At 66.9% G+C, this 55763-nt stretch carries 55 protein-coding genes, 2 tRNA genes and 1 pseudogene (1 of these 58 running past the window's edge); 29 read left to right on the top strand and 29 right to left on the bottom strand.

Annotated features, from left to right (window positions below):
• The 5 genes in view from CDO46_RS24090 to purB are tightly spaced (at most 55 nt apart) and all read left to right on the top strand, a layout consistent with a single transcriptional unit that may run on beyond the window.
• On the top strand, window positions 1–242 hold the final stretch of the coding sequence (locus tag CDO46_RS24090; RefSeq protein WP_279815099.1) for a cysteine dioxygenase. Its footprint begins 274 nt before the window's first position; the window shows 242 of its 516 coding nt (coding positions 275–516); its start codon lies beyond the left edge, outside the window; its stop codon occupies window positions 240–242.
• On the top strand, window positions 235–975 hold the full coding sequence (locus tag CDO46_RS24085) for an enoyl-CoA hydratase/isomerase family protein (RefSeq protein WP_087841106.1): 741 nt from the start codon (window positions 235–237) through the stop codon (window positions 973–975). Before CDO46_RS24090 ends, CDO46_RS24085 begins: the two co-directional genes overlap by 8 nt.
• 49 nt (window positions 976–1024) lie before the next feature.
• The gene (locus tag CDO46_RS24080) at window positions 1025–1996 is read left to right on the top strand and encodes a tripartite tricarboxylate transporter substrate binding protein (protein ID WP_087841105.1); all 972 of its coding nucleotides are present in this window, start codon (window positions 1025–1027) and stop codon (window positions 1994–1996) included.
• 32 nt (window positions 1997–2028) lie between these two features.
• Window positions 2029–2373 (top strand): carboxymuconolactone decarboxylase family protein, encoded by a 345-nt coding sequence (locus CDO46_RS24075; RefSeq protein WP_087841104.1) that lies wholly within the window; start codon window positions 2029–2031, stop codon window positions 2371–2373.
• A gap of 55 nt (window positions 2374–2428) precedes the next feature.
• On the top strand, window positions 2429–3787 hold the full coding sequence (purB, locus tag CDO46_RS24070; RefSeq protein ID WP_087841103.1) for an adenylosuccinate lyase: 1359 nt from the start codon (window positions 2429–2431) through the stop codon (window positions 3785–3787).
• Between the two features lie 146 nt (window positions 3788–3933).
• Here the strand turns inward: purB and lpdA are convergent, their stop codons facing one another.
• From lpdA to aceA, 4 genes are all read right to left on the bottom strand, one after another.
• Window positions 3934–5361, bottom strand: coding sequence for a dihydrolipoyl dehydrogenase (gene lpdA / locus CDO46_RS24065; RefSeq protein ID WP_087841102.1), 1428 nt, complete (start codon window positions 5359–5361; stop codon window positions 3934–3936).
• 136 nt (window positions 5362–5497) lie between these two features.
• Entirely contained in the window at window positions 5498–6730 is a 1233-nt protein-coding gene (odhB, locus tag CDO46_RS24060; protein WP_087841101.1) for a 2-oxoglutarate dehydrogenase complex dihydrolipoyllysine-residue succinyltransferase, read from the bottom strand.
• Between the two features lie 97 nt (window positions 6731–6827).
• Window positions 6828–9695, bottom strand: coding sequence for a 2-oxoglutarate dehydrogenase E1 component (locus CDO46_RS24055; protein WP_087841100.1), 2868 nt, complete (start codon window positions 9693–9695; stop codon window positions 6828–6830).
• A gap of 329 nt (window positions 9696–10024) precedes the next feature.
• Entirely contained in the window at window positions 10025–11344 is a 1320-nt protein-coding gene (gene aceA / locus CDO46_RS24050) for an isocitrate lyase (protein WP_087841099.1), read from the bottom strand.
• Between the two features lie 343 nt (window positions 11345–11687).
• Between aceA and CDO46_RS24045 the strand changes: the two genes are divergently transcribed.
• A complete protein-coding gene (locus CDO46_RS24045) occupies window positions 11688–12020 on the top strand; it encodes a helix-turn-helix transcriptional regulator (protein ID WP_087841098.1) in 333 nt (110 codons plus the stop codon).
• Window positions 12017–12553, top strand: coding sequence for a rhodanese-like domain-containing protein (locus tag CDO46_RS24040; protein WP_087841097.1), 537 nt, complete (start codon window positions 12017–12019; stop codon window positions 12551–12553). The genes CDO46_RS24045 and CDO46_RS24040 overlap by 4 nt, the downstream gene beginning before the upstream one ends.
• Window positions 12554–12685: 132 nt before the next feature.
• Here the strand turns inward: CDO46_RS24040 and gltA are convergent, their stop codons facing one another.
• From gltA to CDO46_RS24005, 7 genes are all read right to left on the bottom strand, one after another.
• Window positions 12686–13996, bottom strand: coding sequence for a citrate synthase (gene gltA / locus CDO46_RS24035; protein WP_087841096.1), 1311 nt, complete (start codon window positions 13994–13996; stop codon window positions 12686–12688).
• A 46-nt stretch (window positions 13997–14042) separates the two neighbouring features.
• A complete protein-coding gene (locus CDO46_RS24030; RefSeq protein WP_087841148.1) occupies window positions 14043–14303 on the bottom strand; it encodes a succinate dehydrogenase assembly factor 2 in 261 nt (86 codons plus the stop codon).
• A gap of 7 nt (window positions 14304–14310) precedes the next feature.
• A complete protein-coding gene (locus CDO46_RS24025) occupies window positions 14311–15027 on the bottom strand; it encodes a succinate dehydrogenase iron-sulfur subunit (RefSeq protein ID WP_087841095.1) in 717 nt (238 codons plus the stop codon).
• Between the two features lie 108 nt (window positions 15028–15135).
• Entirely contained in the window at window positions 15136–16914 is a 1779-nt protein-coding gene (sdhA, locus tag CDO46_RS24020) for a succinate dehydrogenase flavoprotein subunit (RefSeq protein ID WP_087841094.1), read from the bottom strand.
• A gap of 3 nt (window positions 16915–16917) precedes the next feature.
• A complete protein-coding gene (gene sdhD / locus CDO46_RS24015; protein WP_087841093.1) occupies window positions 16918–17301 on the bottom strand; it encodes a succinate dehydrogenase, hydrophobic membrane anchor protein in 384 nt (127 codons plus the stop codon).
• Window positions 17301–17714, bottom strand: a complete 414-nt coding sequence (sdhC, locus tag CDO46_RS24010) for a succinate dehydrogenase, cytochrome b556 subunit (protein ID WP_087841092.1) — start codon at window positions 17712–17714, stop codon at window positions 17301–17303. The genes sdhD and sdhC overlap by 1 nt, the downstream gene beginning before the upstream one ends.
• A 215-nt stretch (window positions 17715–17929) precedes the next feature.
• On the bottom strand, window positions 17930–18670 hold the full coding sequence (locus CDO46_RS24005; protein ID WP_207958678.1) for a GntR family transcriptional regulator: 741 nt from the start codon (window positions 18668–18670) through the stop codon (window positions 17930–17932).
• Between the two features lie 377 nt (window positions 18671–19047).
• Here CDO46_RS24005 and CDO46_RS24000 point away from each other — a divergent pair, with 377 nt between their 5' ends.
• Together CDO46_RS24000 and CDO46_RS23995 are read left to right on the top strand one after the other, a co-directional pair.
• Window positions 19048–20034 (top strand): malate dehydrogenase, encoded by a 987-nt coding sequence (locus CDO46_RS24000; RefSeq protein WP_087841090.1) that lies wholly within the window; start codon window positions 19048–19050, stop codon window positions 20032–20034.
• A gap of 469 nt (window positions 20035–20503) precedes the next feature.
• Window positions 20504–21499: a CoA ester lyase gene (locus CDO46_RS23995; protein WP_087841089.1), complete on the top strand. Its 996-nt coding sequence runs from the start codon at window positions 20504–20506 to the stop codon at window positions 21497–21499.
• 15 nt (window positions 21500–21514) lie between these two features.
• Here CDO46_RS23995 and CDO46_RS23990 read toward each other — a convergent pair whose 3' ends face one another.
• From CDO46_RS23990 to CDO46_RS23980, 3 genes are read right to left on the bottom strand one after another with little or no spacing between them, the layout of a single operon-like run.
• Entirely contained in the window at window positions 21515–22471 is a 957-nt protein-coding gene (locus CDO46_RS23990; protein ID WP_087841088.1) for an NAD(P)-dependent oxidoreductase, read from the bottom strand.
• A 4-nt stretch (window positions 22472–22475) separates the two neighbouring features.
• The gene (locus CDO46_RS23985) at window positions 22476–23435 is read right to left on the bottom strand and encodes a tripartite tricarboxylate transporter substrate binding protein (protein ID WP_087841087.1); all 960 of its coding nucleotides are present in this window, start codon (window positions 23433–23435) and stop codon (window positions 22476–22478) included.
• Window positions 23436–23473: 38 nt separating this feature from the next.
• Entirely contained in the window at window positions 23474–24634 is a 1161-nt protein-coding gene (locus CDO46_RS23980) for a mandelate racemase/muconate lactonizing enzyme family protein (protein ID WP_087841086.1), read from the bottom strand.
• A 117-nt stretch (window positions 24635–24751) separates the two neighbouring features.
• Here CDO46_RS23980 and CDO46_RS23975 point away from each other — a divergent pair, with 117 nt between their 5' ends.
• Window positions 24752–25657 (top strand): LysR family transcriptional regulator, encoded by a 906-nt coding sequence (locus CDO46_RS23975; protein ID WP_087841085.1) that lies wholly within the window; start codon window positions 24752–24754, stop codon window positions 25655–25657.
• A 12-nt stretch (window positions 25658–25669) separates the two neighbouring features.
• Here CDO46_RS23975 and CDO46_RS23970 read toward each other — a convergent pair whose 3' ends face one another.
• Complete coding sequence (locus CDO46_RS23970; protein WP_087841084.1) at window positions 25670–25873, bottom strand: hypothetical protein; 204 nt, start codon at window positions 25871–25873, stop codon at window positions 25670–25672.
• A gap of 153 nt (window positions 25874–26026) precedes the next feature.
• On the opposite strand from CDO46_RS23970, the gene CDO46_RS23965 reads away from it, so the two are divergent.
• Both CDO46_RS23965 and CDO46_RS23960 read left to right on the top strand, forming a co-directional pair.
• Complete coding sequence (locus CDO46_RS23965) at window positions 26027–26890, top strand: amidohydrolase family protein (RefSeq protein ID WP_087841083.1); 864 nt, start codon at window positions 26027–26029, stop codon at window positions 26888–26890.
• Window positions 26890–27354: a MarR family winged helix-turn-helix transcriptional regulator gene (locus tag CDO46_RS23960; protein WP_087841082.1), complete on the top strand. Its 465-nt coding sequence runs from the start codon at window positions 26890–26892 to the stop codon at window positions 27352–27354. Before CDO46_RS23965 ends, CDO46_RS23960 begins: the two co-directional genes overlap by 1 nt.
• Here the strand turns inward: CDO46_RS23960 and CDO46_RS23955 are convergent.
• The 11 genes from CDO46_RS23955 to uvrB all read right to left on the bottom strand — a co-directional run bounded on the left by CDO46_RS23955 (window position 27336) and on the right by uvrB (window position 37592).
• Window positions 27336–28889, bottom strand: a complete 1554-nt coding sequence (locus CDO46_RS23955; RefSeq protein WP_087841081.1) for a TonB-dependent siderophore receptor — start codon at window positions 28887–28889, stop codon at window positions 27336–27338. The genes CDO46_RS23960 and CDO46_RS23955 overlap by 19 nt on opposite strands.
• 71 nt (window positions 28890–28960) lie before the next feature.
• Window positions 28961–29152 carry a Fe-S cluster assembly protein IscX gene (iscX, locus tag CDO46_RS23950; RefSeq protein ID WP_087841080.1) on the bottom strand — a complete coding sequence of 64 codons (192 nt, stop codon included), beginning with the start codon at window positions 29150–29152 and terminating at the stop codon, window positions 28961–28963.
• 31 nt (window positions 29153–29183) lie between these two features.
• Entirely contained in the window at window positions 29184–29525 is a 342-nt protein-coding gene (fdx, locus tag CDO46_RS23945; RefSeq protein WP_087841079.1) for an ISC system 2Fe-2S type ferredoxin, read from the bottom strand.
• Between the two features lie 45 nt (window positions 29526–29570).
• Window positions 29571–31433, bottom strand: coding sequence for a Fe-S protein assembly chaperone HscA (gene hscA / locus CDO46_RS23940; RefSeq protein ID WP_087841078.1), 1863 nt, complete (start codon window positions 31431–31433; stop codon window positions 29571–29573).
• A gap of 15 nt (window positions 31434–31448) precedes the next feature.
• Window positions 31449–31982 (bottom strand): Fe-S protein assembly co-chaperone HscB, encoded by a 534-nt coding sequence (gene hscB / locus CDO46_RS23935; RefSeq protein WP_087841077.1) that lies wholly within the window; start codon window positions 31980–31982, stop codon window positions 31449–31451.
• Window positions 31982–32305: an iron-sulfur cluster assembly protein IscA gene (iscA, locus tag CDO46_RS23930; protein WP_087841076.1), complete on the bottom strand. Its 324-nt coding sequence runs from the start codon at window positions 32303–32305 to the stop codon at window positions 31982–31984. Before iscA ends, hscB begins: the two co-directional genes overlap by 1 nt.
• 9 nt (window positions 32306–32314) lie before the next feature.
• Entirely contained in the window at window positions 32315–32701 is a 387-nt protein-coding gene (gene iscU / locus CDO46_RS23925) for a Fe-S cluster assembly scaffold IscU (protein ID WP_087841075.1), read from the bottom strand.
• A 15-nt stretch (window positions 32702–32716) separates the two neighbouring features.
• Window positions 32717–33928: an IscS subfamily cysteine desulfurase gene (locus CDO46_RS23920; protein WP_087841074.1), complete on the bottom strand. Its 1212-nt coding sequence runs from the start codon at window positions 33926–33928 to the stop codon at window positions 32717–32719.
• A 32-nt stretch (window positions 33929–33960) separates the two neighbouring features.
• Window positions 33961–34464, bottom strand: coding sequence for an Rrf2 family transcriptional regulator (locus CDO46_RS23915; RefSeq protein WP_087841073.1), 504 nt, complete (start codon window positions 34462–34464; stop codon window positions 33961–33963).
• A 239-nt stretch (window positions 34465–34703) separates the two neighbouring features.
• Complete coding sequence (locus CDO46_RS23910) at window positions 34704–35195, bottom strand: low molecular weight protein-tyrosine-phosphatase (protein ID WP_087779776.1); 492 nt, start codon at window positions 35193–35195, stop codon at window positions 34704–34706.
• A 249-nt stretch (window positions 35196–35444) separates the two neighbouring features.
• The gene (uvrB, locus tag CDO46_RS23905) at window positions 35445–37592 is read right to left on the bottom strand and encodes an excinuclease ABC subunit UvrB (protein ID WP_087841072.1); all 2148 of its coding nucleotides are present in this window, start codon (window positions 37590–37592) and stop codon (window positions 35445–35447) included.
• 149 nt (window positions 37593–37741) lie between these two features.
• Here uvrB and CDO46_RS23900 point away from each other — a divergent pair, with 149 nt between their 5' ends.
• From CDO46_RS23900 to CDO46_RS23865, 8 genes are all read left to right on the top strand, one after another.
• Window positions 37742–38944 (top strand): amino acid aminotransferase, encoded by a 1203-nt coding sequence (locus tag CDO46_RS23900; RefSeq protein WP_087841071.1) that lies wholly within the window; start codon window positions 37742–37744, stop codon window positions 38942–38944.
• Window positions 38945–39140: 196 nt separating this feature from the next.
• Window positions 39141–39216: transfer RNA gene (locus CDO46_RS23895), tRNA-Asn, on the top strand.
• A 159-nt stretch (window positions 39217–39375) separates the two neighbouring features.
• A complete protein-coding gene (locus tag CDO46_RS23890) occupies window positions 39376–39660 on the top strand; it encodes a type II toxin-antitoxin system ParD family antitoxin (protein WP_087841070.1) in 285 nt (94 codons plus the stop codon).
• A complete protein-coding gene (locus tag CDO46_RS28845; RefSeq protein WP_087841069.1) occupies window positions 39639–39953 on the top strand; it encodes a type II toxin-antitoxin system RelE/ParE family toxin in 315 nt (104 codons plus the stop codon). The genes CDO46_RS23890 and CDO46_RS28845 overlap by 22 nt, the downstream gene beginning before the upstream one ends.
• Before the next feature lie 215 nt (window positions 39954–40168).
• Window positions 40169–41137 carry a tripartite tricarboxylate transporter substrate binding protein gene (locus CDO46_RS23880; RefSeq protein ID WP_087841068.1) on the top strand — a complete coding sequence of 323 codons (969 nt, stop codon included), beginning with the start codon at window positions 40169–40171 and terminating at the stop codon, window positions 41135–41137.
• Window positions 41138–41178: 41 nt separating this feature from the next.
• The gene (locus tag CDO46_RS23875; protein ID WP_087841067.1) at window positions 41179–41538 is read left to right on the top strand and encodes a DUF2946 domain-containing protein; all 360 of its coding nucleotides are present in this window, start codon (window positions 41179–41181) and stop codon (window positions 41536–41538) included.
• A 67-nt stretch (window positions 41539–41605) separates the two neighbouring features.
• Window positions 41606–42094 (top strand): copper chaperone PCu(A)C, encoded by a 489-nt coding sequence (locus CDO46_RS23870; protein ID WP_087841066.1) that lies wholly within the window; start codon window positions 41606–41608, stop codon window positions 42092–42094.
• Between the two features lie 137 nt (window positions 42095–42231).
• Complete coding sequence (locus CDO46_RS23865; protein WP_087841065.1) at window positions 42232–43050, top strand: alpha/beta hydrolase; 819 nt, start codon at window positions 42232–42234, stop codon at window positions 43048–43050.
• Between the two features lie 13 nt (window positions 43051–43063).
• On the opposite strand, the gene CDO46_RS23860 is transcribed toward CDO46_RS23865, so the two are convergent.
• A complete protein-coding gene (locus CDO46_RS23860; protein WP_087841064.1) occupies window positions 43064–43663 on the bottom strand; it encodes a YigZ family protein in 600 nt (199 codons plus the stop codon).
• A gap of 73 nt (window positions 43664–43736) precedes the next feature.
• On the opposite strand from CDO46_RS23860, the gene CDO46_RS23855 reads away from it, so the two are divergent.
• The 4 genes and pseudogenes from CDO46_RS23855 (at window position 43737) to rnhA (ending at window position 46167) form a co-directional block, all read left to right on the top strand.
• Window positions 43737–43812 (top strand) — tRNA-Asn (locus CDO46_RS23855).
• A 178-nt stretch (window positions 43813–43990) separates the two neighbouring features.
• On the top strand, window positions 43991–45298 hold the full coding sequence (locus CDO46_RS23850; protein WP_087841063.1) for an MATE family efflux transporter: 1308 nt from the start codon (window positions 43991–43993) through the stop codon (window positions 45296–45298).
• Between the two features lie 188 nt (window positions 45299–45486).
• Window positions 45487–45606, top strand: a pseudogene (locus CDO46_RS28735) (DUF5710 domain-containing protein); the annotation flags it as partial.
• 93 nt (window positions 45607–45699) lie between these two features.
• Window positions 45700–46167, top strand: coding sequence for a ribonuclease HI (rnhA, locus tag CDO46_RS23845; protein ID WP_243724617.1), 468 nt, complete (start codon window positions 45700–45702; stop codon window positions 46165–46167).
• Window positions 46168–46187: 20 nt separating this feature from the next.
• On the opposite strand, the gene CDO46_RS23840 is transcribed toward rnhA, so the two are convergent.
• Window positions 46188–47105, bottom strand: coding sequence for a LysR family transcriptional regulator (locus CDO46_RS23840; RefSeq protein ID WP_087841061.1), 918 nt, complete (start codon window positions 47103–47105; stop codon window positions 46188–46190).
• 121 nt (window positions 47106–47226) lie between these two features.
• Between CDO46_RS23840 and CDO46_RS23835 the strand changes: the two genes are divergently transcribed.
• Both CDO46_RS23835 and CDO46_RS23830 read left to right on the top strand, forming a co-directional pair.
• Window positions 47227–48201 (top strand): tripartite tricarboxylate transporter substrate binding protein, encoded by a 975-nt coding sequence (locus CDO46_RS23835; RefSeq protein ID WP_087841060.1) that lies wholly within the window; start codon window positions 47227–47229, stop codon window positions 48199–48201.
• A gap of 51 nt (window positions 48202–48252) precedes the next feature.
• A complete protein-coding gene (locus CDO46_RS23830) occupies window positions 48253–49440 on the top strand; it encodes a S9 family peptidase (protein ID WP_087841059.1) in 1188 nt (395 codons plus the stop codon).
• Here the strand turns inward: CDO46_RS23830 and CDO46_RS23825 are convergent.
• Window positions 49437–50741, bottom strand: coding sequence for a pyridoxal phosphate-dependent aminotransferase (locus CDO46_RS23825; protein WP_233146089.1), 1305 nt, complete (start codon window positions 50739–50741; stop codon window positions 49437–49439). The two genes, CDO46_RS23830 and CDO46_RS23825, sit on opposite strands and share 4 nt — an antisense overlap.
• 151 nt (window positions 50742–50892) lie before the next feature.
• Between CDO46_RS23825 and imuA the strand changes: the two genes are divergently transcribed.
• The 3 genes from imuA to CDO46_RS23810 all read left to right on the top strand — a co-directional run.
• On the top strand, window positions 50893–51639 hold the full coding sequence (imuA, locus tag CDO46_RS23820; protein WP_087841058.1) for a translesion DNA synthesis-associated protein ImuA: 747 nt from the start codon (window positions 50893–50895) through the stop codon (window positions 51637–51639).
• The gene (locus CDO46_RS23815; protein WP_087841057.1) at window positions 51569–53038 is read left to right on the top strand and encodes a DNA polymerase Y family protein; all 1470 of its coding nucleotides are present in this window, start codon (window positions 51569–51571) and stop codon (window positions 53036–53038) included. Before imuA ends, CDO46_RS23815 begins: the two co-directional genes overlap by 71 nt.
• Window positions 53031–55763: error-prone DNA polymerase (locus CDO46_RS23810; protein WP_369597226.1), on the top strand; the 2733-nt coding region annotated here is incomplete at its 3' end. The genes CDO46_RS23815 and CDO46_RS23810, both read left to right, overlap by 8 nt.

The raw sequence follows: 55763 nt of genomic DNA, 5'->3' as shown, positions 1-55763 counted from the left end.
CCTATGCCCGCGAAAACGGACGCCTGGTCCCCGCTGCCATCGAAGAGCGCATCGAGCCCGGGCAAACCACTTGCGTGTCCCCGTCCATCGGCGACATCCACCTCGTGCGCAATGCCTACGACGATCGGGTCTCGATCAGCATCCACGTCTACGGTACGGACATCGGCAAGCAGTCCCGCCATGTCTACGACGCCGAGACCGGCGCCGCCAAGTCCTTCGTCTCCGGATACGCCAATGCCTGAAGCCTTGCTCCAGATCGAGACCGATGCCGGCTCGGGCGTGCGCCGCCTCGTGCTCGACCGGCCGACCTGCGGCAACGCCCTGTCGGCCGCCCTCGTCGCCGCGCTGTCCGAGGCCGTAAACGCCTGCGTCCGGGACGATGTGCGCTGCCTCGTGATCGAGGGCGCGGGCCGTCACTTCTGCACCGGCGTGGACCTGTCGGCCCTGGACCGGGAAACCGACGACTCCCTGCTTGCACGTTTCATCCGCATCGAACTGCTGCTGCAGGCCGTGCACCGGGCTCCCTTCGAAACGGTCGCCGTCGCCCACGGCCGGGTCGCCGGCGCCGGTGCCGACCTCTTCGCCGCCTGCCGGCGCCGGCTCATACGCGACGACGCTTCGTTCGCCTTCCCGGGCGCCGCCGGCTTCGGCCTGGTGCTCGGCACGCGCCGCCTGGCTGCGCTGGTGGGCGGCGACACGGCCCAGGACTGGATACGCTCCGGTCGCTGGATCGACGCCGACGAGGCCTTGGCGGCCGGCCTTGCCCAGGCACGCATCGATGCGGCGCGGAACCTGGATGCGCCTGCCGCGCACGCCCCGGACGCCGGCACCCAGGCCCTGCTGGACCAGGCGATGCGGACGGCGCAGGCCGACGATCCCGACCTTGCGCTGCTGGCCCGCTCGGCCGCCCGGCCAGGGCTCAAGCAACGCATCCAGGAGTACGCCGCGCGCGTGCGCGCGGCCAGGCAGCAGTAATCCCTTCCACCACAAGCGCCCTCGCAGAGGCGCCCGACAGGAGACATCCATGCTTCATCGTCTTGCCGCAGGCGCGGCACTGGTATTGCTGAGCCCGTTGTCCCAGGCGGCTTCCGACACCGCGTCCTTCCCGACCCGCGCGGTCAAGATCGTGGTCGGCTATACGCCCGGCGGCGGCACCGACATGACGGCCCGCCTGCTCGCGCAGCAGCTCGGGGAAAAACTCGGTCAATCCGTGATCGTGGAGAACCGGCCCGGCGCGGGCCAGAACATCGGCGCCACCTACGTTTCCCGGGCCGACCCCGACGGCTACACCCTGTTCCTGAGCTCGTCGGCGCTGGCGATCAACGTCAGCCTGTTCCCCAAGCTCGACTACGACCCCGTCAAGAGCTTCGCGCCCATCGCGGTATTCGGCCAGAGCCCCAACCTGCTCGTGGTCTCCAGCAAGCTGCCGGTCAAGGACGTCAAGCAGCTCGTCGCCTATGGCAAGCAGCATCCGGGGGCGTTGAACTTCTCCTCGTCCGGACACGGCAGCACCCAGCACCTGTCCGCCGAGCTGTTCAAGCTGCGGACAGGCATCTCGGCCACGCACGTTCCCTACAAGGGGTCGGGGCCGTCCATCAACGGCGTGCAGACCGGCGAGGTCCAGTTCACCTTCATCAACATCCCGTCCATGTCCGCGCTGATGGGTAGCGACAAGGTCAAAGTGCTCGGGCTGACCAGCTCGAAGCGGTCCGCCGCCGTGCCCGACATTCCCACGCTGGCGGAGGCCGGCGTGGACGGCATGGACGTGGCCGCCTGGTACGGCCTGCTGGCGCCGGCCGGCACCCCGCCGGCCATCGTCAGGCGCCTGAACCAGGCGGTGAACGACGCGCTGGCGGACGAGAAATTCCGCAACCAGCTGATGCAGGCCGGCGTCGAGCCCATGAACAGCACGCCGGAATTCTTCGCCTCTTTCCTTGCCGACGACATCGCCCTCTGGAAGAAGGTGATCAGTGCCGCCGGCACCAAGGTCGATTGACACGCCCCCATCCCCATAGACAGGAGCAACACATGTTCGAGAACTGGAAGGAACTGCTGGGCACCCTGCGCCAGTCGTCCAACAAGCTGGGCAACACCAACCCCAAGGTACTGGAGGCCTACCGGGGCCTGAATGCCGCGCTGGGCACCAACGGCGCGCTGGATGCCAAGACGCGCGAGCTGATCGCACTGGCCGTGGCCGTCACCACCCGCTGCGACGGCTGCATTTCCTCGCATGCCGCGGCGGCGGTCAAGGCCGGCGCCACCGAAGCCGAAGTCAGCGACGCGCTGGGAACGGCCATCGCGCTGAATGCCGGCGCGGCCTACGTCTATTCGCTGCATGCCATGGAAGCCTTCCAGCAGAACGCCTCCGCGTGAAAGCGGATTGCGCCCGGCATCGCCCATTCACGCCCATCGACAGGAGACAAACCCCATGAGCGCCTACGTCATCGACAGCGCGCTGTTCCGAGACCAGTTCAGCACCGCCGCCACCCGGGCCATTTTCAGCGACGAACAGACCGTCCAGAAATGGCTGGACGTGGAAGCCGCCCTTGCTCGCGTGCAAGCCCGCATGGACATCATTCCCCGGCACGCCGCCGACGAGATCCAGGCCAAGGCCAGGGTGGAGCTCATCGACCTGGCGGAACTGAAGCAGGAAATGGATCGCACCAGCCACCCCATCGTTCCGCTGCTGCGGGCCATGAAGAAAGTGTGCGACGGCGACACCGGGGAATTCATCCACTGGGGCGCGACGACGCAGGACATCGTCGACACCGGCACCATCCTGCAGGTCAAGGAAGCGCTGGAACAGATCGAGGGCAACTACCGCCGGGCGCTTGCCCATGTCATCGCGCTGGCCGAGCGGCATCGCGACCAGACCATGGCGGGACGCAGCCACGGCCAGCAGGCCTTGCCCATCACCTTCGGCTTCAAGGCCGCGGTATGGGCGGCCGAGATCGGCCGCAACCTGGAGCGCCTGCGGCAGATGAAGGAACGGGTGCTGGTCGGCCAGTTCTCGGGCGCGGTCGGGACGCTGGCCGCCCTGGGCGACCGCGGCATCGAGGTCCAGGAGGCCCTGTTCAAGGAACTGGGCCTGGCCTGCCCCGAGATCTGCTGGCACGTGGCGCGCGACGGCATCGCCGAACTGGCCTGCGTGCTGGCGATCTGCACCAGCACCGCCGGCAAGATCGCCCACGAGATCTACAGCCTGCAGAAGACCGAGACCGCCGAACTCGAAGAGCCCTTCACCCTGGGCAAGGTGGGCAGCAGCACCATGCCCCACAAGCGCAACCCGCCCGCCTGCGAGGGCATCGTGGCGATCTCGCGCGTCGTCCGCAGCACCGTGGCGCTGGGGCTGGAAGGCATGATGGCCGAGCACGAGCGCGACAAGATCGTGCTCCAGACCGAACGCGAGTTCGTCACCCGCCTGTGCTGCATGGCCGACGCGGCCTTCGCCAAGCTGGCCTACGTCACCGCCGGCCTGACCGTCCGGGGCAACAACATGGAACGCAATCTGTTCGTGCAGAAAGGCCTGCTGCTGTCCGAAGCCGTCATGATGAAGCTGGGCGACCACCTGGGCCGGCAGGAAGCCCACGAGCTGGTCTACGAGATCTGCATGGACGTATTCGAGCGCGGCGGCACGTTCAAGGACGGCCTGCTGGCCAACCCGACCATCGCCCGCCACCTCAAGCCCGAGGACATCGACCGCATGCTGGATCCCCAAGCCTACACCGGCGCCGCCGGCGCCTTCGTCGACCGCGTCGTGGCCGCCCACCGCGGCGCCACGGCCTGACCACCCTTCAAGACAAAAAAAACGGCCTCACGGCCGTTTTTTCTCAGCATCCCGACTCCAGGGCACAGCGGATCCGGCTCCGCCGGTCCGCCAGTACCGCCCCCTTGAGGGGGCGCCCGAAGGGCGTAGGGGGTGGGCTTCCCTTGTCAGAAATTCAAAGAGCGCTTGTCCACCGCCAGCGCGGCTTCCTTGACCGCCTCGGACAGCGACGGGTGCGCATGGCAGATGCGGGCGATGTCTTCCGACGCCGCGCGGAACTCCATGGCCACCACGCATTCCGAGATCAGTTCGGAGGCCTGCGGGCCGATGATGTGCACGCCCAGGATCTCGTCCGTCTTGGCGTCGGCGATGACCTTGACCATGCCGGTCGTGTCGCCCAGCGCGCGGGCGCGGCCGTTGGCCAGGAACGGGAAGGTTCCGGCCTTGTAGGCGCGGCCTTCGGTCTTGAGCGCCTGCTCGGTCTGGCCCACCCACGAGATCTCGGGCGAGGTGTAGATGACCGACGGGATCGTGTTGAAGTTGACGTGGCCATGCTGGCCGGCGATGCGCTCGGCCACGGCAACGCCCTCTTCCTCGGCCTTGTGCGCCAGCATGGGTCCGCGCACGACGTCGCCGATGGCCCAGACGTTGGGCAGGCCGGTGCGGCAGTCCTCGTCGACCACGACGAAGCCCCGCTCGTCCAGCTTCAGTCCCACGCCTTCGGCGTTCAGGCCCTGGGTATTGGGCACCCGGCCGATGGACACGATCAGCTTGTCGACGACCAGCGACTGCTCGGCGCCGGCGGCGTCGGTGTACTTGACCGTGGCGTTCTTGGCGGACGACTTCACGTCGGAGATCTTCACGCCCAGGTTGATCTTCAGGCCCTGCTTGGTCAGGACCTTCAGCGCTTCCTTGGCGATCTGCTCGTCGGCGGCGGGCAGGAAGGTCGGCATGGCTTCCAGGATGGTCACCTCCGAACCCAGGCGGCGCCACACGCTTCCCAGCTCTAGGCCGATCACGCCGGCGCCGATCACGCCCAGGCGCTTGGGCACGGCACCGATGGCCAGCGCGCCGTCGTTGGACAGCACCTGCTTTTCATCGAACGGCAGGTCGGGCAGCGCGCGCGGGCTGGAACCGGTCGCCACGATCACGTGCTTGGCGACGAGTTCTTCCTCGGCCGGGCCGGAAACCTTGATGGACCAGCCGCCGTCGACCTGGCCCGAGAACGCGCCCGTGCCGTGGAAGAAGGTGACCTTGTTCTTCTTGAACAGGAACAGGATGCCGTCGTTGTTCTGCTTGACGACGGTGTCCTTGCGGCTGATCAGCTTGTCCAGGTCCAGGCCCAGGCCCTTGACCTCGATGCCGTGATCGGCAAAGTGATGGCCGGCATGCTCGTAGTACTCGGACGATTGCAGCAGCGCCTTCGAGGGAATGCAGCCCACGTTGGTGCAGGTGCCCCCCGGGGCCGGACCGCCCTTGGCATTGCTCCAGGCGTCGATGCAGGCCACCGACATGCCCAGTTGTGCGGCGCGGATCGCGGCGATGTACCCGCCAGGACCGGCACCGATGACGACGACGTCGAATTGCTTACTCATTTCATTTTTCCAGTTAGAAGGACCCAACTACCCCAAGTGCCAACGCGGGTCTCAACCCAGGGCACCGCCGATCCGGCTCCGCCGGTCGGCCAGTGCCGCCCCCCTGGGGGGGCGCGCGTAAGCGCGTAGGGGGGGATTAAATGTCTAGCAGCAGGCGCTGCGGGTCTTCCAGGGCTTCCTTCATCGCGACCAGGCCCAGCACGGCCTCGCGGCCGTCGATGATGCGGTGGTCGTAGGACATCGCCAGATAGTTCATCGGGCGGATGACGATCTGGCCGTTCTCCACCACGGCGCGGTCCTTGGTGGCGTGCACGCCCAGGATGGCCGATTGCGGCGGGTTGATGATGGGGGTCGACAGCATCGAGCCGAAGGTGCCGCCATTCGAGATCGAGAACGTGCCGCCGGTCAGGTCGTCCAGGCTGAGCTTGCCTTCCTTGGCCTTCTGGCCGAATTCGGCGATCTTCTTCTCGATGTCGGCCAGGCTGAGCTGGTCGGCGTTGCGCAGGATGGGCACCACCAGGCCGCGCGGGCTGCCGACGGCGATGCCGATGTCGAAGTAGCCGTGGTAGACGATGTCCTTGCCGTCGACCGAGGCGTTGATGATGGGATAGCGCTTGAGCGCGGCCACGGCGGCCTTCACGAAGAAGGACATGAAGCCCAGCTTGACGCCGTGTTCCTTCTCGAACTTGTCCTTGTACTTGGCGCGCAGGTCCATCACGGCCTGCATGTTGACCTCGTTGAACGTGGTCAGGATGGCGTTTTCCGCTTGCGATTGCAGCAGGCGCTCGGCCACGCGGGCGCGCAGCCGGCTCATCGGCACGCGCTGCTCGGGACGGCCGTTGACCAGGGTCGCGGCTTCGTTGACGATGGGCGCGGCGGCGGGCTTGGCGGCCGGGGCGGCGGCGGCGCCCAGGGCGTCGCCCTTGGTGATGCGGCCACCGCGGCCCGTGCCTTGCACGGACTCGGGGGCGATGCCCTGCTCGGCCAGCAGCTTGGCGGCGGCGGGCGACGGGATCGAGGTGGCAGGCGCGGCAGCCGGGGCGGCGGCAGGAGCCGCTGCGGGAGCCGGGGCGGCGGCGGCCGGAGCGGGCGCAGCGGCGGCGGGCGCGGCGGCGGCACCGGCCTTGCCTTCCGTGTCGATCTTGGCGATCACTTCTTCCGAGGTAACGGTGCTGCCGTCGGCCTTGACGATCTCGGCCAGCACGCCGTCGGCGGGCGCCGGCACTTCCAGCACGACCTTGTCGGTCTCGATCTCGATCACGATTTCATCGCGCGAGATGGCTTCGCCCGGCTTCTTCTTCCAGGTCAGCAGTGTGCCTTCCGACACCGATTCAGAAAATTGGGGGACTTTTACGTCGACTATAGCCATGTCAGTTATTCCGCAAGTATGGGGAGTTCTTTCTTGGACCGGCGCCACGCGGCCGGGAGTCGGGGCCGCCTGCAAGCGGCGGTCCCGGACGTAAGGATCACTTGGTCAGCACGATGCCCTTGAGACGGCCGAAGGCCTGGTCGAGCAGCGCCTTGAGCTGTTCCATGTGCTTGGAGTAGTAGCCGACGGCCGGCGAGGCCGAGGCCGGGCGGCCGGCGTAGGCGAGCTTCTGGCCTTCGCCCATGTTCTCGTACAGGTGATGCTGCACGTAGAACCACGGGCCCTGGTTCTGCGGCTCGTCCTGCACCCAGATCACCTCGGTGGCGTTCGGGTACTTCTTGAGCTCGGCGGCCAGGCTCTTGTGCGGGAACGGATACAGCTGTTCGACACGGGCGATGGCCACGTCGTTGGCGCCGCGCTCCTTGCGGGAGTTGACCAGGTCGTAGTAGACCTTGCCCGAGCAGACCAGCAGGCGCTTGACCTTGGAAGCGTCGATCGTCTCGTCGACTTCGCCGATCAGCGTCTGGAACGACCCCTTGCTCAGGTCGGACAGCGGCGAGGTGGCATCCTTGTTTCGCAGCAGCGACTTGGGCGTGAAGATGACCAGCGGCTTGCGGAACTGGCGGATCATCTGGCGGCGCAGCAGATGGAAGATCTGCGCGGCGGTGGTCGGCTGCACCACTTGCATGTTGGTATCGGCGCACAGTTGCAGGAAGCGCTCGATGCGGCCCGACGAGTGTTCGGGGCCCTGCCCTTCGTAGCCGTGCGGCAGCATCAGCACCAGGCCCGACTGGCGGCCCCACTTGGCTTCGCCCGAGCTGATGAACTGGTCGATCACGACCTGGGCGCCGTTGGCGAAGTCGCCGAACTGGCCTTCCCAGATCACCAGCGAGTTGGGCTCGGCGGTCGAGTAGCCGTACTCGAAGCCCATGACGGCCTCTTCCGACAGCAGCGAATCGATGACGCGGAACGGCGCCTGCGCTTCGGACACGTTCTGCAGCGGCACGTACACGCCCGAATCCCAGCGCTCGCGCTTCTGGTCGTGCAGCACGGCATGGCGGTGGGTGAAGGTGCCCCGGCCCGAATCCTGGCCGGTCAGGCGCACCGGGTAGCCGGCGGCCACCAGGCTGGCGAAGGCCAGGTGCTCGCCCATGCCCCAGTCCAGGTTCATTTCACCGCGCGCCATGGCGCGGCGGTCGGCCAGTACCTTCTCGACGATGGGGTGGACCTTGAAGCCTTCCGGCACCGTCGTGATGCGCTCGCCCAGGCGCTTGAGCTCGGCCTGCGGCATGGCGGTGTCGGCGGCGTCCGTCCACTTGCGGCCCAGGAAGGGCGACCAGTCGACGGCGTACTTGTTCTTGTAGTCGGTCAGGACGGGATCGACCGTGTGGCGGCCTTCGTCCATGGCGGCGCGGAAGCGCTTGACGTATTCATCGCCCTCGTCCGGGCCGATCACGCCCTGCACCGCCAGCTTGTCGGCGTACAGCTTGCGGGTGCCGGGGTGCTGGCCGATGCGCTTGTACATCAGCGGCTGGGTCAGCGCGGGCGTGTCCTGCTCGTTGTGGCCCAGCTTGCGGAAGCAGACGATGTCGACCACGATGTCCTTCTGGAACTCGACGCGGAAGTCCAGGGCCAGGCGGGTGGCGAACACGACGGCTTCGGGATCGTCGCCGTTCACGTGCAGCACCGGCGCCTCGATCATCTTGACCACGTCGGTGCAATACAGCGTGGAGCGGGTGTCGCGCGGATCGGAGGTGGTGAAGCCGATCTGGTTGTTGATGACCAGATGCACCGTGCCGCCCGTGCCGTAGCCGCGGGTCTGCGCGAGGTTCAGGGTTTCCATGACGACACCCTGGCCGATGAAGGCCGCGTCGCCGTGGACCAGCACGGGCAGCACCTGCTTGCCGCCTTCCATGCCGCGGCGCTCCTGGCGCGCACGGGCGCTGCCCTCGACCACGGGGTTGACGATTTCCAGGTGCGACGGGTTGAACGCCAGCGACACGTGGACGGGACCGCCGCGGGTCGAGATGTCGCTCGAGAAGCCCTTGTGGTACTTCACGTCGCCGGCAGCCAGGCCGCCGTCGTCGTACTTGCCTTCGAATTCGGCGAACAGGTCCTTGGGCATCTTGCCCAGCGTGTTCACCAGCACGTTCAGGCGGCCGCGGTGGGCCATGCCCAGCACCACTTCCTGGATGCCGCATTCGCCGGCATGCTGGATCAGCTCGTCGATGGCCGCGATGAAGCTTTCGCCGCCTTCCAGCGAGAAGCGCTTCTGGCCGACGTACTTGGTGTGCAGGTAGCGTTCCAGGCCTTCGGCGGCGGTCAGGCGGTCCAGCACGTGCTTCTTCTGCTCGGCCGTCAGGCTGGGCGTGGCTTGCGTGCTTTCCAGGCGTTGCTGGATCCAGCGCTTGATGACCGGGTCGGACACGTGCATGAACTCGACGCCGATGCTGCGGCAGTACGTGTCGCGCAGCGCCTTCACGATCTCGCGCAGCGTCATGTGCTCGGCGGTCGTGAAGTAGGTGTTGGTGGCGGAGTAGACCTTGTCCATGTCCGCTTCGGTCAGGCCGTAGAAGCTCGGCTCCAGCTCGGGGATGGCCGGGCGCTCCTGGCGCTGCAGCGGGTCGAGATCGGCCCAGCGCGCGCCGAGATAGCGGTAGGCGGCGATGATGGACTGGACGTGGACCTGCTTGCCCGCGACCGACAGGTCGCTTTCGGCGGTACGCGGCAGGAAGGCATTGGCGCGCGCGCGCTGGGCAAAGGATTCGATGACCGGCGCATGGGCCTGGTCGCGGGTGGATTCCTGGCCGTCAACCGCCGGCGTGTGCTGCAACTGGTCGAAATAATTGCGCCAGTTGTCGGGAACGGAACCCGGATTGTCGAGGTAGGCCTCGTAGAGTTCTTCCACGTACGGCGCATTACCCCCGAACAGATACGAGGTGCTGGATTCTTGGATGCTGGACATGATTTGCGCTTCACCTTGCCGGGTGTTTCACCCGTTCGATGCAGGACGGACCTTCCGCGACACGGCTCGGCCGATTAGCGGATAGCTAGTGCAGAAGGCGGTTGATGGAACCTTTCGGTTGGAAGGAATTAAATCAATAAACCTGTAAAGCATAGCACTTAGGGACTTCCCTCGCTCGGAAAAGCCGTGCGAGTGTGGCGGTTTGGACGACAGCCACTGTACTGGATGACCCGGCGCATGTCCGCAAGTTCCGGTGCTGCGACGCAGCGCCTGTCCGCTCCCGATGCGGTGCATGCACCACACCGGGAGCCATCACGCCCTCTTCACGCTCACGCCACTTTCTGCTCGGCATGCTCCTCGAATTGCTCGGCCTCGGTCGAGCCGTGCAGCGCGGTGGTGGACGACCGCCCGCCCTCCACCGCCTGCGTCACCGCGTCGAAATAGCCGGTGCCGACCTCGCGCTGGTGCTTGACCGCAGTGAAGCCGCGCTCGGCTGCCGCGAACTCCTTCTGCTGCAGGGCAACGAACGCCGTCATCTGCTCGCGGGCATAACCGTAGGCCAGGTCGAACATGCCGTAGTTCAGCGCATGGAAACCGGCCAGCGTGATGAACTGGAACTTGTAGCCCATGGCGCCCAGTTCGCGCTGGAACCTGGCGATCGTGGCGTCGTCCAGGTTCTTCTTCCAGTTGAACGACGGCGAGCAGTTGTAGGCCAGCAGCTTGCCCGGATACCGGCTGTGAATGGCCTCGGCGAAGCGGCGCGCGTAGTCCAGGTTGGGGGTCGAGGTCTCGCACCAGATCAGGTCGGCATACGCCGCATAGGCCAATCCGCGGGAGATGGCCTGGTCGATGCCCGCCCGCGTGCGGAAGAAGCCTTCGACCGTGCGCTCGCCGGTAATGAACGGCCGGTCGTTCTCATCGACGTCGCTGGTGATCAGGTCGGCCGCGTCGGCGTCCGTGCGGGCCAGCAGCAGCGTCGGCACGCCCAGCGTGTCGGCGGCCAGGCGCGCGGCGATCAGCTTGGAGACGGCTTCGCGCGTGGGCACCAGGACCTTGCCGCCCATGTGGCCGCACTTCTTGACCGAAGCCAGCTGGTCCTCGAAATGCACGCCGGAGGCGCCCGCGTCGATCATGGCCTTCATCAGCTCGAAGGCGTTCAGGACACCCCCGAAGCCGGCCTCGGCATCGGCCACGATGGGTGCGAAATAATCGATGTAATCCGGGGTGCCCGGCCGGCCGCCCTCCATCCACTGGACCTGGTCGCAGCGCTGCAAGGCATTGTTGATACGGCGCACGACCGACGGGACGGAGTTGGCCGGATACAGGGACTGGTCGGGATACATCTCGCCCGCCAGATTGGCGTCGCCCGCGACCTGCCAGCCGGACAGGTAGATGGCGCGCAGCCCGGCCTTGACCTGCTGCATGGCCTGGTTGCCCGTCATCGCGCCCAGCGAATTGACGAAGGGTTCCTCGTTCAGCATCTTCCAGAGCTTCTCGGCGCCACGGCGGGCCAGGGTGTGCTCGGGCTGCACCGAGCCCCGCAGCGCCACGACGCGTTCGGCGTCGTAGCCCCGGCGCAGGCCCTTCCAGCGCGGGTTCTCGCGCCACTCCTGCTCCAGCTTCTCGATTTCGGCGTTGCGTTGTGACATGAATGTCTCCTTCAAGGGTAGGGAACGACGGTTGGAAATCCTGGCGGCCGCGGTGCCGGGTAAGAAACAATCTATAGATATGCTGCAATGCAATCAATCTTTCTTCTCTTGTATAAGAATTATTTTTTATTTAAAAAAATCAATAACTTAAAATTTAAATTCCATGATGAGAAAAAAAAACCGGCCTATGAAAGCCGGTTTTTTTGCGAAGCAACGATCGGCTTCGCGCGATTTTGCGATGTGCGGGATCGAACCAAGATACGAGAATTGGCCATCTTGATGGACAATTTCCGCCCATTTATTTAGAATTATCTAAATTAGATTTTACTAATCAATCAAGACCATGCCCTTATCCCCGGAAGACAGGCGCTTCATGCAAGAAGGAGCCGCCCAGGCCGCGGCGCTGCTGCGCTCGGTAGGCAACGAATCCCGGCTGCTGGTGCTGTGCCTGCTGATCGAACACGGCGAGCTCACCGTGGGCGAACTGCTGGCCCAGGTGCCGCTCAGCCAGTCCGCGCTGTCCCAGCACCTGGCCAGGATGCGCGACGAAGGCCTGGTCTCGTTCCGCAGGACGTCCCAGACCCTGCACTACCGCATCGCCAACCCCGACGTGGCGCGGCTGATCGCCACGCTCAAGGCGATCTTCTGCCCCCCTTCCAAGGACAGCACATCATGACGCCCCGCCTGCTTCCCCCCCACGCCGCCTCCGCCCTGCTCGACCAGGGCGCCCTGCTGGTCGACATCCGCGATGCCGACGAACACGCGCGGGAACGCATCCCGGGCGCGCGCCACATACCGCTTGCCCGGCTGGCCGACGCCGGGCCGCTGGCCGTCCCCGGCACGTCCATCGTCTTTCACTGCCGATCCGGCAACCGCACGCGCATGCATGCGCAGGCGCTGGCCGCCCAAGCCCCTGGCGACGCCTGCATCCTGGAAGGCGGACTCGATGCCTGGAAACGCGCCGGCCTGCCCGTGGTGCGGGATCGCTCCCAGCCGCTGGAGCTCCAGCGGCAGGTCCAGATCGTTGCCGGCACGCTGGTCGTGCTGGGCGTGGTCCTGGGCGTGACGATCAGTCCCTGGTTCCACCTGTTGTCCGGGCTGGTCGGTGGCGGGCTGGTATTCGCCGGGCTGTCCGGCTTCTGCGGCCTGGCCCGTGTGCTGGCCAGGCTGCCGTGGAACCGGCGCGGCCTGGCCGCCCGAAGCCTCTGACCCGCGGCGATGCTCCCTCAAGGGGGCACTTTTTCTTCTTGGGACGGTCCGGCGATGAAAAAAACCCGCCTGCAAGCAGGCGGGTTTCGGGGAAGGACCTCGCTCGCCGGCGGCAAGCCGCCGGCCAAGGGATCAGCGCTTGCCCAGGTCCGGCACGTCGCGCGCGGGCGAACCGGTGAACAGCTGGCGGGGGCGACCGATCTTGTAGTCGGGATCGGAGATCATTTCGTCCCACTGCGCGATCCAGCCCACGGTGCGGGCCAGCGCGAAGATGGCCGTGAACAGCTGGGTCGGGATGCCGATGGCGCGCTGGACGATACCCGAGTAGAAATCGACGTTCGGGTACAGCTTGCGCTGGACGAAGTAATCGTCTTCCAGGGCGATCTTTTCCAGGGCCATGGCCAGCTTGAACAGCGGATCGTCCTGCAGGCCCAGGGCTTCGAGCACTTCGCGGCAGGTTTCCTGCATCAGCTTGGCGCGCGGATCGTAGTTCTTGTAGACGCGGTGGCCGAAGCCCATCAGACGCACGCCCGAGTTCTTGTCCTTGACCTTGGCGACGAACTCGCCCAGCTTGTCGACGCCGCCGGCGGCCAGGAGGTCTTCCAGCATCTGCAGCGCCGCTTCGTTGGCGCCGCCGTGGGCCGGACCCCACAGGCAAGCCACGCCCGCCGCGATGGCCGCGAACGGATTGGTGCCCGACGAGCCGCACAGGCGCACGGTCGAGGTCGAGGCGTTCTGCTCGTGGTCGGCGTGCAGGATGAAGATGCGGTCGAGCGCGCGCTCGATGACCGGATTCACCTGGTATTCCTCGCACGGCGTGGCGAACATCATGCGCAGGAAGTTGCCGGTGTAGGACAGGTCGTTCTTCGGATAGACGTAGGGCTGGCCGACCGAGTACTTGTAGGCCATGGCCACCAGCGTAGGCATCTTGGCGATCAGGCGGATGGCCGAGATCTCGCGGTGCTTGGGCTGGGTGATGTCGATCGAATCGTGGTAGAACGCCGACAGCGCGCCGACCAGGCCGGTCAGCACGGCCATCGGGTGGGCGTCGCGGCGGAATCCGCGCAGGAAGAACTGCAGCTGCTCGTTGACCATGGTGTGATGGGTCACCAGATGGTCGAAGTCGGCCTTCTGCTTGGCGTTGGGCAGCTCGCCGTTCAGGATCAGGTAGCTGGTTTCCAGGAAGTCGCACTTGACCGCCAGCTGTTCGATCGGATAGCCGCGGTACAGCAGTTCACCCTTGTCGCCGTCGATGTAGGTGATGCTGGACGAGCAAGCCGCCGTCGACATGAAACCAGGGTCGAGAGTGAACATCCCGGTTTGCGCGTACAGCTTGCGGATATCCACGACCGACGGGCCGATCGTGCCTTCATAAACCGGAAACTCGGCACCCTGGCTCCCATCGGAGAAGGTCAGGATCGCTTTCTTGTCGGACAGTTTCATCGGATGTTCCTCTTCCATCAAAATCAGTTCACATGGACTCGGCCGCTCACACCGAGCGCAGCCGCTTCAGCAAATCCTGCATGGCCGGCGTGGCAAGGTCTCCCTCGGGTTCCTTGCGAGCCAGCAGATAGTCCATCAGCTCGTTGTCGGACAGCTCGAGCAACCGGGTCAACTCCGCCACGTCGGCGTCGGTGAGCCGGGATTCGTACGCGTCCAGGAAACGCGTCAGTATCAGGTCGTTCTCGAGCAGCCCGCGCCGGGCGCGCCAGCGCAGGCGCGTCCGGTCATGCAGGGAAAACTCCGGCACCACGGCGTCAGATCGCCCGCCGGGCCATCATTTCCTTGATCTTGCCTATTGCCCGGGTGGGGTTCAGCCCCTTGGGACAGACGTCGACGCAGTTCATGATGGTGTGGCAACGGAACAAACGGTATGGATCCTCGAGGTTGTCCAAACGTTCCCCGGTCGCCTCGTCGCGGCTGTCCGCGAGGAAGCGGTAGGCCTGCAGCAGTCCGGCCGGCCCCACGAACTTGTCGGGGTTCCACCAGAACGACGGGCACGACGTCGAGCAGCAAGCACACAGAATACACTCATACAGGCCGTCCAGCTCTTCGCGGGCCTCGGGCGACTGCAGGCGCTCCTTCTCGGGCGGCGGCGTGTCGTTGATCAGGAACGGCTTGACCGAGTGGTACTGGTTGAAGAAGTGGGTCATGTCCACGATCAGGTCGCGGATGACCGGCAGGCCGGGCAGCGGCTTGAGCACGATGGGCTGCTTCAGGTCGAGCAGGTTGGTCGTGCACGACAGGCCGTTCTTGCCGTTGATGTTCATGGCGTCGGACCCGCACACGCCCTCGCGGCACGAGCGGCGGAAGGACAGGCTGTCGTCGACGTCGTTCTTGATGCGCACCAGCGCGTCAAGCAGCATCTTGTCGTTCGGGCCCAGCTCGACCTCGAGCTTCTGCATGTAGGGACGCTCGTCCTTGTCGGGGTCGTAGCGGTAGATTTCGAACTTCACAACACGTTTAGCACTCATCAGAGCACTCCAAAAAAGTTGGGGTCCTCACCCTGGGCGCCGCGGATCCGGCTTTGCCGGTCCGCCAGCGCCGCCCCCTGGGGGGCGCGCGTCAGCGCGTAGGGGGGGTTAAAAAGTCCTAGCTTTGGGCGGGAAGCTGTCGACGGTCAGCGGCTTCATCGTCACGGGCTTGTAGTCCAGGCGGTTGCCTTCGGAGTACCACAGCGAGTGGCGCAGCCAGTTCTGGTCGTCGCGCTCGGGGAAGTCGCTGTGCGCATGGGCGCCGCGGCTCTCGTTGCGGGCCGCGGCCGACACGATGGTCGCCTTCGCCACTTCGATCAGGTTCTCCAGCTCCAGCGCTTCCACGCGTGCCATGTTGAAGACCTTGGAATGGTCCTGGAAGGCCACGCTCTTGGCACGCTCGGCCAGTTCCAGGATCTGCCCCACGCCCTCGTCCAGCAGCGCCTGGGTGCGGAACACGCCGCAGTGGCGCTGCATGGAGTTGCGGATGTCGTTGGCGACGTCCTGCACGCGCTCGCCCTGCTTGCGGCTTTCCATCGCGTCGACGCGGCCCAGCGTGAAGTCGGCGGCGTCGCCCGGCAGGGCCTTGTGGCTGCGGCGCTTCAGATCGGCGCCGACGATGTGGTTGCCGGCCGCGCGGCCGAACACCACCAGGTCGAGCAGCGAGTTCGTGCCCAGGCGGTTGGCACCGTGCACCGACACGCACGCGCACTCGCCGATGGCGTACAGGCCGTTGACCACGGCATTGGGATTGCCGTCCTTGGGCACGACCACCTGGCCGTGGTAGTTGGTCGGGATGCCGCCCATCTGGTAGTGGATGGTCGGAACGACCGGGATCGGTTCCTTGATGGGATCGACGTTCGCGAACTTGATCGCGATCTCGCGGATCGACGGCAGGCGCTTGTTGATGGTCTCGGCGCCCAGGTGGTCGAGCTTGAGCAGCACGTAGTCGCCGTTGGGGCCGGCACCGCGGCCTTCCTTGATTTCCTGGTCCATCGAGCGCGAGACGAAGTCGCGCGGCGCCAGGTCCTTCAGCGTGGGCGCGTAGCGCTCCATGAAGCGTTCGCCATCCTTGTTCAGCAGGATGCCGCCCTCGCCGCGCACGCCTTCGGTGATCAGCACGCCGGCACCGGCCACGCCGGTGGGATGGAATTGCCAGAACTCCATGTCTTCCAGCGGCAGGCCCGCGCGCGCCGCCATGCCCAGGCCGTCGCCGGTGTTGATGAAGGCGTTGGTCGAGGCGGCCCAGATCCGGCCCGCGCCGCCCGTGGCCAGCACGGTGGTCTTGGCCTCGAAGATGTAGATCTCGCCGGTTTCCATTTCCAGCGCGGTCACGCCCACCACGTCGCCCTCGGCGTCACGGATGAGGTCCAGCGCCATCCATTCGACGAAGAACTGGGTACGGGCGGCGACGTTGCGCTGGTAGAGGGTGTGCAGCAGCGCGTGGCCGGTCCGGTCGGCGGCGGCACAGGCGCGCTGCACCGGCTTTTCGCCGAAGTTGGCGGTATGGCCGCCGAACGGACGCTGGTAGATCGTGCCGTTGGGGTTGCGGTCGAACGGCATGCCGAAGTGCTCGAGCTCGTAGACCGCGTTGGTGGCCTCGCGGCACATGAATTCGATGGCGTCCTGGTCGCCCAGCCAGTCCGACCCCTTGACGGTGTCGTACATGTGCCAGAACCAGTTGTCCTCACTCATGTTGCCCAGCGAGGCGCCGATGCCGCCCTGCGCCGCGACGGTGTGCGAACGGGTCGGGAACACCTTGGAGAAGACGGCGACGCTCAGGCCGGCCTGGGCCAGCTGCAGCGAGCAACGCATGCCGGATCCACCGGCGCCGACGACCACCACATCGAACTGGCGGCGCGGAAGAGAAGATTTAACGGCGGCCACGACTTAGATTCTCCACAGAATTTGAGCGGCATAGACGACGGAGCCGACCAGCCACAGAACGGTCAGGACTTGCAGCGCCAGGCGGATGCCCGTCGGCTTGACGTAGTCCATCCAGATGTCACGCACGCCGATCCAGGCGTGATAGGCAAGCGACAGGAAGGCCAGCATGGCCAGCAGCTTGCCCAGGGGGAAGCTGAGCACTTCGAAATTGAACAGGCGCACCCAGTTTTCGTAGGTGAATTCCGGAGTGACCAGCGCGCCGATGCCCAGCACCAGCGTGTAGACGACCAGGATGACGGCGGTGATGCGCTGGAGGATCCAGTCCTTCACGCCGTAGTGCGCGCCGACGACCAGGCGCTTGGGACCGATATTTTGCGGGGCCGACATCAGAATACTCCGAACAGTTTCAAACCGAAGACGACGGTCAGCGCCAGGCTGACGACCAGCACGATGCCCGCGGTGCGCTGGGCGGTGTGCTTTTCCAGTCCCTTGTGCAGATCCAGCGCCAGGAACCGGATGCCCGCACAGAAATGATGCAGGTACGCCCAGATCAGGCCCAGCAGGACGATCTTGACCAGGGGATGGGAAACGAAATCGTGGAACTGCGCGAAGCCGATCTCAGAAATCAGGCTGCGCTCGAACAGCGGCAACAGCACCAGCGGCAGCGCCAGGAACAACGCGAAGCCGGAAACGCGGTGCAGGATCGACACCTTGCCGGCCAGCGGCAGCCGGTAGCGCGCGATCTGCGTGATATTGATGTTTCTGAACTGTGGGCGGGGTTTTGCGGCAGAGTCGGACATCACGACCTCGGGTAAAGTAAGCGAACCATGAAAAAAACCATTGTTGCGAGACTGGGCGTCAGGAGTCGTCTAGGAAAACCGGGCCGGCAGGCCAGGCTCTCGTCGGGGTTCCAGGAGCCGGCGTCGCAAAGCCGCCCGAAAGCCGCCGAGTAAGGCAAACCCTGCTATTTTCGCCCATTCAGCGCCACCGTATCAAATCGTGTCCCAAAACGGCATCAATTGAGGCTGTTCCGGTAGTGGTAGCGCGAAGTCAGATACAGCCCACGGCGCATCTCGACCGGGCGATCGCCGTAGGTGAACGAGATCCGCTCCACCTGCAGCAGAGGCGTTCCCGCCTCGATATCCAACAGCTCGGCCTCCGGCTCTCCGGCCGGGACCGCGCGGATCTTCTCGTCGGCGCGGATCATCCGCACGCCGAACTCGCTTTCGAACAGGCCGTACATCGGGCCCTTGTATTCGGCCAGGCGTTCGGCCGTCAGCCCCCTGAACAGGGAACCCGGCAGCCAGATCTCGTCGATGACGGTGGGGACCTCGCCGAATGACAGCACACGGCGTACCAGCACCACGCTGTCGCCCGCGCGCAGCTCGAGCGCCTTGGCCACCTCGGCTGGCGCGCGCAGGCGGCGGCACTCCAGGAAGCGGCTGCGCGAGCGGGCGTGCTGCCCGTCGTCGGGCGCCAGGCGCAGGAAGCGGAACCGGACGCGGTCCTCGTGATGGGTGGCGACGAAGGTGCCCTTGCCCTGCCGGCGCAGCAGGATGTTGTCGGCGGCCAGTTCGTCGATGGCCTTGCGCACCGTGCCCTGGCTGACCTTGAAGCGGGCAGCCAGGTCCAGCTCGCTGGGGATGGCCTCGCCCGGCTTCCATTCGCCGCGATCCAGGCTTTGCAGGATCAGGCCCTTGATTTGCCTGTATAAAGGACTGAATGCCGCGCCCGGGGCACCCGGCTCCGGGGCCATGGCCGGGCCAGCCGTCGCGGGCGCGTCGGTCGAGGCGGACAGGCAGGGCGGATGGGGCTTGAACGGCATGGCCGGGATTGTGTCACAGCGTAACCCGCGATGTCCAACCAAACCCGTAAAAAATCTTATGTCTTATATAAAACATAAGATATGTTTATTGACGCTCAACGGCGATTTTCCTACACTCCCACGATCATGCCGACCCACGCTTGCCGCGCCGCCCGCAGCACCCTGGCGCCCAGCCGCCCTGGCCTGGCCGTGGCCGTCGATCTCCCGTCCCCGGTTCTCCATCGTGTATCGCGCCGTGCCCTTCCCTCGCGGAGTTACACTGCGCGTCGCGTCATTCTCACTCACCCCCATCCTCTTCGGAGACTCATATGACCAAGCCCGCAATGCGCGTCGCCGTCACCGGCGCCGCCGGCCAGATCGGCTACGCCCTGTTGTTCCGCATCGCTTCCGGCGAAATGCTCGGCAAGGACCAGCCGGTCATCCTGCAGCTGCTGGAAATCCCCGATGAAAAGGCGCAGAAAGCGCTCAAGGGCGTCATCATGGAGCTCGAGGACTGCGCCTTCCCGCTGCTGCAGGAAGTCACCGCCCACAGCGACCCCATGACCGCCTTCAAGGACGCCGACGTGGCCCTGCTGGTGGGCGCGCGCCCCCGCGGCCCCGGCATGGAGCGCAAGGACCTGCTGACCGTCAACGCGCAGATCTTCACGGCTCAGGGCAAGGCCCTGAACGCCGTCGCCAGCCGCAACGTCAAGGTGCTGGTCGTGGGCAACCCCGCCAACACCAACGCCTACATCGCGATGAAGTCGGCCCCGGACCTGCCCGCCCGCAACTTCACCGCCATGCTGCGCCTGGACCACAACCGCGCCCTGTCGCAACTGGCCGCCAAGGCCGGCTGCGCCGTCGGCGACATCGAGAAGCTCATCGTCTGGGGCAACCACTCGCCCACGATGTACCCCGACTACCGCTTCGCCACCCTGGCCGGCAAGCCCGCCCTGTCGGTGGTCAATGACGACGAGTGGAACCGCAACGTGTTCATCCCCACCGTCGGCAAGCGCGGCGCCGCCATCATCGACGCCCGCGGCCTGTCCTCCGCCGCCTCCGCCGCCAACGCCGCCATCGACCACGTCCGCGACTGGATCCTGGGCAGCAACGGCAAGTGGGTCACGATGGGCGTTCCCTCGGACGGCTCGTACGGCATCCCCGAAGGCATCATCTACGGCGTTCCCGTCATCACGAAGAACGGCGAATACGCGGTCGTCAAGGACCTCGAGATCGACGCCTTCTCGCGCGAGCGCATGGACCTGACGCTGAAGGAACTGACCGAAGAGCGCGACGGCGTCAAGCACCTGCTGTAAGGGAAGCCCACCCCCCTACGCCCTTCGGGCGCCCCCTCAAGGGGGCGATGCGGGTGGACCGGCAAAGCCGGATCCACCGCATCCTGGGGTAACACCGGGCTGGCGTAGAACGGCGTTCTTTTGGCCCGGCAAGGAAGCACGCGAGTACGATATCGTCTCGCGTGTTTTTTTTCGCCCCTCTGCCCCCTGCGGCGCGACAATATTCGCTGCCGCAGGCCGTGTCCGGGGCGATGGGCTGGCGGGGCGCATTCGGCGCCGCCGGTTTTGTCAGGCTTGGCGGGGAAGCAAGGGCGCAGCTGTCTGAGCGCGGCAGTAGGGACAGTCCGGGGGACTGTCCCCGCGCGAGTTCTGCGCCCGCCCCGCCAAGCCTGACAAAACCGGGAAGTCCCGCGCAGCGGGACCGGCGTCGCTGCGCCCCGCCAGCCCATCGCCCCGGACACGGCCGTCTCAAGAACCCGGACCAGACCCCATGAAACACCCCTCCGAAGTCCTCCACCAGTCAGCCAAGCCCCCCGCAGTCCTCCCCGTCTGCGACCACTACGCCGGCTCCGAAAAGCTGATGCAGAAAAGCCTGGAACGCCAGGCCCAGGCCGGCCCCGTGTTCGACGTCACCCTGGACTGCGAGGACGGCGCCGCCGTCGGCCGCGAGGCCGAGCACGCCGAAATGGCCGCCCGCCTGGCCGCCAGCGATGCCAACCGCCACGGGCGCGTCGGCGTGCGCGTGCACGACGTCAACCACCCCTCCTTCATCAGCGACCTCGACATCCTCATCGGCATCGCCGGCCCCCGGCTCGCCTACATCACCGTCCCCAAGGTCAACTCCGCCAACGACGCCCTCAACGCCGCCGAATCCATCGAACGCATAGGCATGGAAATGGGACTGGACCGCAAGATCCCCGTCCACGTGCTGATCGAGACCCACGGCGCACTGCGCGAAGTCTTCCGCATCGCCGCCCATCCCGCCATCGAATGCCTGTCCTTCGGGCTGATGGACTTCGTGTCCTCGCACCACGGCGCCATTCCCGCGCACGCGCTGACCGCCGAAGGCCAGTTCGACCATCCGCTGATCGCGCGCGCCAAGCTCGAGATCTCGGCCGCCTGCCACGCCTACGGCAAGGTGCCCTCGCACAACGTCGTCACCGAACTGAACGCACCCGACGTGATCTCGCGCGCCGCCCGGCGCGCCGGACAGAAATTCGGCTATACGCGCATGTGGAGCATCCACCCCTCGCAGATCGACCCCATCGTCGAAGCCCTGTCGCCCACCGCGGCCGACGTCGCGGACGCCGAGCGCATCCTGCTGGCCGCCGCCCGCGCCGACTGGGGCCCCATCCGCGACGGGGATCCGCAAGCCGGCCGGCTGCACGACCGCGCCAGCTACCGCTACTACTGGGACGTGCTGCGGCGTGCCCATGCCGCCGGCGTGGACGTGTCGGCCGAGGCACGGCGCCAGTTCTTCTCCTGAACCGGGCCGCCGGCGTCAGTTGCCGCCGGCCTCCAGGAAGCGGGCGAGCAGCCCCAGGAAACGGTCGACGACCTCTTCGCGGTTGCCGTCCGAGGTCCCGGCCATGTGGGGCGTCACGAGGAAATCCTCGCAATCCCACAGGGGATGGTCCGGCGGCAGCGGCTCGGTATCGAAGACGTCCAGGTGGGCGTGGCGCACCAGGCCGCGCGCATGGGCAGCCAGCAGCGCCTGCGTGTCGATCAGGGGGCCGCGCGCCACGTTGACCACGCCCAGCGGCCGCCCGGCCCGCAGCGCCTCCAGCGTGCCCATGTTGAACAACCCCCGCGTGGCCGGCGACAGCGGGCAGGCGAAGAACACCCAGTCCACCTGCCCCACCCATTCGTGGAAGCGCTCGTAGCCGCCGGTGGCGACCACGCCGGCCACGGGTTCCGCGCTCTGGCGCAGCACCCGCAGCGGCATGCCGAGGGTGGACAGGTATTGCCCGATGCGGCTGCCGATCTCGCCCCACCCCACCACCATGGCCTCGGTGCTGCGCAACGCGCGCACCTCGTCGTGCGCCATCGGCTGCCAGCGCTTCTCCAGTTGCTGGCGGTGCGCCGCGTGCAGCCGGCGGGCGAAATACAGGAACCCCGCCAGCGCCGTCTGCGCCACCGCGCCGGCATTGGCGCCGGCGGAGTTGGTGACCTGCACGCCGCGCGCGCGCAGGTCGTGGTAGATGCGCCGGTCGGCGCCCGAGGCATAGGTGTGGACCCAGCGCAGCCTGGGGGCGGCAAGCATCGCGTCGTAGAACGCCGCGGTGGCCGGCGCCAGCCAGTCGTCGGTGGACGGCCAGACGATGTCGCGCGTCAGGAAGACCACGTCGGCCTGGTCGGCCTGCCCGATGCCGACCAGGTCGACCCGGCCGGGCCAGCGTGCCAGGAGGCCGGCGTCGGCCAGTTCCCGCGCGCCGCGTTCCGAACAAAGAATATTCATTGCCTTATTTCTTCTGCAGCGACATCAGGAACTGCCGCCGGTCGGCGACTTCGCCGGCGACGAAGCGCTGCAGGTCCGGTTGCGACAGGGGCATGCTGTCCTGCATGTTCTCGCGCATGAACGTCTTCCACGAGGGTCGCTTCTCGACATCCTCCATGCCCCGCACCAGCCGCGCCGTGACCGCGGGCGGCGTGCCCTTGATCACCATCACGCCGCGCCACAGCGTTTCCACCACATCGTACCCCTGCTCGCGAAAGGTCGGCACGTCGGGAAAGAACTCGTTGCGCGACTCGCTGCTGATGCCCAGCAGGCGCACGTCGCCGCTGCGGATCTGGGCCATGGCCGTGCTGGGAGTGATCACCGCGGCATGCAGGTGTCCGCCCATCAGCGCCAGCAGCGCCTGGTTGCCGCCCTGGTAGGGAATCCAGGTGGACTTGAAGCCGGCCTTCTGCTCCAGGCGGTACAGCACGTATTGGTGGAATCCGGCGGTGGCGTAGCCGCCGATATTGACCTTGTCGGGCTGGCGCTTCAGTGCCTCGACCAGGTCCTTCAGGCTGTGGTACGGGCTGTCCTTGCGCACCGCCACGCTGGACGGCTCGGTCTGCAAGGCGCGCAGGAAAATGAAATCGGACGGCTGGAAACGGCTGTCCTTCTCGGCCATCAGGAACGACGTGGACCCGGTGGCCGACACGACCGTGTAACCGTCGGCCGGCGCGTTCAAGGCCATGTTCATGCCCACCGCCCCCGTGCCGCCGGGGCGGTTCTCCACCACCACCGTCTGCCCGAGCACGTCGCCCAGTTCCTTGCCCAGCGCGCGCATCATCGTGTCGAGCGGCGAGCCGGCTGCGGAGGTCGTGATGAAGTGCAGCGGGCGCTCGGGCCATTCCGCCGCCCGTGCCGGCGACGCCGCCAGCATCATCCCCGCCAGGGCGCAGGCGCCCCACCAACGGACCGGAAAATTCATGATCGTCTCCTTGCTTGTCGTTGTCGTGGAACGCGCGGTCAGAACGTGGCTTGCAGATCGTCCTCGCTGTGCCGCAGGCTGCGCGTCGGATACGGACGCGAGGGCATGGACCGCAGCGCCGCCTCGTCGATGTCCAGCCCCAGTCCGGGCAGCTCGGGCACCCGGATGTGGCCGTCCACCGGCACGAGCGCCTGGCGCGAGATGCGCTGCGAGAACTCCTCGAAAGGAACGAAGTACTCGGTGATCGTGAAGTTGGGCATGCAGGCCGCCGCGTGCACCGTGGCCGACAGCGACAGCAGCGTCGAGTTGTAGTTGTGCGGGGACACCGCGATCATCTCGGTCTCGGCCTGCGCGGCGATGAACAGCAGTTCCAGGATGCCGCCGCAGTTGGACACGTCCGGGTTGATGATGTCGGCGGCCCGGCTGCGGAACACGCTGCGGAAATCCGCGCGGCCATACAGCGCCTCGCCCGTCACCACCGGGATGGTCGTGGCCTGGCGCACTTCCTGGATCGCCTCCATGTTCTCCTTCTGGCACGGCTCTTCTATCCAGTACGGATTCAGCGGTTCCAGTTGTCGCGCCAGCTCGATGGCATGCACCGGCGCCAGCCGGCGGTGCAGGTCGAGCAGCAGCTCGACGCCCGGGCCGACCGCGTCCCGCACGGCGCGCACCACCGCGACGGCGTGCAGTATGGGCTCGCGCGGAATATAGGTGCGCCAGGGCCGCGGCAGCGGGTCAAACTTCAGCGCGTCGAAGCCGGCGGCCACCACCTGCTCGGCCGCGCGGGCATAGTCATCGGGCGTCTTGAGCTTGTACCCCCACCCGTTCGCGTAGACGCGCACGCGCTCGCGGCACCGCCCGCCCAGCAGCCGGTGCACGGGCTGCCCGAGCAGCTTGCCCACGGCGTCCCACATCGCCATCTCGATGCCCGACAGCGCGCTCCAGAACTCCAGGGAAGAGCGGCGCTGGGCATAGTCGTCGAACGCCACCTGGCAGAAATACCGGATGTTGAAGACGTCGCGCCCCACCAGGTAGCGCAGCAGTTCGCGCGCCTGCGCCGCCACGGCCTCGTCGCGGTCGTACTGGCTGTAGCTTTCGCCCCAGCCGACGGTACCATCCTCGAGCTCGAGCCGGATGAAGATGAGGTTCTTGCGCCAGCCGGGATGAACGGTCAGGCACTCGGCGTTTCGCACTTTCACGACTTGCCCCTTGCATGGGTTGGAATGCCGCCAGCGTACGCAAGCCCAGGTTATTTGAAAATGATATGGATATGAGATATATCGATATCAGATTCGCATCCCCCTTATCCCCCCATCATGAGCAAATCCCTGGAACTTCGCCACTTGCGCGCCGTGCTGGCCACCGCCGAGACCGGATCGCTGCACCAGGCGGCCATCGCCCTGGAAACCTCCCAGCCCGCCCTGTCGCGGCTGCTGCGCGAGGCCGAGGAACGCATGGGCGTGCGGCTGTTCGAGCGCTCGGCCCAGGGCAGCCGAGCCACGGCGGCGGGCGCCCTGGCCGAGCAGGTGGCGCGCCGCGTCGCCGCCGACGTGCGGCGCCTGCAGGACATGGCGCGGGACGGCCGCTGGCACCTGCGCGTGGGGTGCATTCCCCGCGCGCTGGACCTGGTCGTGCCCGGCCTGCTGCATCGCCCAGCCGGCGCGCTGGCCGACGAGGTCGAGATCGACCTGCGGGAAGACGACAGCCTGACCCTGCTCGCGGCCCTGGCACGGGGGGAACTGGACCTGGCGATCCTCTCGCTGTTCGGGGAAATGCCGCCTAACCTGCTCTCGCGCCAGCTCTACCTGGACCGCAACGTGTTCGTGTGCGGCGTACCCGGCCCGGACATGTCCGACGGACCGCTGACACCCGGGGCCCTGGCGCGGCATCCGTTCGCCGCGCCGGCGCCGGAGACCCCCTCGCGGCTGGAGTTCGACCGCTATTGGCAGCACCACGGCGTGCCGCCCCCCGCCTGCCGGGTGGCGGCGCGGACCTACGACGCCATCGCCAGCGTGCTGCCGGGCACGCCCATGCTGGCCGTCATGCCGCGGCAGGTCGCGCGGCGCCATGCCGGTAACGGCAGCCTCAGGATATTGAAGGTCGCGCACGCCCTACCCGAGCGCCCCATCCACGTGGTCTGGCCCAGGCAGGCGCTGCAACCGGTCACGGACCAGCTCATCGCCCTGATCCGGCCGGCGCGGCCACGGCGCGGACGGCCGTGACCGGAGCCGGGACTACTGGTCGTTCAAGCTGGCCTTGGCGGCTTCCTCGGGGGTCAGCCCGTCGTAGAACTGGTCGGTGAACCACTCGGCTTCCTGCTCGATGTAGTCCTGGGCCTCTTCGCGGCTCGCGCCCGCGGCCACCAGGAAGCCCTCCACTTCGGTGCACCACTGGATCAGGGCTTGCAGGTCGGGATCGTTGTCTTTGTCGGTAGCCATAGGCCGGTTCCATCGAAAATCACGCCACATGGCATTCCGGCAAGAATAGCGCAAGTCCCCATCGCGGTCTTGTTCTAGGGTTTCCCCTCCTGACACCCGCCGCCAGCCTCCGTATAGTTATGAAAAATATCTATTATGTTTCATAACTATCTCATGAACATCGACGACCTCATCGCCATCGACATCCATGTCCACGCCGAAGTGTCCTGCCGCTGCGCGCCCGATGCCTTCGGCAAGGAATTCGACGAGGCCGCCGAGAAATACTTCAAGTTCACGCACCGGCCCACCATACCCGAGACCATCGCGCGCTATCGCGAAAAACGCATCGGCCTGGTCATGTTCACCGTCGATGCCGAAGCCAACCTGGGCCGGCGGCGCATCCCCAATGAAGAAATCGCGGAAGCGGCGCTCGAAAACAGCGACATGATGCTGGCCTTCGCCAGCATCGATCCGCACAAGGGCAAGATGGGCGTGCGCGAGGCGCGCCGGCTGATCCAGGACTACAAGGTCGCGGGCTTCAAGTTCCACCCCACCGTCCAGGGCTTCTACCCGAACGACGAACTGGCCTACCCCCTGTACGAAGTCATCGCCGAGGCCGGCCTGCCCGCCATCTTCCACAGCGGGCATTCGGGCATAGGCACCGGCATGCCGGGCGGCGGCGGGCTCAGGCTGAAGTACTCCAACCCCATCCACCTGGACGACGTGGCGGCGGATTTCCCCGACATGAAGATCATCATCGCCCATCCTTCATGGCCCTGGCAGGACGAGGCGCTGTCGGTCTGCCTGCACAAGCCCAATGTCTACATCGACCTGTCGGGCTGGTCGCCCAAGTACTTCCCCAAGGAACTGGTGCACTACGCCAACACCCAGCTCAAGCACAAGATGCTGTTCGGCTCGGACTTCCCGCTGATCACGCCCGAACGCTGGATGCAGGATTTCGAGACCGCGGGCTTTCGCCCCGAGGTCCATCCGCTCATCCTGAAGGACAACGCGGCCAAGTTGCTGGGTTTCGCCTGATGGCGCAGGAGCCCCTGGACCAGACCTTCCTGCTCGGCCTAGTGGGCCACAGCGCACGGCTGGCCTCGTCCGGCATCCGCCCCCTGTTTGCCCAGCGCATGGCGGACCACGACCTGCGGCAGGCGGAGTTCGCCGTGCTGTCGCTGCTGGACGCCAATCCAGGCATCAGCCAGAAGCGCCTGGCCGACGCCATTAATGTCTCGCCGCCCAACATGGCGGCCGTGCTGGCGCGGCTGCTCGAACGCGGCCTGGTCCGCCGCGAGCGCCAGCCCTCGGACCAGCGCATGCAGATCCTGCTGCTGACGCCGGCCGGCACCCGCCTCTACCGCAAGGCCGCCGCGACCGCGCTGGACCTGGACCAGGAGGCCACGGCCATGCTGACGCCCGCCGAGCGCCGGGAACTGTTGCGGCTATTGAAGAAAGTGAACGAAGCGCAGGGCGCGCTTCAAGGCCAGGGAACCTGATAGTTCAGGATGGCCGACACCGAGCGGCGGCCGCCGGCGGTGCACGAATCGGTGTAGCAGTACGACGCGTAGCTGGTATCGAACATGTTGTTCGCGCTGGCGCGCAGCTTCAGGCCCTTCAGGTCCGGGCTCAGGTGGGCAAAGTCGTAGTTGATGCCCGCATCCACCAGGGTATAGGCCACGGCCAGGCCCGGCTGGGCCACGTTGCTGTAGACCGCGCCCGCGCGCCCCACCCTGCCGTCCAGGCTCAGGCCGGCGAAACTGCCGCGCGTGACGGCGTATCTGGCCCCCACGGAAACACGCTGCTCGGACACGTCCGCATAGCGATTGCCGAGCATGGCCGCGTAGGCGTCCTCGCTCGCGCCGATCACGGTCGAGCTGGTGACCGCGTAGGTGGCCACGAGGTTCAGGCCCTGCAGCGGCTGCATCCGGCTCTCGACCGTGGCGCCGCGTATGCGCAGTTCGGCCCAGGCGCTGCACCCTGCCACGGCGCAGCCTTCCTGCGCCTCGGAGGTCTGGGCATTGTTCTGGATCTGGTTGAACGCCGTGATGGTCATCAACTGCCCGAGCGCCGGCGGCTGGTAGCGCACGCCGGTCTCGTACTGCTGGCTGGTGGCGGACGCGGCGGTGCCGGCCTGGGGCGCGTAGCTTTGCGAATAGTTCACGTACGGCGCCAGGCCGATGTCGAACTGGTAGCGCAGCCCCAGCCGGCCGCTGTAGACGTCGTCCTCGCGCAGGCCGGTGCCGTCGTTCCCGGCGGCGTTCAGGTCGATGGTGCGGTGGGTATTCTGGTCGCGCCGCCCGACCATGGACAGGACCCACCGCCGGTACTGCACCTGGTCCTGCACGAAGAATCCCAGCTTGCTTTCTTCCGCGAACGAGCGCGCGGCAATGCGCGGCTGGCCGATGGCCGTGCCGTAGGCCGCATCGAAGATGTCCAGCGACGGCGACGGCGCGATCCGGCTTTCGTAGATGTCGCGCGACTTGACGTAATCGAAGCCGAACTTGAACGTGTGCTGGAATCCCAGCGTCGTGAACCGGGCCTGCGCCTGCGAGCCGACGTTGAAGGTGCCCAGCCCCGGCCCCAGCGCATCCTGCGGCGCCGGCGATCCGTTGATCCAATCCACGGCGGGCTGGTTATCGGGCCGGCCATAGCGGACGTTCTGCTTGACCACCCAGGTGTCGTCCAGCTTCTGCTCGAACTCGTAGCTGGACTGCTTCCGGTTCGCCTGGTCGTAGGCCTGGGTACCGGTACGGGTGTCCACCGACATGTCCGCCCCGGGGTTCCAGGCCGGCGCGGTCGGTACCCTGACCGTGCCCTCGTCCGTCACGGCATAGACGATGGGCACCGGCGTATAGGGCAGCTCGGGCTCGGGCGCGGCCGGCTCCGGCGGCACGGCCGGACCCGCGGGCACCATCGAGGCCGCGGCGGGTTCTTGCAGGGAAACCGCGGGCGCGCACGCGCCCAGCGCCAGCAGCGCCGCCGTCGACGCCAGGATGGGCACGGCCCGCGTCAGGAAATGCAGAAACGTCACTCGCATGCTCGTCCGTATCGCCGTGGCCCGGACTCGGCCGGCTCTCGCGGCGCACGCCGGCACCGCCGGCCCTAGGCCTCGGCTATCCACGCCATCTGTATGGCTTCGAGAATTTTCTCTCCGGAACGTTTCGGATCGTCATCGAAGCCAGGAAGTTCCAGCACCCAGTTGTGCAAGTCGGTGAAACGCACCTGCTCCGGGTCCACGTCGGGATGGGCGTCGGCCAGCGCCGCGGCGATTTCGTAGATGTCCGTCCACTTCATCGGGGTTCTCCTGGCCTTGCGCCGGCATCCGTCAATGATTTTCGGCGGCGTGGTTGATGGTGTACTTGGGAATCTCGATCGTCAGGTCGGCATCCTCGATCACGGCCTGGCAGGACAGGCGCGAGGTGGAAGTCAGGCCCCAGGCCTTGTCCAGCAGATCTTCCTCGTTGTCCGTGGCGGATTCGAGCGAGGAAAAACCCTCGCGCACGATCACGTGGCAGGTGGTGCAGGCGCACGACAGTTCGCAGGCGTGCTCGATCTCGATGTGATGGTCGAGCAGCACGCGGCAGATGGATGTGCCCGAGGGCGCGTCCTCGATGACCGCGCCTTCCGGGCAGAGTTCGGCGTGCGGAAGCACGGTGAGTTTGGGCATGATGGCAACCTGATAATGATGCGAACGGAAGCGCCGGGCGCTTCCTTACACGATTTCGTCCACGCGGCGCCCCGACAGCGCGCGGCGTATGCTGCGGTCCATCCGGCGGGCGGCGAAGTCCTCGGTGGCCTGCGCCAGCGCCTCGACCTGGGCCCGTACCGTCTCGCTGTCGTCGCTGGCCGCGGCGCTGGCGGTGCGCGCCAGCTGGGCCCGGATCGCGGCCTGTTCATCCGGATCCAGCAGGTCGGCATCGGCCTGCAGCGCCGCCTCGACCGACTCGACCAGGCGCCGGGCCTCGACCTGCTGCTCGCGCAGCGCGCGCAGCTTCATGTCCACGTCGGCGCTGTTCATGCCGTCCGCCAGCATGGCCGCCACTTCGTCATCCGACAGCCCGTACGAGGGCTTGACCGAGATCGAGGCTTCCACGCCCGAGCTCTGCTCGCGCGCCGTCACGCTCAGCAGCCCGTCGGCGTCGACCTGGAAGGTCACGCGGATGCGGGCGGCGCCGGCCACCATGGGAGGAATGCCCCGCAGCTCGAAACGGGCGAGCGAGCGGCAATCGGACACCAGCTCGCGTTCGCCCTGGACCACGTGGATGGCCATGGCCGTCTGGCCGTCCTTGAATGTCGTGAAGTCCTGGGCGCGCGCCACCGGGATCGTGCTGTTGCGCGCGATCACGCGCTCGACCAGCCCGCCCATGGTTTCCAGGCCCAGCGACAGCGGGATCACGTCCAGCAGCAGCCACTCGTCGTCGGCCGTGCGGTTGCCCGCCAGCAGATTGGCCTGCATGGCGGCGCCCAGCGCCACGACCTGGTCCGGATCGAGATTGATCAGCGGGTCGGTGCCGAACAGATCGGCCACCATGCGGCGCACGATGGGCATGCGGGTCGCGCCGCCCACCATGACCACGCCCTTGACCTCGTCAGCGGCCAGGCCGGCGTCGCGCAGCGCCCGCCTGGCGCTCGACAGCGTGCGGGCCACCAGCGGACGCGCCAGGATCTCGAAATGCTCGCGCGTCAACGCCAGCGCCAGCGTACGGCCGCCCGACAGCGTGGCGGCCAGTTCGGCCTGCTCCGCGTCGGTCAGCGCCTCGCGCGCCTGGCGCGCCGCGACCAGCAAGGCGCGCTGGTCTTCCGGCCCCAGCCCGGACAGCTTGCGGTCGTTCACGGCCCACGCCACGATGGCGGCGTCGAAATCGTCGCCGCCCAGCGCCGTGTCGCCGCCCGTGGCGATGACTTCGAACACGCCCTTGGACAGGCGCAGGATGGAGATGTCGAACGTGCCGCCGCCCAGGTCGTAGACCGCGTAGATGCCTTCGGCCGCGTTGTCCAGGCCGTAGGCGATCGCCGCCGCCGTCGGTTCGTTCAGCAGCCGCAGCACGTTCAATCCGGCCAGCCGGGCGGCGTCCTTGGTCGCCTGCCGCTGGGCGTCGTCGAAATACGCGGGCACGGTGATCACCGCGCCCACGAGATCGTCGCCCAGGGCATCCTCGGCCTGCTGACGCAGCTTGGCCAGGATCTGCGCCGACACCTCGACCGGACTCTTGTCGCCCTGCACGGTACGGATGCGCACCATGCCGGGGGCATCGACGAACTCGTACGGCACGTGCAGCCGCTGGGCGTCCGCCAGCCCGCGCCCCATGAAGCGCTTGACCGACACCAGCGTATTGTGGGGATCCTGCGCCTGGGCCGCCAGCGCCTTGCGCCCGATCTGGACGTCGCCGCCCGGCAGGTAGCGCACCGCCGAGGGCAGCAGCGCATGGCCCTCTTCATCGCGCAGGACCTCGGCGGCGCCGCTGCGTACCGACGCCACCAGCGAGTTGGTCGTGCCCAGATCGATGCCCACCGCCAGACGGCGCTGGTGGGGGGCGTCGGACATGCCGGGTTCGGCTATCTGCAAAAGCGCCATGCGTTCCTGTTGTTCTCAGTCTTGTTCCGCCAGAGCATCGACGGCGAGGTCGATCTCTTCGGAGAATTTTTCAATGAACATCCACTCCCGCACGCGGGCGGCGGCAGTGGCATAGTCATGCTGTTCGTCCAGCAGCCGGCCAACCTCGGCCGTCATGCGCTTGCGCGCGGCGGCCAGCTCTCCCGCCAGGGCTTCCAGCGCGGCCGGGTCGCGGGCCGACCGGGCCTCGTCCAGCGCCTCCCGCCACTCCATCTGCTGCATCAGGAAGGCCGGGGTCATGGCCGTGTTGGTCTCGACCTGCAGGTCGACGCCCGCGCGCTCGCACAGGTAGCGCGCCCGGGACAAGGGCGCGCGCAGCACCCGATAGGCCTCGTTCGCGCGCGAGGCCCACTGCATGGCCACGCGCCGCTCCTGGGCCGAGCCGGCCGCGTGCCGGTCCGGGTGGACCCGCGCCTGGACCTCGCGCCAGGCCCGGTCCAGCGCATCGCGGTCGATGGCGAAACCGGGCGCGAGGCCCAACAGCTCGAAGTGATCGGGATCGTGTTGCATCAGACGGTGAAAGACTCACCGCAGCCGCAGGATGCCTTTTCGTTCGGGTTGTTGAACTTGAAGCCCTCGTTGAGCCCCTCGCGCGCATAGTCGAGTTCGGTGCCGGCCAGGTACGGCAGGCTCTTGGGATCGACGTACACCTTCACGCCCTGGCTCTCGAACACCTGGTCGTCGGCCTGGGCCTCGTCCACGTATTCGAGCTTGTACGCCAGGCCCGAGCATCCGGTGGTGCGCACGCCCAGCCTCAGCCCTATGCCCTTCCCCCGTTTCTGGAGGTAGCGGCTGACGTGGCGCGCGGCGCGTTCGGTCAACGTTACCGACATGGCTTCCTCTTAGCTGTTTCCGTGCTTGGCACGATAGTCGTTCACGGCCGCTTTGATGGCGTCCTCGGCCAGGATCGAGCAGTGGATCTTGACCGGGGGCAGCGCCAGTTCCTGGGCGATCTGCGTGTTGCGGATATCGAGCGCCTGGTCCAGCGTCTTGCCCTTGACCCATTCGGTCACCAGGGAGCTGGAGGCGATGGCCGAACCGCAGCCATAGGTCTTGAAGCGCGCGTCCTCGATGACGCCCTGCTCGTTGACCTTGATCTGCAGCTTCATCACGTCGCCACAGGCCGGCGCGCCCACCATGCCCGTTCCCACGGAGTCGTCGCCCTTCTCGAAGGAGCCGACGTTGCGGGGGTTCTCGTAGTGATCGATGACTTTTTCGCTATAGGCCATGTTTTTTCTCCTGGTTCAGTGTGCAGCCCACTGCACCGTGTTGATGTCGATGCCGTCCTTGACCATTTCCCACAGCGGGGACATTTCGCGCAGCTTGTCGACCTTGCCGCGGATCAGCTGGACGGTGAAGTCGATTTCCTCTTCCGTCGTGAAGCGGCCGAGGGTGAAGCGGATGGAACTGTGCGCCAGCTCGTCGCTGCGGCCCAGGGCGCGCAGCACGTACGAGGGTTCCAGGCTGGCCGAGGTGCAGGCCGAGCCGCTCGAGACCGCCAGTTCCTTCACCGCCATGATCAGGGACTCGCCCTCGACGTAGTTGAAGCTGACGTTCAGGTTGTGCGGGATGCGCTGCTCCATGTCGCCATTGAGGTAGACCTCTTCGATGGTCGAGAGGCCTGCCCACAGCCGGTCGCGCAGCATGCGCACGCGCTCGTTTTCCGTGGCCATCTCTTCCTTGGCGATGCGGAAGGCCTCGCCCATGCCGACGATCTGGTGCGTGGCCAGCGTGCCCGAGCGCATGCCGCGCTCGTGGCCGCCGCCGTGCATCTGCGCCTCGATGCGCACGCGCGGCTTGCGCCGCACGTACAGCGCGCCTATGCCCTTGGGCCCGCACATCTTGTGCGCGCAGAAGGACATCAGGTCGACTTTCAGCGTGGCCAGGTCGATGACGACCTTGCCGGTGGCCTGGGCGGCGTCGACGTGGAAGATCACGCCCTTCTCGCGGCAGATCTCGCCCAGCTTCTCGATGTCCTGGATGACGCCGATCTCGTTGTTGACGTACATGACCGAGGCCAGGATCGTGTCCGGGCGGATCGCCGCCTTGAAGGCCTCCAGGTCGAGCAGGCCGTTTTCCTGCACGTCCAGGTAGGTGACCTCGAAGCCTTCCCGCTCCAGTTCGCGGCAGGTGTCCAGCACCGCCTTGTGCTCGGTCTTCACCGTGATGATGTGCTTGCCGCGCTCGGCGTAGAAATGCGCCGCGCCCTTGATCGCCAGGTTGTCGGACTCCGTGGCGCCCGAGGTCCACACGATTTCGCGCGGATCGGCGTTCACCAGGGCGGCAACCTGCTCGCGGGCGATTTCGACGGCCCGTTCGGCATCCCAGCCGTAGGCATGACTGCGCGAGGCCGGGTTGCCGAATTTTTCGTACAACCACGGGACCATGGCGTCGACCACCCGCGGATCCACCGGCGTGGTCGCCGAATAATCGAGATAAACCGGCGTTTTGATCATGACATCCAACCCTTGTGTTGCTGCGACGGCCCTCAGGCCGTCGCGGTGGATTCGGGAGCGCCCGAGCGGCGATCCATCAGCACCGACTTGGCGGCGTTGGCTTCCTGCAACTCGCGCATGCGCTGCTGGTCGACCAGGTCCTGCAGGGACACCGAGTCCAGGTACTCGACCATCTTGCGGTTGAGCGTGGACCACAGTTCATGCGTCATGCACTTACCGGCCTTGCCGTCGTTGCCGCGGGAACAATCCTGCTTGCCGCCGCAGTCGGTGGCGTCCAGCGGTTCGTCGACGGCGAAGATGATGTCGGCCACGGTAACGTGGCGGGCCAGCTTGGCCAGCGAATAGCCACCGCCCGGACCGCGCATGCTGTCGACCAGTTCATGCCGGCGCAGCTTGCCGAACAACTGCTCCAGATAGGACAGCGAAATGTTCTGGCGCTGGCTGATGGCGGACAGGGTGACCGGGCCGCTGTGCTGGCGCAGCGCCAGATCGATCATGGCAGTGACGGCGAAGCGTCCTTTGGTGGTGAGTCGCATTCGAAACCCCTGAGGTGAACCGGCGGGAGCAAATCCTTAACGATTTGCTCAAGTATAGCCAATTCCCGAATGTTTTTCTAGGGATTAATTCGGGAAATTACCAGGGGGTGATGCTGCGGCGCAAAAATTCGGTCGGGGGGCCAGCCGCGGCGCCTGGCGACGGGGCCGTCGCCGGCAAAACAAGGCCCGGACGCGATCCGGGCCTGCAATGAGGGACAGAACGAAACGGCGATCGGGATTCAGGCCGCCTGGTACTGGGTGGCGCGCTTGCGCACGACTTCCAGCAACCCCTGGCAGGCGTCCTCGATATAGTCGAGCACCTTGGCGAAGCCTTCCGGCCCGCCGTAGTACGGATCCGGGACGGTGGCTTCCTCGTATTCGTTGGCGAAGCGCATCAGCAGCATCAGCTTGTGCTGATATTGCTTGGGCGCCTGCTGTTGCAGCAAGGACAGGTTGTCCCAGTCCATTGCCAGGATCATGTCGAATTCGCGGAAATCGTCCACACGGATCTGGCGCGCGCGGATTTCGCTGATGTCATAGCCACGCTTGCGGGCGGCAGCCTGCATACGGGCATCGGGCGGCTCGCCAATATGGAAGGCGTGCGTCCCGGCCGATTCTATACGGACAACGTCGGAAAGACCGGCGTCCTTCACCAAGCGGCGAAACACGCCCTCTGCGCTCGGCGAGCGACAGATGTTGCCCATGCACACAAACAGTACCTTGGTCATCATGTCCAGAAGTGTGCGGGAAAACCCCGGATAGTTCAAGCTTTTTTTATAAGCACATGAAAATGTGGTGCTTTAAAAACCTCTTTAGAATCAGGGCGTTACCTTTCACGCATTAGCGATTGGGCACCATGGGCAAACACCGCGCACAATAGCGGTTCCACGGACGAATCCTTGTCTCACCCCGTTCGAGCACCAAATCGGTGCACAACTATCTCGCGATGCACAAGTTCGCCGCACCCGGCAACGGGCGCTTCACGCGCGCGCCGGCCCGGCGGCGTTCAGGGCGTCCTCGTCGGCCTGCTGCCCGCCCGCGCCGAATACCTTCTGCTTGAGCGCCAGCAACTGGTCGCGGGCCTGCGCGGCCTTCTCGAACTCCAGGTTGCGCGCGTACTCGAGCATCGCCTTCTCCAGCTTCTTGATCTCCTTGGCGATCTGCTTCTCGCCCATGGCCTCGAAGCGGGCCGCCTCGAGCGACTCGCCGCCGTCCATGCCATCCGACGGCGCATAGACACCGTCGATCAGGTCCCGCACTTCCTTCTTGACCCCTTGCGGGACGATGCCGCGTTCCTCGTTGAAGCGCAACTGTTTCTCGCGGCGGCGGGTGGTCTCGTCCAGCGCCCGCCGCATCGAGTCGGTCATGTGGTCGGCATACAGGATGGCCTTGCCGTTCAGGTTGCGCGCCGCCCGCCCTATGGTCTGGATCAGGCTGCGCTCGGACCGCAGGAAGCCTTCCTTGTCGGCGTCCAGGATGGCCACCAGCGACACCTCGGGGATGTCCAGCCCTTCGCGCAGCAGGTTGATGCCGACCAGCACGTCGAAGGTGCCCAGGCGCAGGTCGCGCAGGATTTCCACGCGCTCGACCGTATCGATGTCCGAGTGCAGGTAGCGCACCTTCACGCCGTGGTCGGTCAGGAAGTCCGTCAGGTCCTCGGCCATGCGCTTGGTCAGCGTGGTGATCAGCACCCGGTCGTTGCGGGCCACCCGCTCGTTGATCTCGCCCAGCACGTCGTCCACCTGGTTCAGCGCGGGCCGGATCTCGACCACGGGATCGACCAGGCCGGTCGGCCGCACCACCTGCTCGACCACGGCGTCGGCATGCTTCTTTTCGTAGTCCGCCGGAGTGGCCGAGACGAAGATGGTCTGGCGCATCTTGGACTCGAATTCCTCGAACTTCAGCGGCCGGTTGTCCATCGCGGACGGCAGGCGAAAGCCGTAGTTCACCAGGGTTTCCTTGCGCGAGCGGTCGCCCTTGTACATGGCGCCGACCTGCCCCACCGTGACGTGGCTCTCGTCGATGATCATCAGGGCGTCGTGCGGCAGGTAGTCCACCAGCGTCGGCGGCGGATCGCCCGGCTTGGCGCCCGACAGGTGGCGCGAGTAGTTCTCGATGCCCTTGCAGAATCCCAGCTCCTGCAGCATCTCGAGGTCGAAGCGGGTGCGCTGTTCCAGGCGCTGGGCCTCGACCAGCTGGCCGTTGTCGACGAAGTAGCGGGTACGCTCGCGCAGCTCTTCCTTGATGGTCTCGATCGCGCGCAGCACGGTGGCGCGGGGCGTCACGTAATGCGAGCCCGGGTAGACCGCGAAGCGCAGGATCTTCTGCCTCACCTTGCCGGTCAGCGGATCGAACAGCTCCAGCGTCTCGACCTCGTCGTCGAACAGCGTGATGCGCAGGGCCAGCTCGGCGTGTTCGGCCGGGAAGACGTCGATCAGCTCGCCCCGGACCCGGAACGTGCCGCGCATGAACTCCGTATCGTTGCGCGTGTACTGCATGGCCACCAGCCGCGCGATGATGTCGCGCTGCCCCATGCGGTCGCCGGTGCGCAGCAGCATCACCATGTCGTGATAGTCGTCGGGATTGCCGATACCGTAGATGCACGAAACGCTGGCCACGATGATGGTATCGCGGCGCTCGAGCAGGCTCTTGGTGGCCGACAGGCGCATCTGCTCGATGTGCTCGTTGATGGACGAATCCTTCTCGATGAAGAGATCGCGGGTCGGCACGTAGGCTTCGGGCTGGTAGTAGTCGTAGTACGAGACGAAATACTCGACCGCGTTGCGCGGGAAGAATTCCCGCATCTCGGCGTAGAGCTGGGCGGCCAGCGTCTTGTTGGGCGCCAGCACGATGGCCGGACGCCCCATGCGGGCGATCACGTTGGCCATGGTGTAGGTCTTGCCCGAGCCGGTCACGCCCAGCAGGGTCTGGTACATCAGGCCGTCCTCGATGCCTTCGCACAGTTGCGCGATGGCCGTCGGCTGGTCCCCGGCGGGCGGATAGGGCTGGTAGAGCTGGAAAGGGCTGCCGTCGTAGGTGACGAAACGGGGCTCGAAGCCTTGCTCGCCGGCGGCTGCCGCCACCACCGCGGCGGCGTCGTTCAACCCATCGGAAGGCGTAGTCTGCATGCTAGACTCTTGTTTCATCAGGAAAACTTCGGCAGCGAAAGGGTCCCAGAGTTCCGGACCCCGATGCGTTTCGTATTGTAAAAACCAACCTGCCATTATCCCCTGCACCACTTCTCCCTTCAACCCCGCGCGCTTAACGGACGCTTTTCATGACTTCGCTCTTCGCCGCCGTAGAACTGGCCCCTCGCGACCCCATCCTGGGCCTTACCGAACAATTCAACGCCGACACCCGCAGCAACAAGGTCAATCTCGGCGTGGGCGTGTACTACAACGACGAAGGCCGGATTCCCCTTCTGAAGGCGGTTCGCAAGGCCGAGCAGGCGCGCATCGACGCGGCCGCCGCGCGCGGCTACCTGCCCATCGAAGGGCTGGCGGGCTATAACCGCGCGGTGCAGGAGCTGCTGCTGGGCGCCGACTCCCCGCTGATCGCCGCGGGCCGGGTCCTGACGGCCCAGAGCCTGGGCGGCACGGGCGCGCTCAAGATCGGCGCCGACTTCCTCAAGCGCCTGGTTCCCCAGGCCAAGGTCGCCATCAGCGACCCGAGCTGGGAAAACCATCGCGCGCTGTTCGAGTACGCCGGCTTCGAGGTCGTCAACTATCCCTACTACGACGCAGCCACCCACGGCGTGAACTTCGCCGGCATGATCGCCGCGCTGGAAAGCTACCCCGCCGGCACGGTGGTCGTGCTGCATGCCTGCTGCCACAACCCGACGGGCGTGGACCTGACCGCCGACCAGTGGACCAAAGTGGTCGAGGTGGTCAAGGCGCGCCAGCTCATTCCCTTCCTGGATATCGCCTACCAGGGCTTCGGCGACGGCATCGACGCCGATGCCACGGCCGTGCGCCAGTTCGCCGACGCCGAACTGACCTTCCTGATCAGCTCGTCTTTCTCGAAGTCCTTCTCGCTGTATGGCGAGCGCGTGGGCGCCCTGTCCCTGGTCGCCGCCGACAAGGAAGAAAGCGGCCGCGTGCTGAGCCAGCTCAAGCGCGTGATCCGCACCAACTACTCCAACCCGCCCACCCATGGCGGCACGGTGGTCGCCCAGGTACTGACCTCGCCCGAACTGCGGGCCGAATGGGAAGCCGAGCTGGGCGAGATGCGCGAACGCATCCGCGCCATGCGCGCCGCCCTGGTCGCCAAGCTCAAGGAACGCGGCGTTGCGCGGGACTTCGGCTTCGTGCTGCAGCAGCGCGGCATGTTCTCGTATTCGGGCCTGACGGCCGCGCAAGTGGACCGCCTGCGCGAAGAGCACGGCATCTATGCCGTCTCGACCGGCCGCATCTGCGTGGCCGCGCTCAACAGCCGCAACATCGATGCCGTCGCCGACGGCATCGCCGCTGTGTTGAAGTAACCCCCTACGCGCTTACGCGCGCCCGGCATGGTGAGCCCCCAGCCGCTACGCGGCAGCCCCCCGAGGGGGCCGGGGCCCGTCTTGGGGCGGCCCGGCGCCGGACCCCGCGGGGCGGCACTGGCGGACCGCCAGAGCCGGATCCGGGACGCCCTGGTTGCGCTCTAGCGTTGGGGCATGCTATAGTTTTTGGCTCGATTCCCCGATAGCTCAGTCGGTAGAGCGACGGACTGTTAATCCGCAGGTCACTGGTTCGAACCCAGTTCGGGGAGCCACAGATTCAAGCAAAAAGCCCTTACGGTTTCGCCGTAGGGGCTTTTTGCTTTTCCCTTGCCATTTGGCCTTCTCGCGTCCGGCCGGCCTCTCGCGGCCGAGGACTTGAGCGCTTCAGTATGAAAAAGTATGATTTATGAAGATGTTATCGGGAGTGATTCATGCCCACTACGCTGGAACGCCTGACAATCACCATGCCATCGGAAATGGCCGCCTCCATCAAGCAAGCCGTGGATGACGGCGAATACGCCTCGACCAGCGAGGTCGTACGTGAGGCCTTGCGCGAATGGAAGACACGCCGCCAACTGATGCTCAATGAACTATCCGCCCTCAAGGCGGATATCGATCAGGGCTTGGTCGACGTAGCCGCAGGCCGAGTCAAGACCTTTGACGCGGACCGCATCATCGCCCGGGGAAAGCAGCTATTAGCCGCACGCTCCAAATAACCGACAGCGCCGAACAGGATCTGGCGGAAATCTGGTCGTATATTGCCGAGGGAGCTTCGGAGGCGACCGCTACCCGGTTCCTGAACAAGCTGTACGGAACGTGCGAGCGATTGCTGGCATACCCTCTGGGACATCCGGAACGGCGACAACTCGGGCGGGACCTGCGTGTGGTCTTCCACGGGGCCTACGCCATCTACTATCAGGCAAGCGAAACCGCAGTCGTGATCGTGCGCGTTTTGCACGGCATGCGCGACCTTGGAGCCATCGCCGACCAAGGTGGGTTCGATATCTAAAGCCACGGCTGCCACCACGCCTGGAACCGCGCTGGCGCGGGCGGTTCCCGCCTGAAACTTCATTCAACATTCAATCTTGATCAACACCGGACCGTCCGGTAATTTGCCGCAGCACGGCCGGTCCGGCGCCCGTTTCCGCCGCAGGCCGGAACCTTGGCCGTTCCCATGACGAGGCGGCGAGCATCCATCGCGCCCGCACCACCGGAGAAGACACCATGCAGAGACGCGCCTTGCTGTCGGCCGCGCTGGCGGGCCTGGCCTGCGCGGCCGCCGCGCCCGTCAGGGCCGATACGTTCCCTTCCCGCCCCATCCGCTTCGTCGTGCCCTTCGGCCCCGGCGGCGGCACCGACATCGTCGCGCGGCTCATCGCTCCCTACCTGTCGGCCGAACTCGGCCAGCAGGTGGTGGTCGAGAACCGTCCCGGCGCGGGCGGCGTGATCGGCTCCAACATGGTGGCCAAGGGCCCCGCCGACGGCTACACCATCCTGTTCGCCGACAGCGCGCGCACGATCGCGCCGTCCATGCAGAAGGACCTGCCGTTCGACATCGCGCGCGACCTCGATCCCATCGGCCTGATCGGCGGTACGCCCCTGCTGCTGCTTGCCCATCCCCAGGCACCGGTCAAGACCCTGGACGAGCTGGTCAAGTACGCCAAGGCCAATCCGGGCAGGCTGACCTACGGCAGTTCGGGCAACGGCACGCCGCAGCACTTCGCCGTGGAGCTCTTGAAGTCGGCCGCGGGCATCGATCTGGTGCACGTGCCCTACAAAGGTGCGGCCGCCGTGGTGGCCGACGCCGTCGGCGGGCAGATCAACCTGGCCTCGGCCACCTATGCGCCGTCGGCCGAATACATACGCAGCAACCGGCTGCTGCCGCTGACGGTGATGGAACCCAGGCGCCTGCCCGCCCTGCCCGAGGTGCCGGCCGCGGCCGAGCGCTATCCCGAAGTGATCATGAGCATCTGGTTCGGCATCATGCTGCCCATGGGGGTCGAGCCGGCCGTCCGCGCGCGGCTGGCCGAGGCGGTCGGCAAGGTCGTCGCCAACCCCGAGTACGCCGACAGGCTGCGCGCCGCCGGCTTCGAACCGATGCGAGAGACCGCGCCCCAGATGAAAGCCCGCATCGAACGCGAGGTGAAACTGTTCGGCGACGTCGCGCGCAAGGCGGGCATCAAGCCCGAGTAGCGCGGCAGGCCCCGGAGCGGGACTGGGGTATCATCCCGCCCATGGCCGTTCATGCTTCCCCGCGCTTCGTCTGGCTGGCACTGCTGTGCGTGCTCTGGCACACGGCCATGCCCGTCGCGCACGCATCGGCGGGCCCGCCGCCATGGCTGTCCGTGCTGTGCACGGCGCAGGGCAGCGTTCCCGCGCCCCAGGATCCGCGCGACGGCGATCCGCATGCGCTGGCCGCCCTGCAATGCCCGCTATGCCTGGCCGGCGCCCATGCCGCCCTGCCCCCGCCCGCCGTGCAGGCGCAGATCGCGCCCGCGCGCGACCTCGGCCAGGCCTGCCGGCCCACCCGGGCCCTGCCGTCCCTGCCCATCCCGCCCCACCTGCATTTCTCGTCCCGCGCGCCGCCGGCCTGAGCCCATGCTCTCCTCGACGCGCCACGCCGGCAGGCTTTGCCGGCCATATTTCCAAGACGAGACCCTCATGCAGATTCGTACGTTCACCCTGTCGCTGCTGTTTTCCATGCTGGCCGCCGGCCAGGCCGTCGCCCACGACTATACCGCCGGCGCGATCCAGATCAACCACCCCTGGAGCCGGGCCACCGTCACCGGCCAGCCCGCCGGAGGCGGTTTCCTGAAGCTGACCAACAAAGGGGCCGACGACAAGCTGATCGCCGTCCGCGCCGACGTCTCGGCCACCGCCGAACTGCACACCATGCAGATGGACGGCGACATCATGCGCATGCGCCAGGTCGACGGCATCGCCCTGCCCGCGGGCCAGACCGTCGAGCTCAGGCCCGGCGGCTACCACATTATGTTCATGCGCCTGAAAGCGCCGCTCAAGGAAGGCACCAGCTTCCCCGCCACCCTGGTCTTCGAGAAGGCGGGCGAGGTCAAGGTGGACTTCAAGGTCGAGCCCGCCGGCGCCGGGGCAGGTTCGGGCGGCCATGGAGCGGGCGGCCATCGCCACTGACGCGGCGGTCCGTGCCGGGAAGGCCGGCACGGGTCTTGCAATCGAACGAGAAAGGATGAATTCTTCTATTTCGGACACTTTTGGTTGCAAACCGTGCCCTCGATAGCCCTGCCCCCTGCCCGGACCGGAACTGCCGCATGACTGCGCTGTACAACGGAATGACCCGGGAAGCGCTGGACGCTTCCTACAACAATTCCGCCGCCGTGCTCAACAGCGCGGTGCTGATGGCGGAATTCGACGAACGCAGCGCCAAGCTGCGGGCCGCCCATCCCCAATACCTGGACCTGCGCTACGGCCCGGCTCCCCGCAACCGGATCGACTATTTCCCCGCGGCCCGTCCGGGACCGCTCATGGTCTTCATCCATGGCGGCTACTGGCAGACGCGCTCCAAGGAAAACTTCAGTTTCCTGACCGCCGGGCCGCTGGCCCATGGGCTGCACGTCGCGCTGGTGGGCTATACCCTGGCGCCCGAGCAGTCCCTGGACGGCATCGTCGGCGAAATACGCGCTGCCTTGGGATGGCTGGCACGGCAGGCCCCACAATGGGGCACCGATCCCGAACGGATGATCGTCAGCGGATGGTCCGCCGGCGCCCACCTGGCGGCCATGGTCCTGGACGAGCCGGGGGTATGCGGCGGCCTGGCCATCAGCGGCGTCTACGATCTCGAGCCCATACGCCTGAGTTACCTGAACGACAAGCTGCGCCTGTGTCCGCCCGACGTCCGGCGGCTCAGCCCCCTGCATCGCCCGCTCAGCCAGCGCGAGCTGGTCCTGGCCTACGGCGCCTCCGAACTGCCCGAGCTGCAACGCCAGTCCGAAACCTTCGCCGCCGCGCGGGCGGGCTTGCCCGGCGAACTGCTGCGGCTGCCCGATCGCAACCACTTCACCATCCTGAACGACCTGGCCTCGCCCGAAGGCATCCTGACCCAGCGCGCGTGCCGCCTGGCGGGGCTGTAGGAACGGCCCCGCCTCACGCCTCGTCCCGCACGGCCAGGACGGCGCGGCCCCGGCTCAGGTCGGACAGCATCGTTCGCAGCGCCTCCAGGCGCGGCCGCGGCACGCTCAATGCCAGCGTCGCGCCCTGTTCGTCGAAAAGCTCGCCGAGGACCTCGGCGCCGTGCTCCTTCAGCCGCGCCTTGAACAGCGGCAGCTCGGCGAAGGTGCAGGCGACCTCGGCCTCGGCCAGGTCCAGCAGCGGCACCCGGCGCCCCAGCCGCAGGCAGTTGGCCGCGCAGCCGCCATAGGCGCGCGCCAGGCCGCCCGCGCCCAGCAGCGTGCCGCCGAACCAGCGCACCACCAGCACCGCCACGCGATCGCAGGACTGCCCGTCTATGGCCTGCAGGATGGGGCGGCCGGCCGTCCCGCCCGGCTCGCCGTCGTCGTTGAAACGGTACGCGGCGCCGATGCGATAGGCCCAGCAGTTATGCGTGGCCGTGGGGTCGGCATGCCGGGCGAAGAAAGCCAGCGCCTCGTCGGCGCTGGCCACGGGCGCCGCGTGGGCGACGAACCGGCTCTTGCGAACCTCCTCGCGGTAGCTGCAAGGCGCCTCGAGCGTGAAGAGGGAACTCATGCGGCGAGTTTACCGCGCCCCTTGCGCCTTGCTTTGACGAACGTCATTTTTCTGCTATATTTGCGGGCTCCTTTCCCCGATAGCTCAGTCGGTAGAGCGACGGACTGTTAATCCGCAGGTCACTGGTTCGAACCCAGTTCGGGGAGCCAAGATTAAAAATGAAAACGGACGCCCCCGGGCGTCCGTTTTCATTTGTGCGGTCCGGTCGCTCGGCAGGGATAATGCGGGGACCAATAAAAAAACAGGGACCAATAAACAGAGACAACGCGTCAGAGACAACACGTGCCAGCCAACGCTTCCCCCCTCACTCATCGGCGCGTGCTTGCGATGGCCCTGCCCATCGTGCTCGCCAACCTGACCCAGCCCCTGATGTCCGCGGTGGACACCGCCGTGGCGGGCCACCTGCCCGGCCCCGAATACCTGGCTGGCGTGGCGCTGGGGGGCCTGCTCTTCAGCTTCCTGTTCTGGGGCTTCGGCTTCCTGCGCATGGGCACGACGGGGCTCGTCGCCCAGGCCTGGGGCAAGGGCGACGAACAGGCGCTGGCCGCCAGCGTGGTGCGGGCGGTATCCCTTGCGCTGGCCATCGGCCTGGCGCTGCTGGTGTTGCAGCGGCCCCTGATCTCGCTGGTGCTGGGCCTGCTGGGCGGCAGCGCCGAGGCCACGCGCCAGGCCATCGCGTATTGCTCGGGCCGGATCTGGGCGGCGCCGCTGGCGCTGGTCAACTACGTGGTGCTGGGCTGGCTGCTGGGGTGCCAGCGCGTGCGGCTGGCGCTGGCCCTGCAGATCCTGATCAACGTGGTCAACCTGGGCGCCGTGCTGCTGTTCGTGCATGGCTTCGGCCTGGGCGTGGCGGGCATAGGCGCGGCGACCGCGGTGGCCGACGGCGCCGGCACGCTGGCGGGCGGCATCCTGCTGTGGCGCTCGCACCGCGCCGCCTGGCCGCGACTGCGCCTGGCGGTCTTGCGCGACGCCGCCGCGATGCGGCGCCTGGTCGGCATCAATTTCCACATCTTCGTGCGCACGGCCTGCCTGCTGGCCAGCATGGGATGGTTCGCCCACCTGGGCGCCACCCAGGGCGACATGGTCCTGGCCGCCAACGCGCTGCTGCTGAATTTCCTGACCTTCATGGCCTTCGGCCTGGACGGCTTCGCCCATGCGGCCGAGGCGCTGGTGGGCGCCGCCGTGGGTGCGGGCGACCGCCCGGGCCTGCGGCGCGCCGTGCGGCTGTGCATGGGCTGGGCCTTCGCCGGCGCGCTCGCCTATGCCCTGGTCTACCTGGCCGTGGGTCCATGGATAGTGAGCCTGCTGACCGACCAGGCGGCGCTGCGCGAGACCGCCGGCCGCTTCCTGCCCTGGCTGGCGCTGGCGCCCATCGCCTCGGTCGCGGCCTACCTGTACGACGGCATCTTCATCGGCGCCACCCAGACCCGCGCGCTGATGCAGGCCATGCTGGTCTGCGGCGCGGCGTTCCTGGCGCTGTCGCTGGGCTTGCTGCCGCGGCTGGGCAACCATGGACTGTGGCTGTCCTTCCTTGCTTTCAATGCCCTGCGCGGCCTGACGCTGCACCTGGCCGCGCCGCGCACGCTCTATCGCGAGTTCCCGACCGGGCCGGCCGCACGGCTGGACAACGTGTAACCAGTTATCCCCGCATCCTGTGGACAACGTTGGGGACAGCCCTGGAACATGACGAAGCGACCCGCATCACAGCAGGCTCCGAGGTTCCCCGCCCACGAAATGAGCAAGGCCCGTTCCCGGCGTGCCGCCTTGACAACCGCTTGCCGCGCCGATTAAGGTCTCGCCCCTTGCATCGAATTGGTGACTCCATGGTTGTCTGGCTGAAAGTGCCCTTTGCCGAGAAAGACGAAGCCAAGGCGCTCGGGGCCAGATGGTCGCCAGCGCAGAAGAAGTGGTACGTCAAGGACGGCGCCGATGCCGCGCCCTTCCAGCGCTGGCTGGATGCCGACGCGCCCTCGCCAGCTCAGGCGCCCGCCGCGCCGCAGCCCACGGGGGACGAAACGCCGCCGGCCGGCGGCGCCATCGTCTACTGCGACGGCGCCTGCCGCGGCAACCCCGGCGGCCCAGGAGGCTGGGGCGCGTGGATCCGCACCACCGAGGCCACCGTGGAAATCTTCGGCGGCTCGCCCGACACCACCAACAACCGCATGGAACTGACCGCCACCATCGAGGCGCTGCGCTGGCTGCCGCAGGCCTGCGAGGTGGTCGTCTACACCGACTCGCAATACGTCGTGAACGGCATGACGCAATGGCGCCACGGCTGGGTACGCAAGAACTGGAAGGACGTCAAGAACGTCGAGCTGTGGAAGGCGCTGATCGCCGAGGCCGACCGGCATCGCGCAACCTTCCGGTGGGTGCGCGGACATAGCGGGCACCGCGGCAACGAACGCGCGGATGCGCTGGCCAACGAAGGGCTGGACCACGCCAAGCGTACCGGCCGCGGCGAAGTGGTGGTGCGCATCGTGGCCGAGCACGGCGCCGCAGGATAACGGCCGGCTATCGGCGGACCTCAGGCAGGCAGCCGGATCGCCCGGTCAGAAGCCCCCAGGTCCCTGAGCGTGTCGACCAGGATCTCCTGGAACTTCGTGATGCCCAGGCTGATGGGCCGATCGATGCGCCGCACGAGATAGCGCGACAGAAACAGGCCCTTCACCGGGCCGCCGTCGAAGTCCCCGCGCTTGATGTCGGCGCCTATGCCGGAGTACGGCGAAATGTGGGCCCCTACCCCGCGGCGCACGAGATCCTTGATGACCTGGAAGGCATCGGTCTCCACCGTGACGTTCAGCGCCACGCCCAGGCGCGCGGCCTCGCTCTCGATGTGCTGGCGCGCCAGTTGCGCGCGTCCGGGCTGGATCAGCGGCAGCCCGGCCAGCTCCTTCACCGAGTAGGTCCTGAGCGCATGCCGGCTTTTGCGGCGGCGGGGCATCATCACCCAGAACTCCTCATCGCACAGGTGCGTGCTGACGAGCAGCGGATTGGCGCCCCCGGCCAATACCGCGAGGTCGAGCCTGTCGGCCAGCAGCCGGTCGCGCAATTCGTTGCTCAGGCCCTCGTACAGGTCGAACGTGGCCTGCGGGTACATCTTCTGGAACGCGGCCGCGACCGTGCCGATCACGAAGCCGCCCAACGAAGGCGGAAAGCCGATCCGCAGCGTGCCGGCGACAGTGGTGCTGGACGCGATGACGTTGGCGCGGACTTCGCGCACCAATCGGAAGATGGCCTCGGCTCCCGACAGCAGCCGCATGCCGGCCTCGGTCGGTTCGACGCCGCGGCTGTGGCGGAACAGGAGCTGCACGCCCAGTTCGTCCTCCAGCAGCAGCACCTGCCGCGTCAGCGCGGGCTGTGCGATGTGCAGCGCCACCGAGGCCTTCGTGAAGCTCTTCAACTGCGCGACGCGCACGAAATACCGGAGTTGAACCAGATCCATCGCTGCCTCGCCATGCGTTTTCGCTATCGAATTATTTTATAGCTCGCCCCGAAAAACGGCATTTCTCCTGCGCCGCGAGTCCGTCCAGAATGTCCTGGCACATGAACAAGACGGAGACACCATGCAACGCCATCTCATCGCGCCGCGCCTTGTCCTTGCCGCCGCGTCGCTGCTGATCGCGGCCACGGCGGGCGCGCAGGCCTATCCCACCCGGCCGATCCGGCTGATCGTGCCCTTCCCCGTGGGCGGTTCCACGGATACCTATGCCCGCCTGGCCGGCAAGCTGCTGGGCGAGGCGCTGGGCCAGCCCGTGATCGTTGACAACCGCGCCGGCGCCACCGGCCTGATCGGCAGCCGATTGGTCAAGGATGCGCCAGCCGACGGCTACACGCTGCTCTACACCACCAACAGCGCCCACGTCATCGGCCCGCTGCTGCACAAGCAGCACACCTTCGACCCGGCCGCCGATTTCACGCCCATCACCGAGGCGCTGCGCTTTCCCGCCTACCTGGTGGCCTCGGCCAAGCTGCCGGCCAGGACCTTCAAGGAATTCCTCGCCCTGGCCAAGTCCCGGCAAGGCGCGTTGAGCTACGCCAGCGCGGGAACCGGCGGCGGCAGCCACCTCGCCTGCGAACAGATGCTGGATGCGGCGGGCATCAAGGCCCTGCACGTGCCCTATTCGGGCGCGGGGCCGGCACAGACCTCGGTCATCGCCGGAGAGGTGGACTTCCTGTGCGACTCCGTCGGCAATTCTCAGTCCATGGTCCGCGCGGGCAAGATGCGAGGACTGGCGCTGGCCGCCGCGCAGCGCTCGCCCGCCATCCCCGACATCCCGACCATGCGCGAGGAAGGCGTCCCGGTGGAGGCCTACGTCTGGCAAGGCGTCTTCGCGCCCAAGGGATTGCCCGCCGACATACGGGACAAGCTGGCGGCGGAGATCGCCCGGGTCATGCGCATGCCCGAGATGCAGGCCCGCCTGCAAAAGGACGGCTACGACCTCGTGCTCCAGCCGCCCGACCAATTCGCCAGGGACCTGGTCGCCGAGCAATCGATGTGGGCCAGGCTGATCGCCGAGAAGAATATCAAGGCCGACTGACCTTCGCCGGCGCCACCGCACTTTCCACGCAACCACGAATGGACATCGACCATGTTTGAATACTTCGGCGACAACTACACCTGGAATATGGCCGTCAACCTGGCGCTCGGCATGGGCGCCGAGATCGGCGAGCTCGACGACGCCTCCGGCCCCGTCAAGGAAGCGTCGCGCCGCGGCGACCCGCATGCGGCCGAGATCCTGTTCGCCGCCTGGACCGGGCTGGCCGACCGCGTGAAGGCGCTGGCGCAGCAGGACCTCCAGCACGATCGCGCCTACAGCGCGGGCCGCAAGTTCAAGCGCGCCGCCATCTACTACGTGCAGGCCGAACGCATGCAGGCGCCGCGCTTCCCAGGCCGGGACACGGCCTTCCGCAACATGCTCGAGTGCTTTCGGCGCTACGCCAGGCTGACCGGCCAGCCCGTCGAATGGGTGGACGTGCCCTACCAGGGCACCACCCTGCCGGCCCTGTACGTCCCGGCGCGCGAGATACCGCCCGGCGGCGCGCCCTGCATGGTGCATTTCGACGGACTGGACGTGACCAAGGAGATCCTGTACCTGATGGGCATGGGCGAGGCCTTGCGCGAGCGCGGCGTGTCCGTGCTGCTGGTGGACAACCCCGGCGTGGGCGAGGCCTTGCGCCTGCAGGGCCTGACCAATTTCCCCGAGGCCGAGGTGCCCGCCTCGGCCTGCGTCGACTACCTGGAGGGACGCGACGACGTCGATGCCTCGCGCATCGGCATCATGGCATTGTCGCTGGGCGGCTATCACGCGCCGCGCGCCGCCGCCTTCGAACCCCGCCTGCGCTGCTGCGTGGCCTGGGGCGCCAACTACGACTGGGGCGCGACCCAGCGCTACCGCCACCAGAGCCAGGACCCGCGGCTACCCGTTCCGCATTACTGGGAACATGTGATGTGGGTGTTCGGCCAGACCACCATGGAAGGCCTGCTGGCCACGGCGGACCGCATGACGCTGGAGGGCGTGCTGCATCGCATACGCTGCCCCATCCTGGTCACGCACGGCGAGAACGACCGGCAGATCAAGCTGGTCCAGGCCGAACGCCTGGTCGCCGAATGCGTGAACAGCCCCAAGGCGGAGCTGTTCGTCCATACGCTGCGCGATGGCGGCGCCGAGCATTGCAGCGTCGACAACCTGGCGCTGGGCGTGGACGCCATCGCTGACTGGATCGGCGCAACCATGCGGGAGCTTGGGCAGCGCCCGCAGGATCGACGCCCGCGCTAGCCGGCCTTCGCCCCGAACTTGGCCGGCACGACGACGGCACGATCGTCCGCGCCGGCCTCGGGCGACGCCGGCGCCTTCCTGGCGTGCTTGAGGCGGTAGTCCTCGAGGAACTTGGCGATGCGGCCGATGGCCTCGCGCAGATCCGCCTCGTGCGGCAGGAACACGATGCGGAAGTGGTCGGGATGCGGCCAGTTGAACCCCGTTCCCTGCACCAGCATCACCCGCGTGGCTTCCAGCATCTGCAGGAAGAACTGGCGGTCGTCCTCGATGGGATACACCTCGGGATCCAGCCGCGGGAACATGTAGAGCGCGGCCTGCGGCTTGACGCAGGTCACGCCGGGAATGGCGGTGATCAATTCATAGGCCAGGTCGCGCTGCTGGCGCAGCCGGCCCCCCGGGGCCACCAGGTCGTTGATGCTCTGGTAGCCGCCCAGCGCGGTCTGGATCGCCCACTGGCCCGGCACGTTCGCGCATAGCCTCATGTTGGCGAGCATGTTCAGGCCGTCGATGTAATCGCGCGCGGCGCGCTTGTCGCCCGAGACCACCAGCCAGCCCGCGCGGTAGCCGCAGGCGCGGTAGCTCTTGGACAGCGAGTTGAAGGTCAGCGTCAGCACGTCGGTGGACAGGCTCGCCAGCGCGGTGTGGCGGGCGTCGTCGTACAGCACCTTGTCGTAGACCTCGTCGGCCAGGATGACCAGCCCGTGCTCGCGCGCGATGGCGACGATCTCCTGCAGCACGTGGTCGGGATAGACCACGCCGGTCGGGTTGTTCGGGTTGATGACCACGATCCCCTTGGTGCGCGGGGTGATCTTGGCCCGGATGTCGTCCAGGTCGGGAATCCAGCCCTTGGCCTCGTCGCACAGGTAGTGCACGGGCGTGCCGCCCGACAGGCTCACGACCGCCGTCCACAGCGGGTAGTCCGGCGCGGGCAGCAGCAACTCGTCGCCGTCGTCCAGCAGCGCGTTGGTGGCCATCGCGATCAGGTCGGAGGCGCCGTTGCCCAGGTAGATGTCTTCCAGCGTCACGCCCTGCACGCCCTGCGCTTGGGTGTAGTGCATGACCGCCTTGCGCGCGGCGAAGATGCCCTTGCTGTCCGAATAACCCGCCGAGTTGGGCAGGTTGCGGATCATGTCGAGCTGGATTTCCTCGGGAGCGTCGAAACCGAACACGGCCAGGTTGCCGATGTTGAGCTTGATGAGCTTCTGGCCTTCGTCTTCCATCTGCTTGGCCCTGTCCATGATGGGGCCGCGGATGTCGTACAGGACGTGGGCTAGTTTGTTCGATTTGTTGATGGGTTTCATGAATGAACGGTCTTTCCTAGGGATTACAGCAACAACTCGGCCAAGCCACGATACCAGAACCGGGACACGGCATGCCGAAAGACAGGGATGCCGCCGCCACTTCCCTCAAATACTGTATATTTATACAGTAATCATTCATGTTTGCCGGCTCATGTCCGCCTTCGGAATCTCGTCCGCCACGGCCCATGCCGCCATCCACCCGCTCCTTTGGCGCGGCTCGCAACTCGCGCGCGCCAACCGTCCGGGCCTGGAAACCGGCCATCCCGACCTGTCCCGCCACCTGCCCGGCGGAGGCTGGCCCCTGGGCAGTCTGACCGAACTGCTGCTGGCACAACCCGGTCTGGGCGAAATGCGGCTGCTCCTGCCCGCCCTGCGGCAACTGCCCGCCCGGCGCAGCATCGTGCTGCTGCATCCGCCTCACGCGCCCTGCGCGCAAGCCTGGCTGGCGCATCGTTTTCCCGCCAGCCAGTTGCTGTGGATCGATCCCAGTCAGGCTGCCGATGCCCTGTGGGCCGCCGAACGCATCCTGCAGCACGGCAGTTGCGGCGCCCTGCTGTACTGGTCCGCCCGGCCACCGGCCAGTGCCCTGCGTCGGCTGCACCTTGCGGCGCAGGCGGGCGACACCGCCTTCTTCATGTTCCGCCATGCCGATGCCGCGCGCGCCTCGTCGCCGTCGCCGCTACGCCTGCTGCTGCGGCCCGCGGGCGACCATCTCAGCGTGACCATCCTGAAGCGCCGCGGCCCCCATCACGAAACGCCGCTGCTGCTGCCGCTCGCGCCGCCGGCGCCCGCCTTCGGCAGCGGCCAGCCTTCCTCCGAGCCTCGCCATGCGTTTGTGGATCAGCGTCTACCTGACGCAGCCCAGCCTCGACGCCCTGAACCCGCTCTGGCAGGATGATCCGGCAGCCGTGATCGTGGTGCTGGACCACGAAGCGGTAGTGGCCGTGACACCCGCAGCTGGCCGGCTGGGCGTACGGCCCGGCATGCGCAAAAAAGGGGCCGGCGCGCTGGCACCCCATGCCGAGTTCCTCCAACGCGATCCGGCGCGCGAGACACAGCTGCTGGAGGCCGCCGCGCTGGCCATGCTGCAATATACCCCCGAGGTGGCACTGGGCCCCGATGCCAGCCTGCTGCTGGACGTGGGCGCCGGCCTGCGAGTCTTCGGCGGTCCTGCCGCCTTGTGCCGACGCATACGCGACAGCTTGCGCCAGCTCGGCTGCCACGCTCGCCTCGGCATGGGTCCCACGGCACACGGCGCCTGGTTGCTGGCGGCACGCGCCACGCCGGGACCGCGACGCGTCCTGCGGGAGACGCCCCTGATACGCCGGATAGCGAACCTGCCCTGCCTGCTGCTGCCTCCTGCACGGCCGCATCGCGACTGGCTGGACGGTATCGGCTGCCGCACAGTGGCGGCCCTGATGAAACTGCCTCGATCCGGCCTGCAACGCCGGTGCGGCCGCGAACTGCTCGACTTGCTGGACCAGGCCTGCGGCCGCAAGCCGGAGCTGTTCACCTGGGTCCAGGCCCCACCCGAGTTCTCGGCCCGCGTGGAATTGCTCTTTCGCATCGACCACGCTCCCGCAGTCCTTGTCGTGGCTCGACGCCTTGTCCAGCAATTGGCGGGCTGGCTACACGCCAGCCAGACCGCGACCAATGCCATCGTTCTGGTCCTGGAACATGAACGCGGCCGATACGCCCGTCCTCCTACCCGCCTGACCGTGTCCCTGGCCAATCCGGGCTGGGAGGCCGACCATCTGCTGCGCCTGCTCAAGGAACACCTGGACCGGATGGCGATGGAGGCGCCTGCCATCGCCATCGGCCTGCACGCCGATGCCATCGTGCCGCGCGCCACCCCTTCCGAAACCTTGTTCACCGATCCCGGCGGCACACCGGCCGACCATGACCGCCTGCTTGAACTGCTGGTGGCGCGCCTGGGCCCGGACCGGGTCCTGGCCGCCCGCCCCCTGGCCGACCATCGCCCCGAGGTCGCCAGCCGTTGGCTGCCGGCCCTGGATCGTGGCCGGCCCGATGCCGAAGCCTGCGGCTTCGCCGCCGAACGGCCCTTGTGGCTGTTGCGCCAGCCCATCCCCCTCGTCATGCGCCAGCACCGCCCCTACTACGGCACGCCGCTGCGCCTGGTGCGTGGCCCCGAGCGCATCGAAAGCGGTTGGTGGGACGGGGCGCCCATCGCCCGCGATTACTTCGTGGCCGAAAGCACCGACCGCATCCGCTACTGGATCTACCTCGACCAGGCGCTGGAGGAACCGCGCTGGTATCTCCACGGCCTGTATGCCTGACGCCATGGACCTGCCCGCTTCCCTACCCGGCACCCAGCTTCCCGACTATGCCGAGCTGCAATGCCTCACCAACTTCACCTTCCTGCGGGGCGCGTCCTGGCCCGAGGAAATGGTGGCACGCGCCGTGGACCTGGGTTATAGCGCGCTGGCCATCACCGACGAATGTTCCCTGGCCGGCGTCGTCCGCGCGCACGTGCAGGCCAAAAAGCAGAAGCTGCCGCTGATTCTGGGCAGCCAGTTCCGGCTGGAGGACGATGCCGGTCCCCTGCCCGTGCAACTGGTACTTCTGGCCATGAACAAGGACGGCTATGGCAACCTGTCCGAGCTGATCACGCTGGCCCGCTCGCACGCGGCCAAGGGCAGCTACCAATTGCGACCGGACGATCTTGCCCACCCTGATACTCGGCACGCGCATTTGCGCGGCATGCCGGACTGCCTGGCCCTGCTCGTTCCAGACCATGGACTCGAGCCCTCCCGCCTGGATGGGCACGCCGCATGGCTGGCCGCTACTTTCCCCGACCGATGCTGGCTGGCGCTGAACCTGCCCAATCGCGCGGACGATCCCCGCCACCGAGCCACGGTGGAAAGCGTGGCTCGCGCGCACGGCCTGCCGGTGGTCGCCACAGGCCAGGTGGAAATGCACGTGCGCTCGCGCAAGCCACTGCACGATGTCCTGTGCGGCATTCGGATGCGCCGGTCCGTGGCCGACTGCGGATACGCGCTGGCGGCCAATGCCGAACAGCATCTGCGGGCACGCGTGCACCTGGCCCGGACCTATCCTCCGGAGGCCTTGCGGGAAAGCGTGCGGATCGCTCGGCTGTGCACCTTCGACCTCGATGAACTGCGGTACGAGTACCCCGAGGAACTCGTGCCGGCCGGGCATACGCCCACCTCCTACCTGCGTAGCGAAACCTATGCCGGTGCGCACAAGCGCTATCCCGAGGGCATTCCCGACAGGGTCCGGGACCGCCTGGAAAAAGAACTCGCGCTGATCGCCGACTTGCGTTACGAGGCCTATTTCCTGACGGTCTACGACATCGTCAAGTTCGCCGTCGGACGCGGCATCCTCTGCCAGGGACGCGGCTCGGCCGCCAATTCCGCCGTCTGCTATTGCCTGGCCATCACCGCGGTCGCGCCGGAAAACATAGATCTGCTGTTTGGTCGCTTCATCAGCAAAGAACGCAACGAGCCCCCTGACATCGACGTCGATTTCGAGCACCAGCGCCGCGAAGAAGTCATCCAGTACATCTATGAAAAATACGGCCGCGACCGGGCAGCACTGACCGCCGTCGTCATCGCCTACCGCTCGCGCAGCGCGCTGCGCGACGTAGGGCGCGCCCTGGGCATGGATCTGGCCCTGGTCGATCGCGTGGCCAAGGCCCATCAATGGTGGGACGGCAGGAAGAACCTGCTGCTGCGTTTCCAGGAATGCGGTCTGGCGGCCGAATCGCTGGAAGCGAAACTATGGGCGAACCTGACCGAGCAGTTGCTGGACTTTCCCCGCCACCTGTCCCAGCATCCCGGCGGCTTCGTCATGTCGCACAGCACCCTGTCGCGCATGGTCCCCATCGAGAACGCGGCCATGAAGGACCGCAGCGTCGTGCAATGGGACAAGGACGATCTCGATGCCGTAGGCCTGCTCAAGGTGGACGTGCTGGCCCTGGGCATGCTGACGGCGCTGCGCCGCGCGCTTGAATTCGCCAGCCAGCGGCGGCGGCACACGCTGGAACTTTATGCCATCAAGCATGGCGACGTACCCACCTACGACATGATCTGCAAGGCAGACACCATAGGCGTCTTCCAGATCGAGTCCCGCGCGCAGATGAGCATGCTGCCCCGCCTGCGGCCGCGCAACCTGTACGACCTGACCATCCAGATCGCCATCGTGCGGCCCGGCCCCATCCAGGGCGGCATGGTGCATCCCTTCCTGCGCCGCCGCCAAAAACCGGAAGAGATCGACTACCCCAGCCCCGACGTGAAGGACGTGCTGGAACGCACCTGCGGCGTTCCCATCTTCCAGGAGCAGGTCATGCAGATCGCCATGCGCGCGGCCGGCTACACCGAAGGCGAGGCCGATGAGTTGAGACGCTCCATGGCTGCGTGGAAACGCAAGGGCCGACTGGAAAAACACTACGAGAAAATCGTAGCCGGCATGCTCGAGCGCGGCTACGACATCGAATTCGCCCAGGCCATCTGCCGCCAGATCCAGGGCTTCGGCGAATACGGCTTTCCCGAATCGCACGCAGCCAGCTTCGCACTGCTGGCCTATGCCAGCTCCTGGCTCAAGTGCCACGAACCCGAAGCCTTCCTGGCCGCGCTGCTCAACAGCCAGCCCATGGGCTTCTACTCGCCCTACCAGCTCATCCAGGACGCACAGCGCCATGGCGTGGTCGTCCTGCCCGTCGACGTGCTGGTCAGTAATTGGGACGCCACCCTGGAAGACACCGGCGGCGAACGCCCCGCCGTGCGGCTTGGACTGAACCAGGTGCAGGGCTTGTCCGAAGAAACCGGCCTGCGCATCCAGGCCGCGCGCGAACAGGCGCCCTTCCAGGACGCCACCGACCTGGGCCGGCGCGCCGATCTCGACCGCCACGCCTTGCAGGCCCTGGCGGCCGCCGATGCGCTGCGTGCCCTGTCCGGCCACCGGCGCGCCGCCCTGTGGGAAGCCATCGACAGCGTCCCCCAGCGCGACCTGCTGCGCGACGCCATGGTGCACGAACAGGCG

This window comes from Pigmentiphaga sp. NML030171, assembly GCF_002188635.1.
Taxonomy (GTDB): Bacteria; Pseudomonadota; Gammaproteobacteria; order Burkholderiales; family Burkholderiaceae_B; genus Pigmentiphaga; species Pigmentiphaga daeguensis.
Note: the sequence above shows the minus strand (reverse complement) of the source record. Positions and strands in the feature narration are given on the sequence as shown.

What these genes read in the sequence shown, in the direction of transcription:
- CDO46_RS23840 (WP_087841061.1), bottom strand. Translation starts at nt 47,105, where the DNA reads ATGGATCTGGTTCAACTCCGGTATTTCGTGCGCGTCGCGCAGTTGAAG.
- iscU (WP_087841075.1), bottom strand. Translation starts at nt 32,701, where the DNA reads ATGGCCTATAGCGAAAAAGTCATCGATCACTACGAGAACCCCCGCAAC.
- fdx (WP_087841079.1), bottom strand. Translation starts at nt 29,525, where the DNA reads ATGCCCAAACTCACCGTGCTTCCGCACGCCGAACTCTGCCCGGAAGGC.
- CDO46_RS23890 (WP_087841070.1), top strand. Translation starts at nt 39,376, where the DNA reads ATGCCCACTACGCTGGAACGCCTGACAATCACCATGCCATCGGAAATG.
- purB (WP_087841103.1), top strand. Translation starts at nt 2,429, where the DNA reads ATGAGCGCCTACGTCATCGACAGCGCGCTGTTCCGAGACCAGTTCAGC.
- CDO46_RS24025 (WP_087841095.1), bottom strand. Translation starts at nt 15,027, where the DNA reads ATGAGTGCTAAACGTGTTGTGAAGTTCGAAATCTACCGCTACGACCCC.
- CDO46_RS23830 (WP_087841059.1), top strand. Translation starts at nt 48,253, where the DNA reads ATGTTTGAATACTTCGGCGACAACTACACCTGGAATATGGCCGTCAAC.
- CDO46_RS23870 (WP_087841066.1), top strand. Translation starts at nt 41,606, where the DNA reads ATGCAGATTCGTACGTTCACCCTGTCGCTGCTGTTTTCCATGCTGGCC.
- CDO46_RS23835 (WP_087841060.1), top strand. Translation starts at nt 47,227, where the DNA reads ATGCAACGCCATCTCATCGCGCCGCGCCTTGTCCTTGCCGCCGCGTCG.
- uvrB (WP_087841072.1), bottom strand. Translation starts at nt 37,592, where the DNA reads ATGCAGACTACGCCTTCCGATGGGTTGAACGACGCCGCCGCGGTGGTG.
- CDO46_RS23960 (WP_087841082.1), top strand. Translation starts at nt 26,890, where the DNA reads ATGGCGCAGGAGCCCCTGGACCAGACCTTCCTGCTCGGCCTAGTGGGC.
- CDO46_RS23915 (WP_087841073.1), bottom strand. Translation starts at nt 34,464, where the DNA reads ATGCGACTCACCACCAAAGGACGCTTCGCCGTCACTGCCATGATCGAT.
- CDO46_RS23865 (WP_087841065.1), top strand. Translation starts at nt 42,232, where the DNA reads ATGACTGCGCTGTACAACGGAATGACCCGGGAAGCGCTGGACGCTTCC.
- gltA (WP_087841096.1), bottom strand. Translation starts at nt 13,996, where the DNA reads ATGAAACTGTCCGACAAGAAAGCGATCCTGACCTTCTCCGATGGGAGC.
- hscB (WP_087841077.1), bottom strand. Translation starts at nt 31,982, where the DNA reads ATGCAACACGATCCCGATCACTTCGAGCTGTTGGGCCTCGCGCCCGGT.
- CDO46_RS23920 (WP_087841074.1), bottom strand. Translation starts at nt 33,928, where the DNA reads ATGATCAAAACGCCGGTTTATCTCGATTATTCGGCGACCACGCCGGTG.
- CDO46_RS23875 (WP_087841067.1), top strand. Translation starts at nt 41,179, where the DNA reads ATGGCCGTTCATGCTTCCCCGCGCTTCGTCTGGCTGGCACTGCTGTGC.
- imuA (WP_087841058.1), top strand. Translation starts at nt 50,893, where the DNA reads ATGTCCGCCTTCGGAATCTCGTCCGCCACGGCCCATGCCGCCATCCAC.
- odhB (WP_087841101.1), bottom strand. Translation starts at nt 6,730, where the DNA reads ATGGCTATAGTCGACGTAAAAGTCCCCCAATTTTCTGAATCGGTGTCG.
- CDO46_RS23995 (WP_087841089.1), top strand. Translation starts at nt 20,504, where the DNA reads ATGAAACACCCCTCCGAAGTCCTCCACCAGTCAGCCAAGCCCCCCGCA.
- aceA (WP_087841099.1), bottom strand. Translation starts at nt 11,344, where the DNA reads ATGTCACAACGCAACGCCGAAATCGAGAAGCTGGAGCAGGAGTGGCGC.
- CDO46_RS23900 (WP_087841071.1), top strand. Translation starts at nt 37,742, where the DNA reads ATGACTTCGCTCTTCGCCGCCGTAGAACTGGCCCCTCGCGACCCCATC.
- CDO46_RS23970 (WP_087841084.1), bottom strand. Translation starts at nt 25,873, where the DNA reads ATGGCTACCGACAAAGACAACGATCCCGACCTGCAAGCCCTGATCCAG.
- CDO46_RS24005 (WP_207958678.1), bottom strand. Translation starts at nt 18,670, where the DNA reads ATGGCCCCGGAGCCGGGTGCCCCGGGCGCGGCATTCAGTCCTTTATAC.
- CDO46_RS24040 (WP_087841097.1), top strand. Translation starts at nt 12,017, where the DNA reads ATGACGCCCCGCCTGCTTCCCCCCCACGCCGCCTCCGCCCTGCTCGAC.
- iscA (WP_087841076.1), bottom strand. Translation starts at nt 32,305, where the DNA reads ATGTCGGTAACGTTGACCGAACGCGCCGCGCGCCACGTCAGCCGCTAC.
- CDO46_RS24045 (WP_087841098.1), top strand. Translation starts at nt 11,688, where the DNA reads ATGCCCTTATCCCCGGAAGACAGGCGCTTCATGCAAGAAGGAGCCGCC.
- CDO46_RS23985 (WP_087841087.1), bottom strand. Translation starts at nt 23,435, where the DNA reads ATGAATTTTCCGGTCCGTTGGTGGGGCGCCTGCGCCCTGGCGGGGATG.
- CDO46_RS24055 (WP_087841100.1), bottom strand. Translation starts at nt 9,695, where the DNA reads ATGTCCAGCATCCAAGAATCCAGCACCTCGTATCTGTTCGGGGGTAAT.
- CDO46_RS23815 (WP_087841057.1), top strand. Translation starts at nt 51,569, where the DNA reads ATGCGTTTGTGGATCAGCGTCTACCTGACGCAGCCCAGCCTCGACGCC.
- CDO46_RS23990 (WP_087841088.1), bottom strand. Translation starts at nt 22,471, where the DNA reads ATGAATATTCTTTGTTCGGAACGCGGCGCGCGGGAACTGGCCGACGCC.
- sdhC (WP_087841092.1), bottom strand. Translation starts at nt 17,714, where the DNA reads ATGTCCGACTCTGCCGCAAAACCCCGCCCACAGTTCAGAAACATCAAT.
- CDO46_RS24075 (WP_087841104.1), top strand. Translation starts at nt 2,029, where the DNA reads ATGTTCGAGAACTGGAAGGAACTGCTGGGCACCCTGCGCCAGTCGTCC.
- iscX (WP_087841080.1), bottom strand. Translation starts at nt 29,152, where the DNA reads ATGAAGTGGACGGACATCTACGAAATCGCCGCGGCGCTGGCCGACGCC.
- CDO46_RS23880 (WP_087841068.1), top strand. Translation starts at nt 40,169, where the DNA reads ATGCAGAGACGCGCCTTGCTGTCGGCCGCGCTGGCGGGCCTGGCCTGC.
- CDO46_RS23850 (WP_087841063.1), top strand. Translation starts at nt 43,991, where the DNA reads ATGGCCCTGCCCATCGTGCTCGCCAACCTGACCCAGCCCCTGATGTCC.
- lpdA (WP_087841102.1), bottom strand. Translation starts at nt 5,361, where the DNA reads ATGAGTAAGCAATTCGACGTCGTCGTCATCGGTGCCGGTCCTGGCGGG.
- hscA (WP_087841078.1), bottom strand. Translation starts at nt 31,433, where the DNA reads ATGGCGCTTTTGCAGATAGCCGAACCCGGCATGTCCGACGCCCCCCAC.
- CDO46_RS23965 (WP_087841083.1), top strand. Translation starts at nt 26,027, where the DNA reads ATGAACATCGACGACCTCATCGCCATCGACATCCATGTCCACGCCGAA.
- CDO46_RS23825 (WP_233146089.1), bottom strand. Translation starts at nt 50,741, where the DNA reads ATGAAACCCATCAACAAATCGAACAAACTAGCCCACGTCCTGTACGAC.
- CDO46_RS24000 (WP_087841090.1), top strand. Translation starts at nt 19,048, where the DNA reads ATGACCAAGCCCGCAATGCGCGTCGCCGTCACCGGCGCCGCCGGCCAG.
- CDO46_RS23975 (WP_087841085.1), top strand. Translation starts at nt 24,752, where the DNA reads ATGAGCAAATCCCTGGAACTTCGCCACTTGCGCGCCGTGCTGGCCACC.
- CDO46_RS23860 (WP_087841064.1), bottom strand. Translation starts at nt 43,663, where the DNA reads ATGAGTTCCCTCTTCACGCTCGAGGCGCCTTGCAGCTACCGCGAGGAG.
- CDO46_RS24085 (WP_087841106.1), top strand. Translation starts at nt 235, where the DNA reads ATGCCTGAAGCCTTGCTCCAGATCGAGACCGATGCCGGCTCGGGCGTG.
- CDO46_RS23910 (WP_087779776.1), bottom strand. Translation starts at nt 35,195, where the DNA reads ATGATGACCAAGGTACTGTTTGTGTGCATGGGCAACATCTGTCGCTCG.
- CDO46_RS24080 (WP_087841105.1), top strand. Translation starts at nt 1,025, where the DNA reads ATGCTTCATCGTCTTGCCGCAGGCGCGGCACTGGTATTGCTGAGCCCG.
- sdhD (WP_087841093.1), bottom strand. Translation starts at nt 17,301, where the DNA reads ATGTCGGCCCCGCAAAATATCGGTCCCAAGCGCCTGGTCGTCGGCGCG.